Genomic DNA, 56,766 nt, shown 5'->3' with positions numbered 1-56,766 from the left:
TGGCCCAGGACGCCGCCCTTTCAAGGCGGTAGCACGGGTTCGAATCCCGTTGGGGGCACGCACCACCTTGTGCGACACTTAGTCGCACAAAAGCTTGGTCCTGTGGAGCAGTTTGGAGTGCTCGCCACCCTGTCAAGGTGGAGGCCGCGGGTTCAAATCCCGTCAGGACCGCTGCAGCTCGTAAGTGCTGCGTGGCTGGGTAGCTCAGTTGGTACGAGCGATCGCCTGAAAAGCGATAGGTCGCCGGTTCGATCCCGGCCCCAGCCACCTCTCGAAGGCCCCATCCGGCGGATGGGGCCTTCGTCGTGTCAGTCCTCTTCCCGGTCCACGGAGTTCACGTCCCGGCTGCGCCACGCCCGCACCCCGAGAACCAGCAGCACCACCGCAACCGCGGTCACCAGCGCAATCGCGTCCGGCACCTGCTCGCCGATGCGCCGGGCCCACTGTTCGACGGCGAACGAATCGTCCACATCCAGCAGTCCGGGCAGCGCGGTCGTCCCGTCGTAGGCCAGGAACAGCGCGCCGAGGCCGATGAAGAACAGCCCCGACAGCAGGGTCGTGGTGTGCAGTTCGAAACGGCCGAGCCGGAAGGCGCGGCCGCGCAGCCAGGCGCGGCGCCCGAGGTCGAAGCGCTCCCAGACCAGCGCCAGCAGGAACAGCGGGACCGCCATGCCCAGGGCGTAGACGGCGAGCAGCAGTCCGCCGTAGACCGGGCTGGCGCTGACCGCCGCCACCGTCAGGACGCTGCCGAGGATCGGTCCGGCACAGAACCCGGCCAGCCCGTAGACGGCGCCGAGGGCGTAGACCGACACGGCGGTCGTCGGCCGGATCCGCCCGCTGAGGGCCGCGATCCGGCGCGAGGCGAAGCCGAGGCCCACGATCTGGGCCACGCCGAGCCCGATGATCAGCCAGCCGGCGCCGAGGACCAGCTGGTCGCGGTGGCTGTAGAAGAGCCGTCCGGCGTACGAGCCCGCGGCGCCGAGCGGCACGAGGGTGGTGGCCAGGCCGGCGTAGAAGATGCCGGTACGGGCCAGTAGCCGCGAGGCCGAGTCGATGGAGTAGGCGAAGAAGGCGGGCAGCAACAGGGCGCTGCAAGGGCTGACCAGGGCCAGCAGCCCGCCGAGGAAGGCGGCGAAGTAGCCGATGTCCGCCGTCACTTGTCAGCGCCCTCGGAGCCACCGGAGCCCTTGGAGCCCTTGGAGCCGCTCTCTCCCTTGGCGTCCTTGGTGTTGGCTGCCTTGTCGGCCGCCGCCTGGATGGCCTGCTCGAAGACCTCCACCGGCTGCGCTCCGGCCAGCGGGCGGCCGTTGATCAGGAAGGACGGGGTGGAGCTCGCGCCGATCCCGTATCCCTCCTCCTGGTCCTTGCTCACCGCGGCGGAAGCAGCCGCGCCGTCCGCGTCGCGTACGAACCGGCCGATGTCCCGCACCCCCGCCTCCTTGGCGAGCGCCTTCAGCCGGTCCTTGCCGAAGCCCTTCTCCTTGGCCCCTTCGGTGTAGGCGGCTGCGTGGAACTGCCAGAAGCGGCCCTGCTGCCCGGCGGCCCAGGCGGCGCGCGCGACGGCCTCGGATTCGGCACCGAAGATCGGGAAGTTGCGCCACTCGATGCGCAGGGTGCCGTTGTCGACGTACTTCTTCACCAGGGCGGGTTCGGTGTCCCGGGCGAACTTGCCGCAGTAGCCGCACTTGAAGTCGGCGTACTCGATGAGGACCACGGGCGCGTCGACCGGGCCCTGCGCGAGTTTGTCGGCAGGGTCGCGGCGGGCCAGCCTCGCCAGTTCCGGGAAGACACCGGCGCCCGGGTCGGCGGTGACTTCGGCGACCGAAGTCGAGGAGGAGCGGTCGGCGGGGGCGGTGGCGCGGTAGGAGACGAAGCCGAGCAGCGCGGCGGCGAGGACGACACCGGTGCCGTAGAGCAGCGGCTTCCTGGACGAGGAGGTTGTGGGCGTGGGCATGGCGAAACTCCGTGCTCGTGGTGCGGGAGGGGGAAGGGGACGACCGGATGGCGGGCATCCCTCTAAACCCGCAGTACCGAGAGTTCCACCGGGGATGGCGCGGCAGGCTCCGGCCCAAGCGGCCTGACGCGTACGCGTGGCTCCGCGGGCCCCTGCCCGGGAGCGGCGCTCGGACCCCATTCGGCGAGACCGGGCGCCTGGTCGTGCGCGGCGCGGGCCCGTACGGGTACGCCGGGCTCGATGCCGTCGTGCGTCGTGCCCTTGCCGCAGCCGGGCAACCCCTGACCGCCGACGGCCGGGGCGGCCACTGCGGTGCCGGAATCCCCGTACGCCGTCGCCGCCGTCACCGCCGTGGCGGGCCCGCAGAACAGCCCCAGCACGACCGCGAGCACCGCCACCAGGCAGCACCACTGCGTACGGGACACGGACGAGAGCCTTTCCACTGCGGTATGAAGATCAGTTGCCCGAAATGGTACGTGCTGTGATCAGGAGCTCCCCCGCAGTCAGCGCGGCCGTGACGCAGACCGCGCAAAATAGGTTCGCCGTTCCTCGGGCCCGGGTGCGATCCTGGGACCCGTATGTCTACTTCCTTTGCCGATCTCCAGTCCCAGCTCGGACACGTCTCGCTCCGCGACGCGCACCGGCTCGGCCGCCGCCTCGAAGGGGCGCGCCGGATCCGTAAGCCCGAGGCCCGGCAGGCCGTGCTGGACGAGATCGCCACCCAGGCCGGGAAGGCAGCCGAGCGGCTCGCGGGGCGCGCCGAACGGATGCCCGCACTCTCGTACCCGGAAGAACTTCCGGTCAGCCAGAAGAAGGACGAGATCCTGGAAGCGATACGCGACCACCAGGTCGTGATCGTCGCCGGGGAGACCGGCTCCGGCAAGACCACGCAGATCCCGAAGATCTGCATGGAGCTGGGGCGCGGCGTCCGGGGCATGATCGGGCACACCCAGCCGCGCCGGATCGCAGCCCGTACGGTCGCCGAGCGCGTCGCCGACGAGCTGAAGACCCCGCTCGGCGAGGCGGTCGGCTGGAAGGTCCGCTTCACCGACCAGGTGAACCCGGACGCGACGTATCTGAAGCTGATGACGGACGGCATCCTGCTGGCCGAGATCCAGACGGACCGCGAGCTGCTCGCATACGACACGATCATCATCGACGAGGCCCACGAGCGGTCGCTGAACATCGACTTCCTGCTGGGCTATCTGGCCCGGCTGCTGCCCAAGCGCCCCGACCTGAAGGTCGTCATCACCTCGGCGACCATCGACCCGGAGCGCTTCGCCCGGCACTTCGGTGATGCGCCGATCGTCGAGGTCAGCGGGCGTACGTACCCGGTCGAGGTGCGCTACCGGCCCCTGCTGGAGGAGGACACGGACGACTCCGACCGCGACCAGATCACTGCGATCTGCGACGCCGTCGACGAGCTCCAGACGGAGGGCCCCGGCGATGTCCTGGTCTTCCTCTCCGGCGAGCGCGAGATCCGCGACACCGCGGACGCCCTGAACAAGAAGAACCTCCGCCACACCGAGGTGCTTCCTCTCTACGCGCGCCTGTCGCACGCCGAGCAGCACCGGGTGTTCCAGCGCCACACCGGCCGCAGGATCGTGCTGGCGACGAACGTCGCCGAGACCTCGCTGACCGTCCCCGGCATCAAGTACGTGATCGACCCGGGCAACGCCCGCATCTCCCGCTACAGCCACCGCACCAAGGTCCAGCGGCTGCCGATCGAGCGGGTCTCGCAGGCCAGCGCCAACCAGCGCAAGGGCCGCTGCGGCCGTACCTCGGACGGCATCTGCATCCGGCTGTACTCCGAGGACGACTTCCTGACCCGCCCGGAGTTCACGGACGCGGAGATCCTCCGTACGAACCTGGCGTCCGTCATCCTCCAGATGACCGCGGCCGGCCTCGGCGACATCGAGAAGTTCCCCTTCATCGACCCGCCGGACCACCGCAACATCCGCGACGGGGTGCAGCTGCTCCAGGAGCTCGGCGCACTCGACCCGGACGAGAAGGATCCGAAGAAACGGCTGACGCAGCTGGGGCGGAAGCTCTCGCAGCTGCCCGTCGACCCGCGCCTCGCCCGCATGGTCATCGAGGCCGACCGCAACGGCTGCACGCGCGAGGTCATGGTGATCGCCGCCGCGCTCTCCATCCAGGACCCGCGCGAGCGGCCCTCGGACAAGCAGACGCAGGCCGATCAGCAGCACGCCCGCTTCAAGGACGAGACGTCGGACTTCCTGGCGTTCCTGAATCTGTGGCGGTACATCCGCGAGCAGCAGAAGGAGCGCGGCTCGTCCAGCTTCCGCCGGATGTGCAAGCAGGAGTATCTGAACTTCCTGCGCATCCGCGAATGGCAGGACATCTATGCGCAGCTGCGTACGGTCGCCAAGCAGATGGGGATCCATCCCAACGAGGAGGATGCGCCCGAGCAGGCGGTGCACACCTCGCTGCTGGCCGGGCTGCTGTCGCACATCGGGCTGAAGGACACCGAGAAGAACGAGTACCTGGGTGCGCGCAACGCCAAATTCGCGATCTTCCCCGGGTCGGCGCTCTTCAAGAAGCAGCCGCGGTTCGTGATGTCGGCCGAGCTGGTCGAGACGTCCCGGCTGTGGGCGCGGGTCAACGCCCGGGTCGAGCCGGAGTGGATCGAACCGCTGGCCCAGCATCTGCTGAAGCGCACCTACAGCGAGCCGCACTGGGAGAAGGACCAGGCGGCGGTGATGGCGTACGAGCGAGTCACGCTGTACGGCGTACCGATCGTCGCCCAGCGCAAGATCAATTTCGGCCGTATCGACGCCGAGACGTCCCGCGATCTCTTCATCCGGAACGCACTGGTCGAGGGCGACTGGCGGACGCACCACCAGTTCTTCCACGACAACCGCAAACTTCTCGGCGAGGTCGAGGAGCTCGAGCACCGCGCGCGGCGCCGCGACATCCTCGTGGACGACGAGACGCTCTTCGACTTCTACGACCAGCGGATCCCGGAGCACGTCGTCTCCGGTGCGCACTTCGACTCCTGGTGGAAGCACAAGCGCCGCGACGAGCCGGACGCGCTCGACTTCGAGCGCTCGATGCTCATCAACGAGAAGGCCGGGGCCGTCACCAAGGACGACTACCCGGACTCCTGGCGGCAGGGGAAGCTCAAGTTCAAGGTGACGTACCAGTTCGAGCCCGGCGCGGACGCGGACGGTGTGACCGTCCACATCCCGCTCCAGGTGCTCAACCAGGTCACCGCCGAGGGCTTCGACTGGCAGATCCCCGGCCTGCGCGAGGACGTGGTCACCGAGCTGATCCGCTCCCTGCCCAAGCCGATCCGCCGGCACTACGTCCCCGCGCCGAACTACGCGGGCCGGTTCCTGGAGCGGGCGGTGCCGCTGCAGGAGCTGCTGCCGGTCACCCTCGCACGTGAGCTGCAGCAGATGGTCGGGGTCCAGGTCTCCGCCGACGACTTCGATCTCTCCCGGATCCCGGACCACCTCAAGATCACGTTCCGGATCGTCGACGAGCGGCGCCGCAGGGTGGCCGAGGACAAGGACCTGGAGGCGCTGAAGCTCCAGCTGCGCCCCAAGGCCCGTCAGGCCCTCTCCAAGGCCGCTGCGGCCACCGCGGGGCCCTCGGGCGAGTCCATCGAGCGTTCGGGGCTCACGGACTGGACGATCGGCACGCTGAACCGGGTCTTCGAGACCCGGCGGGCCGGCCAGCCGGTCAAGGCCTACCCGGCGCTGGTGGAGCAGGAGGGAGCCGCGGCGGGCACCGTGGCCGTACGGCTCTTCGACACCGAGGCCGAGCAGCAGCAGGCGATGTGGCGTGGCACCCGGAAGCTGATCCTGCTGAACATCCCGGTGAACCCGGCGAAGTTCGTCTCGGACAAGCTGACGAACCAGCAGAAGCTCGCCCTGTCCCGCAATCCGCACGGCTCCGTCCAGGCGCTGTTCGAGGACTGCGCGACCGCTGCCGCGGACCGGCTGATCGGCGCCCACGGCGGGCCTGCCTGGGACGAGGAGTCGTTCCGGAAGCTGTACGACAAGGTCCGCGCCGATCTCGTCGCGCTGACCGAGCACACGGTCGCCCAGGTGCAGCAGGTGCTGGCTGCCTGGCAATCCTGCGAGCGCCGCCTGAAGGCCACCAACAGCCTGGTCCTGGTCAACAACGTCGCCGATGTACGCAACCAGCTCGCCGCCCTCGTACCGCCGGGCTTCGTCACGAGGACCGGGCTGCGCAGGCTCCCCGACCTGATGCGCTACCTGGTCGCCGCGGACCGCCGGCTCCAGCAGATGCCGACGGCCGTCCAGCGCGACACCACGCGCATGGAGAAGGTCCACGAGATGCAGGACGAGTACGCCTGGCTGCTCGAACAGATGCCGCAGGGCAGGCCCGTTCCGCAGGAGGTCCTGGACATCCGCTGGATGATCGAGGAGCTCCGGGTGAGCTATTTCGCGCACGCCCTGGGCACCGCGTACCCCGTCTCGGACAAGCGGATCGTGAAGGCGATCGACGCCGCGGCTCCGTGATCGGGCACCCCTCGGGGGCGTAACTCCCCCACTCCCTGTCGTGCGGCAGCCCGTAAGGGAGCCACCACCAGGAGTGAAGTCGACTGGAGCCGCCAATCTCCTGTACAGTCTGGTTTCGCAGGCAGCCGCAAGGAAGCCGCGAAAACCTGGTCCTGTGGAGCAGTTTGGAGTGCTCGCCACCCTGTCAAGGTGGAGGCCGCGGGTTCAAATCCCGTCAGGACCGCAGTAACGAAAGCCCGGATCCTTATGGATCCGGGCTTTCGCGTGCCTTGACTCCGGCAACTGCCGACGGGTACTCAGACAGCAGGGGCCGCCCCTGTTCCTCGGCGCGGGGCGGCGCGGTCCACCGGGAGGTGGCGCGGATGGCGGCGTCCACGGCGAGGCACGAGACCCGCGCGCTGCTGCGCGCCCATCTGGCGGCCGCTTCCGGCTACCGGCATCTCACCCGGCACTGCCCGATCTGCCACCTGCTCCTGAGGCTCGCCATGGAGCCCGTGGCAGCCTCCCCGCCCGCCCCGCCCCCGGAACCGCCCGCGTCATCCGGCAGAGCTCCAGCGGCCGTTCAGGAGGCCGCGGCGCTCGACGCCCCCAGGGCCGCCCCCGAAGAACAGAACCGCGCCGACCGGACCGAGGACGAAAGCCCTGCCGCCACGTGACCAATGGCGAGGACGCCCGCCTCCCGGCAGTGACAGGCTCGACCTTGGCAAGACTCAAACCGTGTGACGGGTGTCACTTAATGAGTTTTGAGAAAGGGTGACTTTACACCCTTCCTACAACTGGCGAATTTAATATGTGCAATTGCACTCCCCGGAAGACACTTCCACAGGGAGGCCCAGGGGCGACCCGCGCGTCCGAGTCGGATGCGCCCGCACGGCACTCCACGCGAAGCCGGAGCCCCGGCCCACCGACCGCCCCGCGGGCACAAAAAAGATCGCGCTGGACCCGGCGGAGTCCAGCGCGATCGAACGACATACCCCGTATTGCACAGGTATGGCGCCCGTTGGGGCGGGCGCCCGTCGTGTGGAGCTATGGGTGGGCGGACGCGGGTTGGGGGACCCGGGCAGCCCGGTTGTGACGCGGCGACAGGGGTGTGTCAGGCCTCGCTGCGCTGCTGCGGAATACCCGCAAGCAGTGCGCGGACCTCTGCCTCGCGGTACCGGCGGTGTCCACCGAGCGTGCGGATGGACGTGAGCTTGCCTGCCTTGGCCCAACGGGTGACCGTCTTCGGGTCCACGCGGAACATCGTGGCAACCTCAGCCGGGGTCAGCAGCGGCTCGGCATCAGGGGTGCGAGCGGTCATGAGCGGCCTCCTCGGGAGAACCGAACCATCTCGGTTCTTTCCTCTAAATTCTGCACCTTGACCCGCGTTGCCCGAAATGGCGGACGCGGGCCGAGTCGGTTATAGGACGAACGGCTTGTCCTCGGCACTACAACTACACCATCCGTCCAGCCGCGTCGGCCAAACCGATGGAATTGCCCTCCCAGGTGTTCATCAGCGACGGAAGCCGATGGACCATGCCATAGCGGACAGTCACCTCACCGTGACGATCAGTCACAGAGCGATCAGGAGCCATCAGACCCCCCATAGCGTGCAATGCAGAGCAATCCGCCCTTACTCGGACGGATGGAGACCTCCCCGGACTCCTTGTCCTATTTTGGCACGAGGAGTGGGGAAGGGCGCAAGGGCCCAGTTAGTGCTATCCGTCACCCTTGAGGCAAAGGCCCGGTTCGGGACGTAGGTCCTAGCACCTCAGGAGTACGCTCCCGCCACTTTGACCTCACCACTCCCATGGGTCACACGGACGAGCCGCACGGGAGACCGGTTCCCGACCCCGCACCGCCGGACTCAGCTGGCGAATTGACGATCCCTCACGACCCGCCAGCGCTCCGCCAGCCGCCCGTACGCCGCACTCGCCCCTTCGGTGTCACCGGCCCGCAGCGCCGCGATGCCCTCGGCGACATCCGCGGCCGACCGGTCCCCGGCGAGCTGCTCGGCCGACAGCGCGTGCACCAGTCCGCCGTAGTCGAGCTCGACCAGCGCGCGCGGATGGAACTCCTCCAGCCACCGGCCGACGTCCACCAGGCCCTCGGTCAGCGGCCCCTCGTCGACGGTCTCCCTCAGCGTCCTCAGCGACCTGGCCAGCCGGCGGCGCGCCTGCACCATCGGGGTCCGGTAGCGCAGCACCGGCGCTCCCCCGCCGTCGGCCGCCTCCGTGTGCTCCCGCTCCTCGTCCGAGAAGAGGACGAACCAGCGCACCGGTACCTGCCACACCGCGGTCCGGATCCACGGCCGGGCGTCCGGATTGCGCTCCGCCCACTGCTCGTGGTCCGCGAGCGCCTGCCCGCGCACCACCGGCGGCAGCACCGCGTCGAGCACCGGGGCCGGGAACATCTCCGCCAGCTCCTCCAGCGCCAGCCAGCCGCGCAGCCGGGTCCGCCACGGGCAGACGCACACCACGCCGTCCACCTCGGCGACGAACGCGTCCCTGCTCTCGTGCACCGGCACCCCGACCGGCGGGGTGGCCGCCAAGTCGGCCAGCGAACGCCGGAGTTCGTCCTGCGCCGTGGGGATGTGGTCGCGCCCCGCATAGCGGGCCCAGTGGGCCCGCTCCGGCTCCGGAAAGGCGGCCAGCGGTTCGTACACCCGGAGGTAGGACGCGTAAGGGACGAGCACCGAAGACACCACCGACATGCCTCAGATCGTGTCACGCCGGTACTCCGCCGGGGGGTGATCCTTGGCACTGGAACAGATCTACGCCCGCGTAGGACTTACGCTCATGCCCAGTCGGACCGTCCGTGCCGGTCGGTCCGGGGCCCTCCCCACCTTCAGGAGGGTCTTCCGCCGCTTCGTACTTGGGAGTCACCACCGTGACCGATGTGACCGACGGCGTCCTGCACACCCTGTTCCACTCGGATCAGGGGGGACACGAGCAAGTCGTGCTCTGCCAGGACCGTGCCAGCGGCCTCAAGGCCGTCATCGCCATCCACTCCACCGCCCTGGGCCCGGCCCTCGGCGGCACCCGCTTCTATCCGTACGCCTCCGAGGAGGCGGCCGTCGCGGATGCGCTGAACCTGGCGCGCGGCATGTCGTACAAGAACGCCATGGCCGGTCTCGACCACGGCGGCGGCAAGGCCGTCATCATCGGCGACCCCGAGAAGATCAAGACCGAGGAACTGCTGCTGGCCTACGGCCGGGCCGTGGCCTCGCTCGGCGGGCGCTACGTGACCGCCTGCGACGTCGGCACATTCGTCTCCGACATGGACGTCGTCGCCCGCGAGTGCCGGTGGACCACCGGCCGCTCCCCGGAGAACGGCGGCGCCGGCGACTCCTCCGTCCTCACCGCGTTCGGTGTCTTCCAGGGCATGCGGGCCTCGGCCCAGCACCTCTGGGGCGACCCGACGCTGCGTGGCCGAAAAGTGGCGGTCGCGGGCGTCGGCAAGGTCGGCCATCACCTCGTCGAACATCTGCTGTCGGACGGCGCCGAGGTCGTGGTCACGGACGTCCGGGAGGAATCGGTACGCCGGATCACCGATCTCCACCCCGAGGTGGCCGTCGCCGCGGACACCGCCGCGCTGATCCGTACCGAAGGCCTCGACATCTACGCCCCGTGCGCGCTCGGCGGTGCGCTGAACGACGAGACCGTCCCAGTGCTCACGGCCAAGGTGGTGTGCGGCGCGGCCAACAACCAGCTGGCACACCCGGGCGTCGAGAAGGACCTCGCGGACCGTTCGATCCTGTACGCCCCCGACTACGTGGTGAACGCGGGCGGCGTCATCCAGGTCGCCGACGAGCTGCACGGCTTCGACTTCGACCGGTGCAAGGCGAAGGCGTCGAAGATCTTCGACACCACGCTGGCAATATTCGCACGTGCGAAGGAAGACGGCATTCCGCCGGCCGCTGCGGCCGACCGGATCGCCGAGCAGCGGATGGCCGAGGCGCGGCGCGCCTGACCGCTCGCCACCGACGGTCGCGGAGCCCTCACCGGGCGTCGCGGCCGTTTCTCGGACCGCTGACCCCCGACCGGCGAGACAAGACTCACGCCGGTCGGCGGGTCGCACGCCAAGAAGAGGTTAAAATCGCAGTTGACCAGCGAGGACGGGGCTTCTCGTTGGTCCTGTTCCGGGGCGTGTGATGCGGGCGGCGTACCGTATGGCCACGGAAGCAGGTACCGTTAAAGCCCTACGGGCACGGTCTCTCTGCCGAGAGTCCGTCCTGAAACATGAACGCGTGTCAAGACTCTGGGGCCGTCGAGCCCCGTCACCGAGGGGGTCGAGCCATGGGGCGCGGCCGGGCAAAGGCCAAGCAGACAAAGGTCGCCCGCCAGCTGAAGTACAGCAGCGGCGGGACTGACCTGTCGCGTCTGGCCAATGAGCTGGGCGCATCGCCTTCGAGTCAGCCACCGAACGCAGAGCCGTTCGAGGACGACGACAAGGAAGATGACCCGTACGCACAGTACGCGGATCTGTACAACGATGACGACGATGAGGACGAGGACGACCAGTCCGGTCCGTCGTCACAGCGCCGCGGCGCTTGACCTCGCGCTGACACATGAACCCGGTCCGGGCCTGCCCGGACCGGGTTCTGTGTTGCGCTTTTCGGGGCCGATCGGCAGCTTGAACCTGCCCGGCGGCCAAGAGCAGGACGGTCTCCGGACGGTACCGGTGCGCCCTGCCCCCGCCGCGTGTCCCAGTGCCCCTCCCGGCAGGCTCTGCCTCGTCGCACAGCCCGGCACGCCTGCTCGCCGCGTCGGCCAAAAGCCCTGGTGGTTCCTTCCCCAAGCTCTCAGCTTCGTTCGAGCAGGGGAGACCCCACGCCAGGACGTCCGGCTGCCCTGCGATCGCACGCACCGGACGCCACTCCTCATGGGGCGTACGCGCCCTAGCGCGCGTACGCCCCAACCAGCTCGGCACCCGAGCCGTGCGTACCGCGGTCCGTGATCTCGCCGGCCACCCAGGAGTCGACCCCGCGGTCGGCCAGCGTCGTCAGAGCGGCATCCACGGACTCCGCCGGGACGATCGCGATCATGCCGACGCCCATGTTGAGCGTCTTCTCCAGCTCCAGCTGCTCGACCTGACCGGCCTTGCCGACCAGGTCGAAGACCGCGCCGGGCGTCCACGTGGAGCGGTCGACGGTGGCGTGCAGGTCGTCCGGGATGACCCGGGCCAGGTTGTTGGCGAGACCGCCGCCGGTGACGTGGCTGAAGCCGTGCACCTCGGTCGTACGGGTCAGCGCCAGGCAGTCCAGCGAGTAGATCCTGGTGGGCTCCAGGAGCTCCTCGCCGAGTGTGCGGCCGAACTCCTCGACGTCGCGGTCCAGCGCCCAGCCGGCCCGGTCGAAGAAGACGTGGCGGACGAGCGAGTACCCGTTGGAGTGAAGTCCGGACGACTCCATCGCGATGACCGCGTCACCCTTACGGATACGGTCCGGGCCGAGCAGCAGGTCGGCCTCGACCACGCCCGTACCGGCGCCCGCGACATCGAAGTCGTCGGGGCCGAGGAGGCCCGGGTGTTCGGCGGTCTCGCCGCCGATCAGGGCGCAGCCGGCCAGCACGCAGCCTTCGGCGATGCCCTTCACGATGGACGCGACACGCTCGGGGTGCACTTTGCCGACGCAGATGTAGTCGGTCATGAAGAGCGGCTCGGCGCCGCAGACGACCAGGTCGTCGACGACCATGCCGACGAGGTCGTGGCCGATGGTGTCGTACACGCCCATCTTGCGGGCGAGGTCGACCTTCGTGCCGACGCCGTCGGTGGCGGAGGCGAGCAGCGGACGCTCGTAGCGCTTGAGGGCCGAGGCGTCGAAGAGGCCGGCGAATCCGCCCAGGCCGCCAAGGCCCGCGACCTCTGCGCGCTGCGTCTTCTTCACCCACTCCTTCATCAGCTCGACGGCACGGTCGCCGGCCTCGATGTCGACGCCCGCTGCCGCGTAGGAAGCACCTGTTGTCTCAGACATTGCCTGGGATCTTTCGTGTGGAAATACGGGGCTGGTGGCAGGGCTGGTGTGCGTGGCCGGTCACGGACGACGCAGTGCGTCGGCCGCGGCGGTCGCCGCAGGGCCTGCCGCCAGCTCGGTCTCCAGCAGCTGCTTGCCGAGCAGTTCCGGGTCCGGGAGCTCCATCGGGTACTCACCGTCGAAGCAGGCGCGGCACAGGTTCGGCTTGGCGATCGTGGTCGCCTCGACCATCGCGTCGAGCGAGATGTACGCGAGCGAGTCGGCCCCCATGGACGTGGAGATCTCGTCGACCGTCATGCCGTTGGCGATCAGCTCCGCACGGGTCGCGAAGTCGATGCCGAAGAAGCAGGGCCACTTCACCGGCGGGGACGAGATCCGGATGTGGATCTCGGCGGCACCGGCCTCGCGAAGCATCCGGACCAGTGCGCGCTGGGTGTTGCCGCGGACGATCGAGTCGTCGACGACCACCAGGCGCTTGCCCTTGATGACTTCCTTGAGCGGGTTCAGCTTGAGGCGGATGCCCAGCTGGCGAATGGTCTGGGAGGGCTGGATGAAGGTCCGGCCGACGTACGCGTTCTTGACCAGACCGGCGCCGAACGGGATGCCGCTTGCTTCCGCGTAGCCGATGGCGGCGGGGGTGCCGGACTCCGGAGTCGCTATGACCAGATCGGCCTCGACGGGGGCCTCGGCGGCCAGCTTGCGCCCCATCTCCACACGGGAGAGATAGACGTTGCGCCCGGCGATGTCGGTGTCGGGGCGGGCCAGATAGACGTACTCGAAGACACAGCCCTTGGGCTTCGCTTCCGCGAAGCGCGAGGTGCGCAGGCCGTTCTCGTCGATGGCGACGAGCTCGCCCGGCTCGATCTCGCGGACGAAGCTGGCACCACAGATGTCGAGGGCGGCGGACTCGGAGGCCACCACCCAGCCACGCTCCAGCCGGCCGAGGACCAGCGGGCGGATGCCCTGCGGGTCACGGGCCGCGTAGAGGGTGTGCTCATCCATGAAGACGAGCGAGAAGGCGCCCTTCACCTCGGGAAGCACCGCGGCGGCAGCCTCCTCGATGGTGAGCGGCTTGCCGTCGTCGTCGGTCTGGCCGGCGAGCAGAGCGGTCACCAGATCGGTGTCGTTCGTCGCGGCGACCTGGGTGGCGCGGCCGTCCTTGCGGGGAAGGTCGGCGACCATCTCGGCGAGCTGGGCCGTATTGACCAGATTGCCGTTGTGACCCAGGGCGAGCGAGCCGTGCGCGGTCGCACGGAACGTCGGCTGCGCGTTCTCCCACACCGAGGCACCGGTGGTGGAGTAGCGGGCATGACCGACCGCGATATGGCCCTGGAGAGATCCCAGAGACGTTTCGTCGAAGACCTGCGAGACCAGTCCCATGTCCTTGAAGACCAGGATCTGGGACCCGTTGCTCACTGCGATGCCCGCGGACTCCTGTCCACGGTGCTGCAGGGCATACAGTCCGAAATAGGTGAGCTTGGCGACCTCTTCGCCCGGAGCCCAGACACCGAAGACGCCGCAAGCGTCCTGGGGGCCCTTTTCTCCGGGGAGCAGGTCGTGGTTGAGTCGTCCATCACCACGAGGCACACCACCGAGTGTAGGCGAGGTCGACCACTGGTCCGAATTGGGGACACCCCGTCGGAGCACCGGGGAAGAGGCCCGAAGCGCCGTTCCGGGGGCCACGTGCGCGGTCACGGGCAGTGACGGAATTCGGCTGTCGGCGGGGGGCGGAGGCGGGGCAGGATCCGCTACAGGGCGGCTGACGCCCGGCCTACCGGCCGTTTACCGGCTGGTTCAAGCCAGGGGGTGCCCCCGGGGGTGCCGGGCCCGGTGGTGGCGCTCGGTGAGTCCGCCGACGGGACGCCGGGGGCGCCGGCCGAACGCTCGTTTCGTGGCGAGCCTCACACCGGGTGCGGGCCGCCGAGGCCCGCTATGCGGCTTCTCCGCACCGGCGGCGTCACCGTCGGGTCCGCTCCGCTGTGCGCGGGCCGCCGGTGCGCCGCGCGCGAGTTCCCCGGTGCGCCTCGCCCCGGCGTCCGGTGTGCGAGACCGGCACTGACAGGCGCATGCCCCCTTAGGGCCTGTTCTGAGTTCCCCGCCTGCGCCCCGACGCCCGGCACGCACGCTCGCCGCACCGACCACCGCACCGACCACCGCACCGACCACCGCTGCGCCCGCGCTTCGCGCGGACGACGGGGAACTCAGAACAGGCCCTAGGAGCCTCCTGACCCACGCAGCCCCTCGGTGACCGCTCGGTCACGGGAGCGGGTGCCGTGGCGCGGCGACCGGAAGTACCACCGGGGCAAGAACGGCGCCGACCAGCTCTTCCAGCTCGCCCCGGACCCGCGGGAACAGGCGAACCGGGCGGGAGCCGAGCCGGAGCTGCCGGCCGAACCGCGGGCGTGCCGGGAGAAGACGTACGCCGAGGGCCAGGACGCCGTCGCTGACAGGCATGCGGTGTCTGAGCATGGCCATGTGACGGTACGAAGGGCCGATCCGGTGCCTCTCAGCGGAGCAGCGGCAGCAGGTCACCGAGATCGGCCCGCTCGCCGCCGGCACTGACCGCTGCCGCATCGAGCGCCGCCCGCCACTGCGTACGCCCGGTCGCGAGCCGGATCCAGGTCAGCGGATCGGTCTCGACGACGTTGGGCGGCGTACCGCGCGTGTGCTTCGGGCCCGGGACGCACTGGACGACGGCGAACGGCGGAACGCGTACCTCCACCGAGCCGCCGGGCGCCTTCTCCGCGAGGGCGTCGGCGAGCAGCCGGGTGCAGGCGGCGAGTGCCTGCCGGTCGTACGGGATGTCGAGCCCGGTCGCCGCGCTCAGGTCGTCCGTGTGCACGACGAGTTCGACGGTGCGGGTGACGAGGAAGTCACCCAGCCGCATCACACCGACCCGGGTCGGCAGCAGCCGGTCCTCACCCACGCCCGGCACCACCGCGTCGAACCGGTCGGCGACCTCCGCGTACAACGCGTCGAGGTCGGGACGGTCCACGGCGAGCGCCCTGGTGGCGTCGGCGATCCGGCCGGCCCGCCCCGCGGTCGAGAACGGCCACTCCAGCAGGGAGACCTCGGGCTTGTCCCCGGGCGGCTCGGGCAGCTCCAGGTTCCGGCAGACGTTCGAGACCGCCATGGTCAGATGGGCGGCCAGCTCCCGCACCGTCCACTCCCCGAGCCGGGTCGGCAGGGCGAGCTGATCGGGCGTCAGCGTGCTGACCGCTGACCGGACATGGGCGAACTGCGCCTGTACGGCGGTGCGGGTCCGGGCGAGGTCGTAGCGGCGGGCGCGCTTCTGGGACGGCGGCATGGGAGCGAGCCTACGGGGTGTCCCCACGACGAAGCCCCCGCCCGGCGGACCGGGCGGGGGCTCAGGCGTCACGCAATCGAACAGCGCGTCCGGCTCAGATCCTGTCGGGTGACCTTAGTCCGCCGGATCAGAGGTCACCCGGCAGGTTCTCAGGCGAGCAGACCGGGGATCGTCGCCTCGTGGGCCGTGCGGAGTTCGCTCAGCGGGATGCTGAACTCCCCCTGGACCTCGATCTCCTCGCCGTCCACGACACCGATCCGGGTGACGGGCAGACCCCGCGCCCCGCACATGTCGTTGAAGCGGAGCTCCTCGCTGCGCGGAATCGAGACGACCGCGCGGCCCGCAGACTCGGAGAAGAGGAACGTGAACGCGTCCAGACCGTCCGGCACCACCAGCCGGGCACCCTTCCCGCCGCGGAGGCAGGACTCGGTGACCGCCTGGATCAGGCCGCCGTCGGAGAGGTCGTGCGCCGCGTCGACCATGCCGTCGCGGGACGCCGAGATCAGGATCTCGCCGAGCAGCTTCTCGCGGCCCAGATCGACCTTGGGAGGCAGCCCGCCGAGGTGGTTGTGGACGACCTCGGACCAGGCCGAGCCGCCGAACTCCTCGCGCGTGTCGCCGAGCAGGTAGAGGAGCTGGCCCTCGTCCTTGAAGGCGACCGGGGTACGCCGCGTCACGTCGTCGATCACGCCGAGCACGGCCACGACCGGCGTCGGGTGGATCGCCGTCTCACCGGTCTGGTTGTACAGCGACACATTGCCGCCGGTGACCGGGGTGCCGAGCTCCAGACAGCCGTCCGCGAGACCGCGGGTGGCCTCGGCGAACTGCCACATGACGTCCGGGTCCTCGGGCGAACCGAAGTTCAGGCAGTCCGAGATGGCGAGCGGCTTGGCGCCGGAGGTGGCGACATTGCGGTACGCCTCCGCCAGCGCGAGCTGCGCCCCCGTGTACGGGTCGAGCTTCGCGTACCGGCCGTTGCCGTCGGTCGCCATGGCCACGCCCAGGTTCGACTCCTCGTCGATCCGGACCATGCCGGCGTCCTCGGGCATGGCGAGCACGGTGTTGCCCTGCACGAACCGGTCGTACTGGTCCGTGATCCACGCCTTCGAGGCCTGGTTCGGGGAGGCGACCAGCTTCAGCACCTGCTCGCGCAGCTCGGCGGCGTTCGCCGGGCGGGGCAGCTTGTTCGCGTCGTCGGCCTGCAGCGCGTCCTGCCAGGACGGGCGGGCGAACGGGCGGTGGTACGTCGGACCCTCGTGGGCGACGGACCGCGGCGGCACGTCGACGATCTGCTCGCCGTGCCAGAAGATCTCCAGCTGCGAGCCCTCGGTCACCTCACCGATGACGGTGGCGATGACGTCCCACTTCTCGCAGATCTCCAGGAAGCGGTCCACGTGCTGCGGCTCGACGATCGCGCACATGCGCTCCTGCGACTCGCTCATGAGGATTTCCTCGGGCGAGAGGGAGGAGTCGCGCAGCGGAACGGTGTCCAGCTCGACGCGCATACCGCCGGAACCGGCGGAGGCCAGCTCCGAGGTGGCGCAGGAAAGACCCGCGCCGCCGAGGTCCTGGATGCCCGCGACGAGCTTCTCGCCGAAGATCTCCAGGGTGCACTCGATGAGGAGCTTCTCCTGGAACGGGTCACCGACCTGGACGGCCGGGCGCTTCGCCGGACCGGTCGACTCGAAGGTCTCCGAGGCCAGGACCGAGACGCCGCCGATGCCGTCGCCGCCGGTGCGGGCGCCGTACAGGATCACCTTGTTGCCGGGGCCGGAGGCCTTGGCCAGGTGGATGTCCTCGTGCTTCATCACGCCGATGCAGCCGGCGTTGACGAGCGGGTTGCCCTGGTAGCAGGCGTCGAAGACGACCTCGCCGCCGATGTTGGGCAGCCCCAGGCAGTTGCCGTACCCGCCGATACCCGCGACGACACCCGGGAGGACCCGCTTGGTGTCGGGGTGGTCGGCCGCTCCGAACCGCAGCGGGTCGACGACCGCGACCGGACGGGCACCCATGGCGAGGATGTCGCGGACGATGCCGCCGACGCCGGTGGCCGCGCCCTGATAGGGCTCGATGTACGAGGGGTGGTTGTGCGACTCGACCTTGAAGGTGACCGCGTAACCCTGACCGACGTCGACCACACCGGCGTTCTCGCCGATGCCGACGAGCATCGCGTCGTTGGCGGGGACCTTCTCGCCGAACTGCTTGAGGTGGACCTTGCTGCTCTTGTACGAGCAGTGCTCGGACCACATCACGGAGTACATGGCGAGCTCGGCGCCGGTGGGACGGCGGCCCAGGATCTCGCGGATCCTGGCGTACTCGTCCTCCTTGAGGCCGAGCTCCTTCCAGGGCTGCTCGACGTCCGGGGTCTCGGCCGCGTGCTTGACCGTATCCAGGCTCATGCGTTGACCAGCTTCTTGATGATCGAGGTGAAGAAACCGAGACCGTCGGTGCGACCGGTTCCGATCAGCGGCTCGACGGCGTGCTCCGGGTGCGGCATCAGACCGACAACATTGCCCGCGGCGTTGGTGATGCCGGCGATGTCGCGGAGCGAGCCGTTGGGGTTCACGTCCAGGTAGCGGAAGGCGACACGGCCCTCCGCCTCCAGCTCGTCGAGGACACGCTCATCGGCGACGTAACGCCCGTCCATGTTCTTGAGCGGTACGGAGATCTCCTGGCCCGCGGAGTAGTCCGAGGTCCAGGCGGTCTCCGCGTTCTCGACGCGGAGCTTCTGGTCGCGGCAGATGAAGTGCAGGTGGTTGTTCTGCAGCATCGCGCCGGGCAGCAGGTGTGCCTCGGTCAGGATCTGGAAGCCGTTGCAGATGCCGAGGACCGGCATCCCCGCCCTGGCCTGCTCGATGACGGTCTCCATGACCGGCGAGAACCGGGAGATGGCCCCGGCCCGCAGATAGTCGCCGTAGGAGAAGCCGCCCGCCAGGATGACCGCGTCGACCTGGTGCAGGTCCTTGTCGCGGTGCCACAGCGATACGGGTTCGGCGCCCGCGACCCGTACGGCCCTCAGGCTGTCCTGGTCGTCGAGCGTGCCCGGAAAGGTGACGACTCCGATACGAGCAGTCACTTCGACTCCTCGGCCTTCTCCACCTTCACGGTGAAGTCCTCGATGACGGTGTTGGCGAGGAACGTCTCGGCCATCTCGTGAATGCGACCGAGGGCGGCATCATCGACCGGCCCCTCGACCTCCAGCTCGAAACGCTTTCCCTGACGTACGTCCGCGATTCCCTCGAAGCCGAGACGGGGCAGTGCACGCTGCACCGCCTGTCCCTGCGGGTCGAGGATCTCCGGCTTGAGCATGACGTCGACTACGACGCGTGCCACTGGCACTCCCGGTGGTGGTGTGGTGCGGCTGTTTCTCCGGGGGGCTCCCCAGACCCCCGCAGGTCCCCTCAGCCTACCTGCCCAGAAATTCTACGCGGGTAGATATCAAACGGGCTCGATCACATGGAGATATCGGCTGTGACAACAGGCGGGAAAAGTTCCGCAAAGAGAAATCCTCACGGCACTTACATAGAAGGCGGACACGCGGAGGCAATTGGCCGGGCTTCACAATGCGGTGCCTGTCGCTGTACAAATGATTACCGGGGAAAGCAGGATTACCCCTAAACAGTCGACACCGGTCGACCCGCATCCGCCTAGCAGCCGGAAGGCCGGTCATCAGCGCATGCCAGACGCGCCGATGCCGTAGGAAAGGACCGATATCCGTGGCTCAGCGCGTAGTGGTCACCCTCTCCGACGACATCGACGGGGGAGCAGCGGCGGAAACGGTCACCTTCGCCCTGGACGGGAAGTCGTACGAGATCGACCTGAATCCGTCGAATGCAAAGAAACTGCGCAAGGTCCTCGCGCCGTACATGGCGGCCGGCCGCAAGCAGACAAATGTCGGCAAGCGCGGCAAGACTCCCGCCTCGTACCGGCACACCTCACTGGAACCCGACCCGGCGGCCGTGCGCGCCTGGGCCCGCTCGCACCGAATGGAGGTGCCGGCCCGCGGCCGGATCCCCAAGAAGGTCTACGAGGCGTTCCGCGAGGCCAGTTGAACGACACCCGGCACAGCCCCCGCGGCGACACCCCGCGGCACCGACTTGCGCGACACCCCATCAGTTCGGCTAGAGTCTGGAGCACGCCGAGGGGCAAGGCCGAAAAGCCGGGCCTCACGCAGCGTGCGGGTGTAGTTCAGTAGCAGAACATCCCCCTTCCAGGGGGAAGGCGCAGTGTGCAATTCCTGTCACCCGCTCTGCATCGCTCTTAACAACCACTCCGGTGGATCGGGTAGAGTGGTGTTCGCACCGCCCAGTGAAAGCTGAGCGGCAGCAATGCGGACGTGGCTCAGTTGGTAGAGCATCACCTTGCCAAGGTGAGGGTCGCGAGTTCGAATCTCGTCGTCCGCTCTTGATCGAAGGCCCTGGTCGATACCGACCAGGGCCTTCGTCGTATTCCGGCACTCGTCTCCCTCGATCCCGCGTGACGTTTGTCATGGGCAGTGGTGACAGCTCGCACTGCTCGCCGCCGTGATCCGGCGGAAGTCTGAGGACATGACCAGCGATGAATGCGTGATCGAGGCGGACGGGGTGCGGCGCCGCTATGCAGGCGGCTTCGAGGCTGTGAGCGGGATCTCCTTCTCCGTGGCGCGCGGCGAGATCTTCGCGCTGCTCGGGACGAACGGCGCAGGCAAGACGTCCACCGTCGAATTGCTGGAGGGACTGGCCCGGCCCGACGGCGGGGTCGTACGGGTGCTCGGCCACGACCCGTACCGCGAGCGCGCCGCCGTCCGCCCCCGGATCGGGGTGATGCTCCAGGAGGGCGGCTTCCCGTCCGATCTCACGGTCTCCGAGACCCTGCGGATGTGGGCGGGATGCACCAGCGCACCGCGGCCCACGGGTGAGGCGCTGGGGCTCGTCGGTCTCACCGGCCGCGCGCGCGTCCGGGTCAAGCAGCTCTCCGGCGGCGAGAAGCGACGCCTCGACCTGGCGCTGGCGCTGCTCGGCAGGCCGGACGTGCTGTTCCTGGACGAGCCGACCACCGGACTCGATGCCGAGGGGCGGCGGGACACCTGGGAGCTGGTGCGCACGCTGCGGGACGGCGGCACGACGGTCCTTCTCACCACGCACTACCTGGAAGAGGCGGAATCACTCGCCGGCCGGCTGGCGATCATGCACCGGGGCCGGATCGTGGTCGCGGGGACCCCCGCCGAGGTGACCGCGTCCCGTCCGGCCCGGATCCGGTTCGAGCTGCCCGTGGGGGTCGGTGCGGGGCGGCTGCCGCTGGGGCTGCGGGCCGCGGCCGACGGGCGGCGGATCGAGATCCGCACCCGCCGGCTGCAGGACTCGCTGGGCGAACTGCTCGGCTGGGCACGGGAGTCCGACGTGGAACTCCTGCGGCTCGACGCCCGTTCGGCCTCGCTCGAAGAGGCGTTCCTCGATATTGCGCGGACGGCGCAGGAAGCGGCGGTGACAGCATGACCGGCACGACGGTCCAGGGACGGCTGAGCGCTCTCGGCCGGGCCGAGCTGACGCTGCTGCTGCGGAACAGGTCGGCGGTCTTCGTCGCGCTGCTCGTCCCGGTCGCGATGGTCGTGGTGATGAAGTCGTCGCTCGAATCGGTCGACCTCGCCGGGACCGGGGTGACCGTGGCCGGAGCGGCGCTGAGCGGCGGCGTCGGCATGGTGCTGATCCAGGTCGTCTACATGAACCTGGTCGCCGCCTATGTCGCGCGGCGCGAGGATCTGGTGCTGAAGCGGCTGCGTACCGGGGAGGTGCCCGACCGGGAGATCCTCACCGGGACCGCGATGCCGTCGGTGGCGCTGGCGCTCGCACAAACCGTACTGATGATCTCGGTCGGCGCGGCCGTGTTCGGGCTCGGCGGGCCGCGGCGGCCCGAGCTGCTCGCAGCCGGGCTGCTGGTGGGTGCGGTGATGCTGACCGCGCTGGCGGCAGCGACGTCCGCGGTGACCCGCACCGTACAGACCGCCCAGCTCACCACCCTGCCGCTGTTCCTCGTCTCGATGGTGGGCTCCGGGCTCTTCGTGCCCCTGGACGTGCTGCCGGACGGGATTGCAGAGGTGTGCGAACTGCTGCCGATGACCGGTGTGATGACCCTCGTACGGACGGGCTGGCTGGGCGGGGCCGAGGGATCCGACCTGCTCATGGCCGCTCTGACGGGGCTGGCCTGGACCGCGTTCGCCGTGTTTGCTGTGCACCGTCGGTTCCGCTGGGAGCCACGACGCTGAGGGGGGACATACCGTGGTGCTCGTACGGGGCTGGCGCCGCAGCTGGCAGAAGCGCAGCAAGCTGGAGCGGATCGATCTGTACTCGCGGCTGACCGTCTCGGTGATCCCCTGGCTCTTCACCCTGTCGTGGCAGCTGGCCCCCTTCAAGTCGGACATCCGCCATGCGCCGCTGCCGATCGCGCTGGGCGTGGCACTGCTGCTCGTGAGTCTTGTGCAGTGCCTGCTGAGCAACCGCAACGTGGAGCTGTCCTACGCGCACTACCTCGGCGCCGCTGTCTTCCCCCGGCGGCGGCAGCTGACGCCCCTGGTGCTGCTGCTGGTGAGCCTGGGGCTGTTGGCGACGCTGGCCGGGGTGGACGGGGTGGACGACGACGGACTGCTCCTCATGACCATGAACGCTCCGGTGGCGTTCGCGATAACGCAGGCCCTGCTGACCCCGGTCCGCACCTTCCTGATCCAGTCGTTCGTCGTCACCGCGCTGAGCGTCGGCGTTCTCGCCGCGGTCGGAGTGCGGGGCGGGACACTGGCCGGGGTGGGGCCGACGACACTCTTCGGCAGCCTGCTCACACTGATCTCCGTACGGCCCAGCGCCTGGAGCCTGGGCGTGATGTGGCAGGCCGAGGAGGCCCGGGATCTTCAGGCCCGGCTCGCGGTCGCCGAGGAACGGCTGCGGTTCGGGCGGGACTTGCACGACGTACTGGGCCGCAATCTCGCCGTGATCGCGCTGAAGAGCGAACTGGCCGTGGAGCTGGCGGAGCGCGGCAAGCCGGAGGCGGTGGACCAGATGGTCGAGGTGCAGCGGATAGCCCGCACCTCCCAGCAGGAGGTGCGGGATGTCGTACGGGGATACCGGGAGGCCGATCTGAGTGCGGAACTGGCCGGTGCCCGGGGGGTGTTGAGTGCGGCCGGGATCGGGTGCGAGGCGACGGGGGACACCGGCGACCAGCTGCCCACGCCCGTGCAGTCGGCGCTCGGCTGGGTCGTACGGGAGGCGGCGACCAATGTGCTGCGGCACGGCGACCCGCGCCACTGCACGATCCGGCTCAGATCCTCGGCGGACGAGGTCGTGCTGCTGGTGGAGAACGACGGGGCGGCGGTGGCTGCCCCGGGACCGGACGGGAGTTCCGTGGCGGGCGACGGCTCCGGATCGGGCGGCTCCGGGCTGGCCGGGCTGCGGGAGCGGCTTCGCGGGGTCGACGGTTCGCTGGACGCGGGCCCGGCGCGGAACGGCTTGTTCCGGCTCACGGCGACGATCCCGCTCGGGCCGGCGGCATCCTCGGCCCGCCACCAGGAGAAGCCACCTGCCGCCCGGGAGGCACCCGTCCTTCAGGAGGAACGACCATGACGACCGTACGGGTGCTGCTCGCCGACGACGAGCATCTGATCCGGGGCGCGCTGGCCGCGCTGCTCGCGCTGGAGGACGACCTCGTCGTGGTCGCGGAGGCGGCGACCGGTCCGGAGGCGCTCGCCATGGCGCGCGTCCATCGCCCCGATGTCGCGGTCCTCGATCTGGAGATGCCCGGTGCGGACGGTGTGAGTGTGGCCACATCGCTACGGGCTGAACTGCCCGGCTGCCGGACCATGATCGTGACGAGTCATGGCCGGCCCGGACATCTGAAACGGGCGCTCACGGCGGGCGTGCGGGCGTTCGTCCCGAAGACGGTCAGCGCCCGGCAGCTGGCCGGCATCATTCGTACCATCCACGCCGGAAACCGTTATGTGGACCCGGAGTTGGCGGCCGACGCGATCTCCGCAGGGGACTCGCCGCTGACGGTGCGCGAGGCCGAGGTGCTGGAACTGGCGGCGGACGGGGCACCGGTCGCGGAGATCGCGGAGCGGGCGTCGCTGTCGCAGGGAACCGTACGGAATTACCTCTCCGCGGCCGCTTCGAAGCTCGGCGCGGAGAACCGTCATACGGCGGTGCGTCTCGCGCGGGAGCGCGGATGGGTATAGTAGGCATCGCGCTTCGGCGCATGCGAACGTAGCTCAGCTGGTAGAGCGCAACCTTGCCAAGGTTGAGGTCGCGAGTTCGAACCTCGTCGTTCGCTCCACGCAAGAAGGCCCCGGTCCTGTGACCGGGGCCTTCTTCATGTCCTACTGCCAGGTGTGGCCGGTGAGGAGTTCGTACGCCTCCAGGTACTTCGCCCGGGTCGCGTCGACGATCTCCTGCGGCAGCGCCGGGGGCGGCTGCTCGCTCTTCCGGTCCCAGCCGGAGGCCGGTGAGGTCAGCCAGTCGCGCACGAACTGCTTGTCGTACGAGGGCTGCGCCTTGCCCGGCTCCCAGGCGGCGGCCGGCCAGAAGCGGGACGAGTCCGGGGTCAGCACCTCGTCCGCGATGATCAGGTCCTCACCGTCGAAGCCGAACTCGAACTTGGTGTCGGCGAGGATGATGCCGCGCTCGCGGGCGATGTCGCGGGCCCGGCCGTAGACGTCGAGGGTGGCGCGGCGCAGCAGGGCCGCGGTCTCCGCACCGACCTCGCGGGCCACTTCCTCGTACGACACGTTCTCGTCATGGTCACCGACGGCCGCCTTGGTGGCGGGGGTGAAGATCGGTGCCGGAAGTTCGGATCCGTCGACGAGCCCCTCGGGGAGGGCGAGTCCGCAGACCGTACGGGACTCGTTGTACTCGACGAGGCCCGAGCCGGTGAGATAGCCGCGGGCGACGCACTCGACAGGGACCATCCGCAGCGACTTGCAGATCAGCGTCCGCCCGGCCCAGTCGGCGGGGGCTCCGGCGGGGAGCTCCGTGGACAGGACGTGGTTCGGGACGAGGTCGGACAGTTGGTCGAACCACCACAGCGAGAGCTGGGTGAGGACGCGGCCCTTGTCGGGGATCTCGGTGGGCAGGACCCAGTCGTACGCGGACATCCGGTCGCTGGCGACCATGACGAGGTCGCCCGCCTCGTTCCGGTACAGCTCGCGCACCTTGCCGGTGTGGAGGTGGGTGAGTCCGGGGACCACCACCGGCTCGGGCTTTTCTACAAATCCGGACACGCTGCCTCCGCGTAGGTTGATCCAGGAGTCGTTCCGATTCTCCCGTATCCGGTGGGATGGGGCAGAGCGGGGGGTTGAGGACCAGCAGCAGGTGACTCCGGACGGCCCTTCTCAGCCGCGTTTGCAGATGCGGTCGAGGAGATTGGCAGTGGCACGCTGGATACGGGTGTCCACGTGGCCGGGGCGGTCCAGGGCCGGCGACCAGGCGAAGGTGCCGGAGGCGAAGACGAGGGCGCCGGACGGGGCGCGGTAGAGGGACGTCTCCTGGTGGCGCGTCGCGCCTTCGCTGTCCTGGTACGGGGAGTGGGCGAGCAGAATGCGGCTGTCATGCTCCGGGAGGGCGGTGCGCGGGAAGTAGCGATCGGCCTCGCCGGCGACCAGTCCGTCGATCTCGTCGCCCTCGTCCGCCCCGGTCGCGGCCCAGAGCCAGTGCTCCGCGTTCCGAACGACCAGGGGGTGGGGGTCGGGAACCCGGCCCGCGTACTGGATGCCGAGGACCTGCTGCTCGGCCCGGTCGACCTCGCGCCAGAGTGCGGGCCTGCCCGGGCCGCGGCGTTTGCGGCAGGTGAGCAGCCGGTCCGGGACACCGGACGGCGACGGGGAGAGGCTGACCTGCCAGTACATGGTGTTGGCGGAGAGGAAGACGAGCGAGGTGCCGCCGTCGCGCGCCGCTTCCACGGTGCGGCGCATCGGGACCGACCAGTACTCGTCGTGGCCCGGGAAGATCAGGCCCCGGTACCGGCCGACCTCGATCCGGCCGGCATGCAGATCGCGGGTGTCGGCGTACCCGATGTCGTAGCCGTACCGCTCGGCCCAGCGGATGAAGTCGTAGGCATGACCGACGTGGAGGGGCAGCCCGGCGCCCGCGTACGGGCGGTCGAAGGAGACGGTGACCGCCGCGTCCTCCTCGCCGAGCAGCCGGCCCTCTTCGTCCCACGCGTGGTAGAGGCTGGCGCCGGTGCGGCCGTCCTCGGGGTAGAGGTTGTACGCCTGCCAGGTGATGTCCGGCAGGACGAGCAACAGATCGGCCGGGTGGTCGTCACGGACGGTGAACGGGATGTGGGAGCGGTAGCCGTCGACCGTGGTGAGCACGGCGACGTAGGCGCCGATCGACCAGTAGGTGGGGATCTGCAGCCGCCAGGACTGCCACCAGTGGTGGCAGGAGACGGTGCGGTCGGCGGTGAGCGGGGCGGGCTGGACGATGCCGGAGAGCCGCGGGCTCGTGGTGATCTTGGCGGCGCCGTCGCCCCCGTAATGACCGATCCGATAGATGTCCACGGTGAACTGCTGCGGCGGGTCCACGGTGATGTGGAAGTCGATCGCCTCACCGGGGGCCGCGGCGCCGGTCGAGGCGAAACCCTTGATCTGGCGGTGTACGTCGTCGGCGGTACGGGTGCCTCCGCCGGTGGAGCCGCGGGCCAGGGTGGGATCGGCGTACCAGGGGACGACCTGGCCGGTGTCGTCGAAGTAGTTCTCGCTGCCGCGGAGCCAGGGCAGGGGGCCCTGGCCGAACGGATCGGAGACGGCATGCGCGAGGGCACCCGATTCCCATCGGCGAATCTGCTCCGCCCCCATGGCGCTTCCCTCCCTCGAGTCCCCCGGACAACAGTGGTGCGTTGACCGTCGGCGTCGATCCCCAGCACATCACATAACGCATGCACCTCGTCACCGTTCGTCGTGAATTGACGTGAACGGAACGCTTTTCTCCGGATCGTGGGGCCGACGAGCCCCTGACCCACGGGAGCGCACCCGTGGGTCACGGCCTCCCCCGCGATCGGGAGCCCACTCCCTGTCGCGGGGGAGGCCGTCAGACGAGGCGGACAGGTTTGTCGGTGCGGACGCCCACCGAGGCGAGCCACGAACGCAGCGGTCCGGCGTCGCCGTCCTCGACCAGGCTGAGGACCGGGCTGCCCAGATCGGCCCGGCGCTCGCCGTCGACCAGCAGCGCGGGTCCGTCGAGCCAGTCCAGGCCGGGCGCCGCACCCGCCGTGTCCACGGCGGCGCAGCAGACCATCGCCGCGACATGGTCGACGAGCAGCTCCGCACCCGTACGGGGCGGCTGGAGCGGGAAGAGCGGCAGCGGGTGGGGTCCCCAGAAGTCCAGGACATCGCCGCCGGAGGCAGGGCAGGCGTCGGAGACACCGGCTGCCGGGGGACCCGGCGGGGCCGCTGCCTCCTCGCGGGCCACCGCGGCACTGATCCCGGCGGCGAGCTCCTCGCTGCGGCCGCTCCGGCCGGCCAGATGCTCGACGACCCGGGCCAGTGTGGGCACGGCGACATCCACGGGTTCGGCGCCGTGCGATCCGTGCGTCGCGTCGGCCCCGTCCTCCTCCGCGGCCGTCGGCGCATGCCGGACGCCCAGCGCGTCCAGGACGCGGTGCAGACGGGCCGCTTCGGTGCGCCACTTCCGGTCGACGACTTCTTCCGGGTACTGCTGCCAGTCGACCGGGGCCCAGTCGGGACCGGTCTCCGCCGGGCCGCCGTGGAAGAGCCGGGCGGCCAGCAGCGAAGCGGCTTCGTCGGCCGCTCCGGGCTCCTCCAGGAGGTCGCAGGCAGGGCGCTCACCGAGCCGGGAGGCGAAGCTCTCGGCGAGCCGGTCGCGCCGGGAGAGCTCAGTGAGGGCGGAGACGACGCCGGCGTCGAGCCGGGACGGCCAGCGGCCCAGCCGCCAGGCGGGCAGCGCGACCCGGGTGAGCAGCCGGTCCCAGCCGGCGTAGGCGAGTCCGACCTGCTCCTGGGCGACGATCCGCAGCCCGTAGTCCACAGCCTGTGCACGCTCGGACGCGGAGGCGGCGACAGCCCGCTCCATCGCTGCTGCATGACCACGACAGGTGCGGAGCAGCAGCCGTGCGATCCAGCCGACGAAGCGGCGCGGCACTCTGCGCAGCGTCGCGAGCGGTCCGGGCACGGGGGTGTCCGCGTCGGCGACCGCGCCGTCCAGTCCCCGTACGAAACGGCGGGCGGCGGCTATGTCGGGATGGGCGGAGGGGCCCGTGCCCGCGACGACCGGGGCGAGCACCGCCCGTAGCTCGGCGACCCGCATCCACCACAGGAACGGCGAACCGATGACGAGCACGGGCGTCGTCTGCACGCCATGACGGCGGCCCCCGGAGACGGCGGGCCGGCCCGCGGAGCCCCCGGCGGGCTGCGCGGCGGGGTGGCTGCGGTCCTCCAGCCAGCTGTCGCAGTCGGGCGTGAGGGCTATGGCCGACGGCGCGGGGACGCCGAGCCGGTCGGCGAGATCCCGGACCAGCCGGTAGAGATCGGGGGCGGCCTGCTCGCTGAGCGGGACCGTAGGACTGACCGCAGGTCTCGCCCGCACGATCGCGACCGAGACCGCGACGGCGCCCAGCAGCACGAGCACGGCGCAGGCCGTCACCGCCCAGCGCACGGCGTAGAAGGCGCCACCGCCGATACGGCCCTGCGCACCCGCGACGAGCAGCACGACGGCGACCGCCGCCGGCAGCAGGGCCGCGGCCATTGCCCTGCTGCGAATGCGCAGCAGGGCGAGAGCTCGGGTGCGCGCAGCCTGCGCGCCCAGCTCCTCACCAGCACCGGTACCGGACACGGCCGGACGTCACCCCCTTTGCCCCCGCGGCGGTATTGCTCACTCCCCCACTGTGGCACCCGTCACAGACATCGCAATGCCGGTGGGCCAAGTGCCGGAACGCTTGCGCCGCACCCTAGTTGGGGCCTCGGCGGACGTCATCCGGATAGCCCAGCCGTCACTCGATGGAATGGCTTTGGGTAAAGGTGCTGACGTGCCGGTACGCATAGGGCAGGGGCATGACGTCGCCCCCTCGGGCCCGAGGCGCGAGGGGGCGAAATGGAGGTACCGGACCGGCCGATCAGGCTTCGGCGGCCTTTCGGGCGATGTCCGTACGGAACTGCGAGCCGTCGAGTCGGATTCGGGCGGCCGCCGTGTAGGCACGCTCCCGGGCGGTGGCGAGGTCCTCGCCCGTCGCGGTCACGGACAGCACCCGGCCGCCCGCGCTGACGATCGTGTCGCCGTCCCGCCTGGTCCCGGCGTGCAGGACGTACGCGTGCGGAGCGTCCTGCGCCGCAACGTCGTCGAGGCCGCCGATCGGGTCACCCGTCCTCGGCGTGTCCGGGTAGTTGTGCGAGGCGATGACCACGGTGACCGCGGCGTCGTCGCGCCACCTGAGCGGGGGCAGCTCATCCAGGGTGCCATTGGCGGAGGCCAGCAGAACACCGGCCAGCGGGGTCTTCAGCCGGGCCAGGACCACCTGGGTCTCCGGGTCGCCGAAGCGGGCGTTGAACTCGATGACCCGGACGCCGCGCGAGGTGATCGCGAGTCCCGCGTACAGCACCCCGGAGAAGGGGGTGCCACGGCGGCGGAGCTCGTCGATGGTCGGCTGCAGGACCGACTCCATGACCTCGTCGACCAGCTTGGGGTCGGCCCACGGCAGCGGAGAGTAGGCGCCCATACCGCCGGTGTTCGGGCCCTCGTCGTTGTCGAGGGCCCGCTTGAAGTCCTGGGCGGGCTGGAGCGGCAGCACGGTGGTGCCGTCCGTGATCGCGAAGAGGCTCACCTCGGGGCCGTCGAGGAACTCCTCGATGACCACGCGGTCGCAGGCCAGCGCGTGGGCGCGGGCCGCCTCGACATCGTCCGTGACGACGACGCCCTTGCCCGCGGCGAGTCCGTCGTCCTTGACGACGTACGGGGTGCCGAAGGCGTCGAGGGCCGCGTCGATCTCGGCGGGGGTGGTGCAGACATAGCTGCGGGCGGTGGGGACACCGGCCTCGGCCATCACGTCCTTGGCGAACGCTTTGGAGCCCTCCAGCTGGGCCGCCTCACCGGACGGGCCGAAACAGGGGATGCCTGCGGCGCGGACGGCGTCGGCGACCCCGGCGACAAGCGGTGCCTCCGGGCCGACGACCACCAGCTCGGCGCCCAGTTCGGTGGCGAGGCGCGCGACGGCGGCGCCGTCGAGTGCGTCGACCGGGTGCAGTTCGGCCACCTCTGCGATGCCGGCGTTGCCGGGAGCGCAGTACAGATCGGTGACGTCGGAGTCGAGGGAGAGAGAGCGGCACAGGGCGTGTTCGCGGGCGCCGCCGCCGATGACGAGGACCTTCACGGGGTGCAGCCTAGCCGCCGGGGCACGGCCGTCTTGACGGGCGCCGCTCCGTGGCCACCCCGTGGAGCGGCTTCCGGACCGCTACTCGTTGGTGAACTCCTCGACGACCGTGGCGCCCAGCTCCCGGACGATCAGGTCGTGGCCGGAGAGGGCGGAGTCGACCAGGTCCGGGTCGTCCGCCTCGGGGGTGTCGTCCTCCGGCGCGACCGAATGCGGCGGCTCGGGGGCATGGTGCGGCTGGGGTGCGGGCGCCGCGGCGGGTGCGGGACCGGTGCCCGCCGTGCCCGGCTGCTGGTGCGGGGCCGACGCGGGCGCCGGCCGGGACTCGTACTGCTGCGGGGCGGGCGCGGCCGGACGCTGCGGTGCGGCTGCGGCGGGGGGCCTGCCGCCGGTCTGTTGAGGCTGCCCCGCGCCGCCCGACGGGTCGACGATCGCCTCGACCTTCCACTGCATGTTGAACTGCTCGGCGAGTGCCTGCTTCAGCACGTCCTCGCTGCCGCTGCTCGCGAAGTTGTCGCGGGCGCCCGCGTTGAGGAAGCCGATCTGCAGGGTGGTGCCGTCGAACCCGGTGACCTGCGCGTTCTGGCTGAGCAGGATCCAGGTGAACCGGCGCCGGTTCTTCACGGCCTCCAGGATGTCGGGCCACATGTTCCGTACCTGTGCGGCGCCCTGAGCCATCCCCGGACTCGGCTCGGCCGCACCGGGAGCGGGTGCGGCGGCCGGCACTGGGGCGGGGGCCGCAGGCGTGACGGGGGCGGGTGCCTGACCGGGGGCGGAGGCGGTCGGCCAGCCGCCGGGACGGCGCCCCGGCTCCGGCGCGGCCGCGGCGGGCCAGGCCCCGGGACGCTGGCTGCCGGAGGGAGCCTCGGCGGGCGGCTGCGGTGCGGGGTCGGCGGGCGCCGCGTACTGCGCAGGCGCGACCGGTGCCGCGGGCGCGGCGGGTACGGGCGCGGCCTCGGGTGCGTCCCCCCGTACCGCGGCCCGCGCCGCAGCGACGCCGCCGCCCGGCGGAACCATGGCCACGGGCGCATGCGCCTGGGCCTCCCGGCCCGGTACGTACCCCATGGCGGGCCCTGCTCCGGCGGTCGCGAACGAAGCACCGCGCTCCAGCCGGTCCAGCCGGGCCTGGAGCGAACGCTCGTCGTCGAAGGCGGCGGGCAGCAGCACCCGGGCGCAGATCAGCTCGACCTGCAGACGCGGCGAGGTGGCCCCGCGCATCTCCGTAAGCCCTTCGTTGACGAGGTCGGCGGCGCGGCTCAGCTCTGCGGCGCCGAAGACGGACGCCTGGGCCTGCATCCGCTCGACCACGTCGGCGGGTGCGTCGATCAGCCCCTTCTCCCCGGCGTCCGGCACGGCGGCCAGGATCACCAGGTCGCGCAGCCGCTCCAGGAGGTCGGCGACGAAGCGCCGCGGGTCGTTGCCGCCCTCGATCACCCGGTCCACGACCTCGAAGGCCGCGGCCCCGTCGCCCGCGGCGAACGCGTCCACGATGGAGTCGAGCAGCGAGCCGTCCGTATAACCGAGCAGCGAGGTCGCCATGGCATAGGTCACACCGTCGTCGCCCGCGCCGGCCAGCAGCTGGTCCATGACGGACATCGAGTCACGCACGGAACCGGCGCCGGCCCGCACGACCAGCGGCAGGACGCCGTCCTCGACGAAGCTGTTCTCCTTGCCGCAGACCTCGGCCAGATATTCGCGCAGCGTCCCCGGCGGTACGAGGCGGAACGGGTAGTGGTGCGTACGCGACCGGATCGTGCCGATGACCTTCTCGGGCTCGGTGGTCGCGAAGATGAACTTGAGATGCTCCGGCGGCTCCTCGACCACCTTCAGCAGGGCGTTGAACCCCGCCGATGTGACCATGTGCGCCTCGTCGATGATGTAGATCTTGTAACGACTCGACGCGGGCCCGAAGAACGCCTTCTCCCGCAGATCACGGGCGTCGTCCACGCCACCGTGCGACGCGGCGTCGATCTCGATGACATCGATCGATCCCGGCCCGTTGCGCGCGAGGTCCCGGCAGGACTGGCACTCCCCGCACGGCGTCGGCGTGGGGCCCTGCTCACAGTTCAGACAGCGGGCGAGGATCCGCGCGCTGGTCGTCTTCCCGCAACCGCGCGGACCGCTGAACAGGTACGCGTGATTGACCCGGTTGTTCCGCAGCGCCTGCTGCAGCGGGTCAGTGACATGCTCCTGCCCAATGACCTCGGCGAACGACTCGGGGCGGTAGCGGCGGTACAGCGCAAGGGACGACACACATACGAGGTTATCGGGGCGGACTGACAACCGGCCCCGGACCGGGGACACCACCGGGGAAGGAGCGGCCGCGGCGGCTCGGAAGCCGCGGGAATCGACGCCACGGGCCCGAACACGCAAGGGCCCCCCACGCACCCGCCAGAGCCAACCTACCCTTGCTGCCTTCCGGCCCTGGGGGAGTTCAGTCAGATAGCGCCACGTGAGGGGCTGATGCCCACCTTAGCCGATCCCCACCCGGTCAAGTCCACCCGCCCACCTTCCCGACCCCTCTCCGGGGAACGGGTTCGCGAGCACTCCTCAACGTCTTGTATTGTTTGCCGCGGAGGATTCGCCTAGTGGCCTAGGGCGCACGCTTGGAAAGCGTGTTGGGGGCAACCCCTCACGAGTTCGAATCTCGTATCCTCCGCCATTGCTCTCACCGGGCAATACGTCGAAGGGCCCCACCGCTTGCGGTGGGGCCCTTCGACGTTCTTAGTCTCATCTGCAGTCTCAACGAGACTCTTCGGAGCCTTCCGGGCCGCTCAGGTCGGGGTCCTTGGCCACTTCCCAGATGAGTCCCCCGACCCGCTGCGCGACGTCGGCGAGGATGCCGCCCGTCACGTGCTGGTACCGCGCCGCCACCGCCGTGGACGACCAGCCCATGATCTGCATCACAACCCGTTCGGGGACACCGATGATGAGCAGAACGGTTGCCGCGGTGTGCCGGGCATCGTGCAGAACCAGATCGAGAACTGCATCCACCAGAACCATCTGTTCCGCGCCCGGGTCCTGGAACCCAGATCCATCCGCGTCCGGGCTTGTCCCGGTCGCCGCCCTCGGTCATCAGTTCTGGTTGCAGTTCGCGGCTACCGCCCGTTGAGGACGGACCGGCACACGTTGCAGTACATGGCAGCGTTCCACCCGTAGCGCCGCATCAGCTGGCCGCAGCCAGCGCACAGCCCGAGCTCCCACGACGGGCATCCCAGCGCCGCGGAGGCAGCGGCGCGTTCGAGGTGCCGGTACCCGCCGCGGATCACCATCTCCGGCATCGAGGAGGCCGGCGGCGATGCGCTCGCCGCGATGCGTCGGGTCGTCGGCCTCCTACGTGACACCGACGACGTCGCCACCACGGCCCCTACGGCGCCCGGCCCGGAGCAACTGGCAGAACTGGTCCGGCGGTTCGACGGGCACGGCCCCGAGGTGAGCCTGCGACTGCCCGTCGACCCAGCGCCCTGGCCGCCCGAGGTGGCCACCACCGTCCATCGGGTCGTCCAGGAGTCCCTGACCAACATCGCCCGCCACGCCGCGCACGCTCGCTCCGCCAGCGTCGACATCGCCCACGGCCCGGACACCGTCACCGTCACCGTCACCGACGACGCCACGCCCGGGCACACCCGGCACAAGCACCACGGCGGCTTCGGCCTCATCGGCATGCGCGAGCGTGTCGAGGCACTCGGCGGCCACCTGTCCGCCGGGCCGGCCCCGAACACGGGCTGGTCGGTCCTGGCCACCCTGCCCGTCCCGAAGGAGGAGACCCGTTGAGCATCCGCGTCCTGATCGCCGACGACCAGGCGATGATCCGCAGCGGCCTGCACCGCATCCTGGAGGACCAGGACGACCTCACCGTGGTCGGCGAAGCCGCCGACGGCTTCGAGGCGGTCGAACTCGCCCGACGACTGCGCCCGGACGTGTGCCTGATCGACATCCGCATGCCGGGACTGGACGGCATCGACGTCACCCGCGCCCTGGCCGGCCCCGGAGTCGCCGACCCGCTCCGGGTGGTCATCGTCACCACCTTCGACCTGGACGAGTACGTCCACGGCGCACTGCACGCCGGGGCGGTCGGCTTCGTCCTCAAGGGCGCCGCCCCCGCCCTGCTCATCGAGGCCGTCCGGGCCGCACACGCCGGGGACGCGCTGATCTCCCCGTCCATCACCCTGCGCCTGCTCCGCAACCTCGCCCCGGCCCGTACGGCGGCCGTAGCCCGGCCCGCGCAGCCGCTCTCGGCCCGCGAGACGGAGGTGGTCCGGGCCATCGCCAGGGGCCGCACCAACCAGGAGATCGCCGGCGCCCTCTTCATCACCCTCAGCACCGTCAAGAGCCACCTGGCGACCATCCAGAACAAGCTCGGCGTCCGCAACCGCGTCGAGGTCGCCGCCTGGGCCTGGGAGAGCCGCCTCATGGACATCTCCGAACCGCGCACCTGGTGATGGCAGTCGCAGTGTCCTGACTGACAGATCGTGTGCGGGGTCACGACCGGCAGCCACGGAGCCCGGCGAAACTCACGCCAGGCGCGCGCACCACATCAGCCGCTCTCCAAGAGCGCGCGCACTCGAGAAAGTACGTCAGACGGCCACGAGCCGTACGCGGTCACCGCAGAGCTTGCTCATGTCGTCGATGTCGGATGTCAGCAGGACGACCGGTCGCTGCTGCCGCAGAGCCAGCTCAGCCACTGCCGCGTCAATCGCGTACTTGTGGCCATGAAGATCCGCACCGATCAGCATCGCCGAAGCGGCCCGAGCCTCCTCGTCGCCGACCGCCACAATCCGCAGCCCGGACAGAATCCACCGCAGGCGCGCCTGGTCGGTACGACTATGCACGGCTTCGATGATGGTCAGAGCACTGATCACCACCTCCATGCCCCGCTTCCGGGCCTCCGCGACCAGCGCGACAGCGGGCTCGTGATCGCTGAGCAGCTTGGAGAGACCCTCGGAGTCGAGCACCAAGGTGCCCTCGTGACTCAGCTTGCGACGGGCCATCCGCCCTCCTCGGCGAACACCTCATCGAAAACACGCCGGGCCCGATCCTGCTCCGCCGACGAGATCGGGCCCTGCCTGCGCTCATAGTCGGCCAGGTACTCGTCCAGGATCTGACCACGCAGTTCCCGCTCGACAGCCGCGGCAACAAACGCCGAGAACTCGCGCTTGCCTACTCGTTGACGGATCGCCTCGGCCGTACCTTCGGGCAGGGAGAGGCTGACCCTGGTGGCCGGCCCCTCGCCGATGCTGTAGGGCATCTCAGTCATGGAGCCAGATTATCAAAGAAGTAGGAATAGAGCTCCTGGTCTGGACGACCGGTTGGCATGGTTGCAGTCCTGGTTGCAGGCAGAGCCTCGGGCGGAACCCGCCGAACTCGACCGACCGTGACGGACTCGATCTCCGCCGACTCACCGAAGCACTGGGCCTCAACGCGACGGACAGCGCAACGACCTGCGCCGACTCCTCATCGACAGCCACCCCGAGCGGTACCTCGGCGTCAGTCTGAGAACTGAGGAAGAGGTCGTTCTGATGAGAGAGCTCGGTGTCGTGCTCAACGCCGCGGCGGCCGAGGCGCCCGACGACAACGACGCGGAGTATCTCCAGTCAACCGCCTGGCCGGAAGTCGTGGCCGTCGCCGGACGCCTCGCTCAGGTCATGGTCGCGAATGACCTGAGGGAACTCGCCGCACTGCACAATCCCTGGCCCAGAACATCAGCGACCACTCATGGTCTCAGCGAGGAACAGCGCCGAGTGTCCAACTGGGCGGCAACACCGACGTGCAGCAGCAGACAAGCGCGGACGCCTGCGGACCATCGAACCAGGTGAGAGACACACCAGCCCGAGGTCGAGCGCCCAGCCAAGCGGCGTCTGCGTCGGCAATGCTCCTGCACGGCTCGAACCACGTCGGCCTGCTCGGCGTGACTCGCGTGGTCCTCGACCAGCGGTAGCCGCTTCCGAAATGATCACAGCCATAGCTGACCTCATCAAGGCGCCGGCCACGGCTGCCACCACGATATTGACGAAGTTCTGGGGCGAGCGCCGCAGGAGAAGACCAACCACGACCGGGCGCGTGCCCTCCGCGTCCCGCACATGGCCCACGGAGTTGCGGCATAGCTGCCAATGGGTCGTCAACGGTTGCTGCCGACCGCCGTCGGACGGCTGGAGACGGCCCGCGTCACCCCCTGTGAGTCCTACCGCGAGGTGAGCCGGCTGCTGGGCGGCCTTTCATCCGCGAAGCCTTTCGCGAGACAGCCCGGCGGCACGGCCACCCGGAGGGGCTCCGGCCCTTTCGTGTCTCGGGAAGGTCCGATTTGACTACCCACAACCCTTTCGCGCAGGTGTTCGAATTCTGTAGCTCCGCTGTGCTACCTTGCCGCCGCTCCCGAGGGCTGTTCCGCGTCGATTCCCGTGTGTCAGCGTCGAACGGCCTTCACCCGATGCCTTTTGGAGGTGCTGTGTGACCGCACGCCACAAGCCGAACCGAAACCGATCGCTCGTACGCGGTGGACTCGCCGCTGCGGTGGCCCTGACGGCCGCCAGCGGAACCCTGCCCTTCCTCCTGTCGGATGCCCACGCCGAGCCTGCCCCGCTGACGATGCCGGCCCCCGACCGCTTCAAGCCGGTCGCCAACCCGGTGTACGGGGCGGGGCCCGGCGGTGTCGTGGAGCGCACGGAGGTCAAGGACCAGAGCGCGCTCGGCTACTACCGCTGGACCCCGGACGGCGGTACCCCGGTCGACCTGCCCGCTTCGTCCCCGTACGACGACGTCAACACGATCGACGGAGCGAGCCACGTCTCCGTCACCAGCGGGGACGTCGTCGCGATCTACGACTTCCCGAACCGGGTGCAGCTAAAGGACATGAAGTCCGGCACCACTACCAAGTACACGCTGCCGGACGGCCACTTCTACCGGGGCGTCTTCGGCTCCGCCGTGCTCACCGCCACCCGGGACGCGAACGGCAACAAGAATGTCCTGCACGTGCTGCGCATGGCGGACGGGCAGCTCACCGACACCCCCGTCACCGGTCTGAACGGCTGGGTCGCGGAAGACGGCATGACGCTCGGCGGCGACGACCGCACGGTGGCGCTCTGGTACGCGCACCCCGACGGCACCCGCGGTGTCGGTCTGCTGGACCTGGCGACGGCCGCGGTCACCCCGGTGTTTCCTGGCGCCACCGGCACGAACGCCCAGGTCGTGTTCGCGGACGCGTACGTCGCCTGGTACTCACCCGAGGGCGGCAACACCACGGCCCGCGTGGTGCCCCGCGCCACCCCGGAGGCGGCCGATACCAAGATCGAGCTCGGCTCGGGCGGCGAGGGCACCCCGCGGCTCGGGCTCGTCGGCGACTGGCTGCTGACCACGCGCCAGATCGAGCAGGCCGCGGGCGACTTCCTCGTCCGCGAGGGCGCCCCGCTCACCGCCCTGCCGATCGCCAGCGGCGAGCCGAAGACCCTGCTGGCGCACGCCGGCTGGCGTATGGCGCAGGTCCCGGGCGGCGGCGTGGCCGTCACCGGCGGCGCCTCGGCCCGGGACTGGGCCGTGCGCCGGGTCTTCATCGGCGACGACGGGGCACCCGCGCTGCGGACGGTGCGCGAGGTGGCGCCCAAGGAGGGCAAGCTCACACAGCTGTCGCTCACGGCCGGGCACCTGGTCACGGCCGAGTCCGACACCACGTACCTGCCGGCACTCTTCCAGCGGAACATCACCCTGGGCGCCGCCCCGTCGGCGGGCGAGCGGTCCCTGCTCGCGCGCCCGGACGCGCAGACGACCGGCGAGACGGCACAGCGCGTCTACGACTCTCGTCAGCCGGTCGGCACCGGAGACGGCCGCACGGTCGTCGCCACCACCGACGCGGACGGCGCCCAGATACTGGTTGTGCTGGCGGCCGACGGCACCAAGACGGTCGTACCCGCCGTGGACCCGCAGACCGGTGAGAAGATGCCGACGGGCTCCGACCACTACTCAACCGTGCGCTCTGCCTCCGGCCGCTACGTGGTGTTCGGCGACAGCGGGCGCGGCCTGGAGGACCGGCAGTACGTCGTCGACCTGGACGCGTCCGGCGGGCCGAAGGTGATCCGGGTCCGTCAGGGCCAGGGCGGGCTCGCGGCTTGGGGCACCAAGCTGTGGATGCCCGGTGACACGGAGGGCACGCTCCAGGCAGTCGACCTGAAGACCGGCGCGGCGACGGAAACGGAGCCGATCACCGACAACGGCTGTCTGCCGCAGCAGATGCAGGCCGTCGGGCCCTGGGTGTACTGGGACTGCTACCCCTCGGGGTCCGTCAGCTCCGGTCACGGCGTCTACAACACGCAGACCCAGCAGTGGTCGTGGGCCCCGCGCGGCACCCTCGGCGACGGCTATGTGGTGGCGTACGACTACGACCGCGGCCAGCTCAACCTCACGCCGATCGGGGACGCGCCGCGCACCATCGAGGCGTTCACCTCCCAGTACAACGGCCCGCTCGTGGAGGCCGACCGCTTCGGCGGCGCTATCGCGTACGCGAAGGAGAAGAACGCCCGGATCGCCGTGGTCGACTCGGGCGTCGCCACCTCCCCGGTGGCCGAGATCGAGTCGCGGGTCGAGCAGTCCGTGAACCTCGCATCGGCGACCGACGCCGTGTGGGATGCCGACTGGCAGTTGTCCAAGCCGGTCACCGGCGCCCAGGTGACGATCCGGAACAAGGCCGGGCGCACGGTGTTCACCGGGTCGGCCAAGGAGTACGCCGCCGCCGTCGCCTTCTCGTGGGACGGCCGGACCGGCGACGGTCGGTACGTCACCGACGGCACCTACACCTGGGAGCTCACCGGCACGCCCGCGGACGGCAGCGGCGTCGCCCTGAAGGTCACGGGCACGGTCGAGCTCACCAGCCGTACGAAGACCGCCGCTGGCTGAGGCACGGACAACTCTCAGCCGGGCGGCACTTACGCACGTCTTGTGGAGTTGGTCTCGCACGCGTCCCCTCGGCAAGCAGCGGAAGGCACCGCGGAAGCCGGGCGGCACTTAGCAGGGCGTACGAAGGCCTCGACCGCTCAGCGGTCGAGGCCTTCGTCGTTCCGTGGTCACAGTTTGTGCGGCAGTCGCCGACCCGCAGAAGTCCGCCCTCGCTGCTTGGTCGGCGTCGCCCCTCGAAACGAACCGCCTCCCTCACTGCCTCGGGCCGTAGGTGTTCAGGAACAGCACCGGGCCGTCCAGATCGGCTGTCAGCGCGGCGGCGAACGCCTTGGCGGTGTACACGGGCTCCAGCCGCAGTCCGGCGGCCGCGGCGACGTCCCCGGCGGCGGCGGCTTCGGGGGTGGGGTGGCCGTAACCGTTGCCCAGGTAGGCGCGGGTCGAGGCGAGCCTCAGCGGTGGGATGTCGCGTGCCGCTCCGCGCTCGCGCAGCACGGTCGCGGCCTGATCGGCGAGCCGGTTCAGGTCGCTCGCGGCGAGCGGCAGGGTGTCGTTGACCACGACGCCGAGCACCTGCGACCGCAGTCCGGCGAGCGCGCAACCCAGGGCCAGGCCGGCCACGGTCCCGCCCGAGCCCACGGCGGTGACGATGTGCCGGGGCTCGGGCAGTTCGCCCGCCGCCACTTGCTCCCCGAGTTCCAGTCCCGCCTCGACGTAGCCGAGCACACCAATCGGTGCGGAGCCGCCGGCGGGCAGGTAGTAGGGCAGCCGCAGTCCGTGCGCGTGCCGCAGGAACAGCCACGGTGCGGCGGCGATCGTCAACAACTTGGTGCGGGTGAAGTGGATGGTCGCGCCGGACGCCCGCAGCCTGCGCAGTTGCTCGCGCACGTGCTCGTCCTCGGGCTGGTCGATCAGGGCGAGGACGGTGTCGATGCCGAGTTCGCGCGCGTACAGCGCCGCCGCCAGGCCCCAGTTCGTCCCGGTCGCCCCGACGGTCAGGACGGTGCGCGCCCCGCGCCGTCGCACCTCGGGCAGGAGCCACTCCAGCTTGCGGACCTTGTTGCCGCCCCAGCCGCCCCAGCCGTATCCGCTCTCGTCCTTGCACCACAGGTCGTTCCGGGTGGTCCCGGTGAGCTCTCGCACCGGAGTCGGGCCGTCCCCGAGCCGGAGGAACGGCAGTGTGCGCTCCAGCTCGGGACAACGCGTGTGCAGCAGCGCCGTGTTCATACCTCTCCCAGCACGCGACGGATATAGGCGTTCGCGAACCGCCCCTCGGGGTCGAGCCGTCTGCGCACCGCCTGGAAGCTGTCCCATTCGAGGTAGCGGGGGCGCAGGGTTTCCGGGGTCTGGAAGTGCTGCTTGCCCCAGTGCGGCCGACCGCCGAAGGAGTCGAAGATCGCCTCCGCGGCCCGGAAATACGGCTCCCAGTCGAGCTTGTGGTACTGGTGCAGCGCGATGTAGCAGGTCTCGCGTCCGCCGGCCGGAGACAGGTACGCGTCGTCGGGGGCGACCCACCGCACCTCTATCGGGAAGGTCACCTGGAATTCGGGACGCCGCGCCAGTTCCCGCACCGCCCGCACCACCTCGGCGGTGTGCTCACGCGGTACCGCGTACTCCATCTCGACGAACCGCACTCGCAGTGGCGTCGTGAAGATCCGGTCGGAGCGGTCGATCCGGTGTGAGTAGCCCGCGAGGTGAGAACCCAGACGCTGCATCGGGGCGTTCGTCCGCGGAACGAACCTGCCGAGTTCGCACACGGCGCGCAGCAGGTGGTTCTGTACGAACTCGTCCTCGACCCACGCGCGGGCGCGGGAGACCGGCCGCGGTTCGAGGCCGGTCCGGTTGCGCGCGGACGTCATCGCCAGCGGGCTGTGCGCGAAGGTGAAGAGCTGGAAGTGATCGTTCGCCGTGAGCAGTTCGTCCAGATCGCCGAGTACCTCCTCGACCGCCATCGGCCGGTCGACCGCCTCCAGTGTGAAAGCGGGTACCGCCTGGATCGTGACCGCGGTGACGACACCGAGGGCGCCGACGCCGACCCGCGCGGCACGCCAGATGTCCGGATCCTGTTCGGCGTTGACCTCGATCGTCGTGCCGTCGGCGGTGACCAGTTCGATGGAGTGCAGGGCGGCCGAGATGTTCTGCAGGCGTGAGCCGGTCCCGTGGGTCCCCGTGGCCGTCGCGCCCGCGATCGACTGCGCCTCGATGTCGCCGAGATTCGGGAAGGCCAGACCGTGCTCGGCCATCACCTGGTTCATTTCGCGCAGCGTGATGCCCGCTTCGACCCTGATCCGACGCGTGGCGCGGTCGATGTCCAGCACGCGGTTGCAGTGCCGCAGGGACAGCAGTGCGCCGTCCGTGACGACCGCGTCGGTGAACGAATGCGATGCTCCGGCGACGCGCACCACATGACCGGCCGCGGCCGCCCGCACCACGGCCTGCGCCACGTCCGCTCTCGTCGCGGGGTCAGCCGTGACCGCCGGCCGGCACGTCTGGTTGCCTGCCCAGTTACGCCACATCGGGAGCGCCTCCGACCAGGTCGGTGACACCCGGGCGTACGGACGCTGTGTCGAGAATCCGTCTTCGCATGTGCCGACCGTAGGAGCGCGGCACCCGGCGGCGGAAACACTCAGTTCGCGCGGACTCACTCGTTCTGGCTGTGAATCAGGCCGGACGTCGGCGGCAGCACCCGGTCGTTCATGTCCGGATGCACCAGCGCGTTCACGGCCTTCGGGTTCGCGTCACGGACCGCGCGCGCGACGGCGGCGAACGAGCGGATCAGGTCGGTCTCGTGATCGGCGCGCCAGCCGACGGCCAGCTCGCTGCCGCGCGCGTCGGCGAGCGGCACAAGTGTCACGCCGACCGAAGGCATCCACCGTGCCGACGCCACGGTGACGACGCATCCCAGGCCGGCTCCGACGCACTGTGATTCCTCGAGCACCGACGCCGCCGCGCCCACGAAATCCGCCGGCGTTCCGTTCCGGTACTCGGCCAGCGACCAGAAGTCGATCCACGCCTGATCGGTGCAGACGTGCCCGATGATCGGCTCGTCGACCAGCTCGTCCACGCCCAGCACGCTGCGCCCGGCCAGCCGGTGCGAGGTCGGCAGCATCACCACCCGGGGCTCAACGAACAGCGTTTCGCTGCGCAGCCAGTCCCCGCCGGTGATCGGCAACCGCAGGTAGGCGAGGTCGACGGACCCGTCCGCGAGCCCGGCGGACGGGTCGGCGTAGCTGTAGACCTTGAGGTCGATCCGCACACCCGGATGGCGCGCCCGGAACTCGGCGAGAATCGCCTCGGTGAGAGTCAGAGCCCCACCCTCGCCGGTGCCTATCGTCAGTACGCGCGATTCGTCGGCCTGGATCTGCCGTGTGTCGCGGACGGAGCGATCGAGCGCTGCCAGTATCGACCGCGCGTCGTCGAGGAACGTCACGCCTGCGGACGTCAGCTCGACGCTCCGGGTCGTCCGCCGGAACAGCGTCACACCGACGGCCTGCTCCAGCTGTCTGATCTGAGCACTCAGCGACTGCTGCGCGAGATGGAGCCGACTTGCCGCGCGGGTGAAGTTCAGCTCCTCGGCGACAGCGACGAAGTAGCGCAACTGCCTGGTGTTGATGTCCATGGCACGGTAGTGGCTTTCTACGGCGATGACGACTCGATCAGCCGCTGCGGTCGGCCGTCGGATTTCCAGATGGTAGGCCGTCTCGTCGGCCCACGACTCGGACAGTCCTGGCATCCTTCCGTCCGCTCCGGGCCTGGGGCGGACGGAGCGAGGAGCCGGGCGGCACCCAGAGCGCACCTCCGACTTGCTGCGCGACCTTCCGCAGCATCGTCCCCGTGACGTGCATGTACCGGGCCCGCATCCGGGCCGCTCCCCCGGGCTCCCAACCCATGATCGCGTCGGCCACGGCATCGGGGACGCCGAGGATGAGGAGCACGGCCGCGGCGGTGTGACGAGCGTCACGCAGACGGCCATCCTTCACGCCCGCGTCCATTGCGCCGGGTTCCTTCAAGGGGGCAAATGAGTCCGGCCCAGACGACGGAGCGGTCCGTCGGCGGTCTACCGGTGGGTTGTCCACGCGGACGACGACCGCGAGGACGGCTGAGCAACTACGTGACTCCAAGTGGCCGACGTCGGTGAACTCCACCAGCAGACCATGCACGCGACGACGGCGGTCACGGAAGTAGACCTCGCCCAGGCGCTCGGCGGCTATGTCCCACAACTACTGCCCGCTGACGTCGGCGTGTCCGCGCTGGACGCGCTGAAGGTGGTTGCCGGGGTGGGGGATGGGGCCCGGTGGATGGCGAGGAGGGCGACGTCGTCGCCGAAGCGTCCGCCGGTATGGGCGAGCAGGTCGCGTTCGATGCGGTGGAGCAGCGCCTCTGGAGAGTGGTCGGTCCACTGGGCTGCACGTTCCGCGAGTGGGTAGAAGGCGCCGTTGTGGTCACGGGCTTCGATGACACCGTCGGTGTACAGGAGCAGCGTGTCCCCAGGGCCGAAGGGCAGGACGTCGACGGCGTGGTTGTCGGGATCCGTGACGCCGACGCCGAGTGGCGGCGCGGGGTGGAGGCGGGGCACGTGGACGGTGTTGTCCGGGCCGAGCAGCAGGGGTGCCGGGTGGCCGCAGCTGGTCATGCGGACCAGGGGCTCGGCGTCGGCGATCTCGACCAGAAGAGCGGTCACGAAGCGTTCTCCCGCCTCATCCTCCGATTCGAGGTCGGGGAGGTAGCGGGTCATGCTCCGATCCAGGGAAGCGGCCAGGTCGGGCAGGGAGGCGTGCTGGTGGGCGGCCTCGCGGAAGGCGCCGAGCAGGAGGGCGGCCTCGCCCAGGGCGGGCAGGCCCTTGCCCCGCACATCGCCGATCATCACGCGGGCCACGCTGCCGGTGCGGGCGGCGGCATACAGGTCGCCGCCGATATCGGCCTCCTCCTCGGAAGCCAGATAGACACAGGCGAGCCGCAGCGGGCCGAGCCGGCTCGGCAGCGGCCACATCAGCACCTGCTGGGCGGCCTCGGCGACCGACCGGACCCGGGCCATCTGGCGTGCGTGCCGGTCGCGCACCGCACACAGGAACACGATCAACGAGGTGATCACCGCGATGGCGATCACCTCCACCATCACGCTCCGTGACGACAACGTTCCGGTGCGCCAGCTACTGACCGTCTCGCCCGCCATGGCCAGGGCCCCGATACCGGCCGTCGTCCAAGGGCCCGCGAACCACGCGGTGAGCGTGGGCGCGACCACCAGCAGGGGGCTGAGAACGATGTTTGGCCCAGTCGCGATGTCCGCGGCAGTGATCACAACGATGAGCGCAACAGGAATCAGTAGCAGCAGCTGGCCCGGCTGCCACGGCTGCCCAAGACCCACACGTCCCTGCCTGGAGTCCACGCCTTCCACACTGCACCGCTACAGATCGCCCCGCGACCGCAGGAAACCGGTGATAGCAGCAACCACGCAGGACGCGGCCTTGGAGCGGACCGTCCGCGGTGGCCGTCCCTCGTGCCTCAGAGGGCGCACTCACGCATGGAAGCACATCCGAGCCTGCCTTCATGCGCCGGTCCGAGCGCTATCACCCGATCACGAACCCAGTTCGATCAGACCGCCGCCGCGATCGATTGGCGGATGGCTGCTGACATCAACGGCTGCCACCAACAGGCGCGGATGGCGGCGACCGGCATTGAACCTCGGCGGACCGGGTTCCCAGGCAGAAGGCCGATGGGTCCAGCGCACCCAGCCGACATGATCGACCTGATAAGGATGAGGCCACAGGTTCAAAGTTTGTTCACCCCACCAGCGCAAGGAACCCCGGTCCGGACAGATCTGGGGACCGTCCATCCTCCTGCGCCTTCCACGGCGAAGCCGGCCGGGACCGAAAGATCCGAAGGATCTCCGCGCTACCGTAGCCACGCGTTGACTGCCTGATAGCGCCGAAGGAGCAAGCGGCATGGAGATCGCGACGTCACAGAAGATCACCACGTTCTTGATGTTCGAGGGCAACGCCGAGGAGGCGATGACCTTCTACATCTCACTCTTCGACGACGCCGAGGTCGTCAGCATCACCCGCTATGGTGCCGATGGTCCCGGCAAGGACGGGAGCGTGCAGCACGCGACGTTCTCGCTCGCAGGCGAGCACTTCATGTGCATCGACAGCCCCGCGAGACACGACTTCACCTTCACACCGGCGATCTCACTCTTCGTGCAATGCGAGAACGAGGCTGAGATCGACCGCCTCTACGCGGCCCTCGCCGAGCAAGGAACGGAGCTCATGCCGCTGGGAAACTATGGCTTCAGCCCCAAGTTCGGCTGGGTCAACGACCGGTTCGGGGTCTCCTGGCAACTGAACCTGCCCGCGTGAGTCAAAAGCCCCGAGACATACGGGGGCCGCGACAGACACGACGCCGAGCGGCCCTGCTCGCAAGGCGGTTTCGCGTGCCACTCTCGTGCCAGAGCTGGCGGGGACTCGCGGGGAATGGCGGCGCCGACCATGCTCCGGACCAGGTCAGGGACTTCGCAGGTCAGCCGCCGCCCGCATACGACGTCCTCCGAACTGGTGCTCCAGGATCCGAGTGCGGCGGGCTTGACTCGGCCATCAAGTAATCCGATCTCCGGACGGCGATACCCCGAAGGGGACGTCTCCCCTCTCGGAGGCCGGCCCGGGCAGCAGGCCCTGTGGAGGGCTTCGGGCAGTCCAGCCCGGTCACGCAACCGATGCCAGGACGGGGGCGATAGGAACTGATGGGGCTGACTGCTCGGCCCAGACGATCTTCCCGGTGGGGGTGAAGCGGGTCCCCCACCGCTCGGCGAACTGGGCGACGAGGAAGATTCCGCGACCGCCTTCATCCATGGCTGTTGCGTAGCGCAGGTGCGGGGAGGTGCTACTGCCGTCGCTGACCTCCACCACCAGGTTGGTATCGCGCAGAAGGCGCAGGTGGACCGGGGGCGCCGCGTAGCGGATGGCGTTGGTGACCAGTTCGCTGAGGATCAATTCGGTAGTGAATGCCGTCTCCTCCAGGTTCCAGTCGGCCAGCTTCTCGAACACCTCGGCGCGCAGGGCGGACACCGCGGCGGGAAGGGCCGGGATGTCCCATTCGGCGATACGGTCACGCGGAAACGCGCGGGTGCGGGCGATCAGGAGAGCGACGTCATCGACTGGACGGGCGGGTAGCACCGCCTCCAGGACCGTGTCGCTCGTCTCCTCCGGGTCGATCCCCGCGCCGGAGAGCGCGTTGCTCAGCAGCTTCAGGCCGGCCCCGATGTCGCGGTGCCGGTTCTCGATGAGCCCGTTGGTGTAGAGCACGAGCTGCGTATCCTCCGGCAGCTGCCGCTCGTCGGCCTGAAAGCGCAGTCCGCCCATACCGAGCGGGGGACCTTCAGGCAGGTCGAGAATCTCCACGCGGCCGTCCGGATAGACCATGGCGGGCGGAAAGTGACCGGCTCTTGCCATCGCGCAGCTACAGGAGACCGGGTCGTAGATCGCATACAGGCACGTAGCCGCGGCGGTCCCGTCCTCGCTGGCGCCCGCCTCCGCATCCATCTGATGAACCACGTCGTCGAGGCGGGCCAGCAGCTCGTCGGGCGGCAGGTCAAGGGTGGAGAAATTGCGGACCGCGGTGCGCAGCCGCCCCATGGTGACCGCGGATCGCAGACCACGGCCGACCACGTCCCCGACCACCAGGGCGGTGCGGAACCCGGGGAGAGGGATCACGTCGAACCAGTCCCCGCCGACCTCGCCCTCGGCGGGCACGTACCGGCACGCCGCCCGGACGGCGCTGGTGTCCGGCAGCACACGGGGCAGCAGGCTGCGCTGCAGCGTGGTGGCGATGGCGTGCTCGCGGCTGTAGCGACGAGCCAGCTGAGAGACCGCAAGGCCGACGACGAGCAGCAGTCCGGCGGTGGCGACATCGTCCGGGTTGCTTATTTGGGTGAAGCTTTCGTACGGAGTGGTGAAGAAGAAGACGAACCACACGGCGGCGGACAGGGCCGTGAGGACCGCGGCCCAACGGTAGCCGAGGGCGGCCACCGCCGCGACGGCCAACATCAGGATCAGGGCCACGTTGGTGGGGGACAGGGTGCCTCGGATGGGCAGCAGGAGCGCGCAGACGGCGAGCGGGACTGCCACGGCCGCAAGGAGCGCGGTCGGCCCCTTAGTCAGATCACGAGGCATGCCACACCTCCCTGCCTTTCCGGTGTAGCAGGGCTCACGTGGCGCTGCCAGTCGATACGTAGCCTGCGGCGGTCGACCCGCACGCTGCGGCTCCTGCGAGGCCTGCCACCGGAACCCGGGTTTCAGGCACAGGCGTATGTGCCTGGGGCCAGTAATTCGAGGGGGCTGCACCCTCTCCTGCATCCACGGTGTGTATGACCCGGCGTTCCGGTCTCAGTTCTGGTCATCCTGATCGGTGCCGCGCACGTGAGCCTCCGCATCCCGGCCTGAACCGGGTCGGCGGACGGTGCGCCACGACGCCTGGCGGTCCCGTCAGGACTTGGGCAAGGTGTTGACGTAGTGGGTCCCATCGGCGGTGAAGCCGGCCACGGCCTTCTGGACGTCCTTCACGGACACGGCCCGGCCGTCCTGGTGGTAGAGCCAGTCGACCCGCATGTCCCAGGTGCGCGAGCCCTTGAAGGGGAGGTCGATGAACCACGCGCTGAAGTTGATGCTCATGCGCTCGCGCGGGAAGTACCCGCTGCCGCTGCTGAACAGCTTCTGGCCGTCCACGGAGTAGGTGGTCACCCCGTCCATCGCGGTGATCACCACGGTGTGCCAGCCACCGAGTTTCTTGATGTGGGAGCTGGTGACCCGGTTCCGCAGGTCGGTCAGGTCGTTGCCACGCCAGCTCGTGGTGTCGAGCCGGGGCCCGTACGCGCCCCATCCGCCGTTCGGCATGTACTCGTAGTCGAGTTCGCTGTACTTCGACGACTCGGGGTCGGGGGAGATGGTGAAGAAGGATTCCGATATGTGGTCGCCGTCGCTGCCGCTCGTCGGCTTGTCGCTGAAGTACACCCGGGCGACGAGGGTGCCGGTGAAGACGGTCGGCTCGGTGCGGTGGAACTCGGACTGCCGGGTGCCATGCTCGGTCCCGTCCGTGTCCGCCCGCAGCTGGAGAGCCTGCCCCCTCTTGCCGTCCTCCCCGGCAGGGAAGCTGACGCCGTCCCTCGACCAGGTGTCCTTGATCCCCGGGCCGCCCGCGCCGCTGCGGGCCTCCCAGCCATTGGCGGAGAGCGCGGGGTCGTCGGGCCCGGTGTAGTCGAAGTCGTCGAAGAGGACGCCCGTGGGCGACGCGGCCACGGCCGGCTTCGGCGCGGAGGACGTGCTCGGCTCGGGCGCGGGGGTGTCGCCGTTCGGTTCCTGCCCCCAGACAAGTGCGCCGCGGACGTAAGCGGTCACGAGCTTCGACTGCGTGTACGTGGTGTGCTTGGCGGTGAACGAGCGGTCGTTTGCCTGGTTCAGCTTCTTGTGGTCGACGCGGTAGAGCTGAAGTCCGATGCCCTCGGTCGTTTTGCCCGGTGCCAGGCTGCGCGCCGCCGTCGTGAAGCCGATCTGGAGGTAGTGGTCGGCGTTCGGGGCCGGATTGTCGGCCCGGCCGGTCCTCTGGGTGACGTTGGAGCAGCCGAGGGACGTCTGGACGCAATTGGAACCGTACGCGGAGTTGTCGTCCGCCGTGTAGTAGTACCGCAGCGTCACGTCACTCAGATCGACGCTCTTCCCCGACGTGTTGATGATTTCCAGCCATGGTTTCGCCACGGCGGTCGTGGCCGGGGCATCGGTGCGATAGCGGACCGTGAGTACGGTGGGCTCGGGATGGGCGGATCGCCACATGGAATAGAGCACGGTGCCACCCGCGGCAAGAACGCTCATGAAGAGTACGAATATGACCGCATTCCGCGAGCGGCGAGGAGAGTCGCGTCGGCGGTTGCTCACAAAAGCTCCCCGGTGGGTCGCCGGCGTGCAGTCGAGCCACGCGCCGCGCATGGGTTCCATGGATGATCGTCGCGGCGCATCGTACTCAACTCCCCCCATACGCTCCAGAGTCCGACTTCCTCCACCCTGATGGCATGGTTTCCGTCACTCCCCTCCACCGCCCCCTTGTGTCCCTTATAGGTCACCAGTGTCCGAATTACTGCGGCATTGTCGCGCAAACAGGACTCTTAATGTTCGTCTGTAGTTCAACTAAGTCACCACCGTGGAGGCGATGCTCGGTGATCGGATATGGGAAGCCGGGCTTAGGTGCGGTCATTTCCGAGGGATTTTTCATGCCATGAGCACAACATGGGGCGTTGTGTGAATGCATCGGGTGGGGAGATCGTCAGTGGGGGGTACAACGGCGCGCCGTTCGCGTGTCGAATCGGGGCGTGCATCACACAGCAGGCACCGAAGAGGCCGCGCCTCGTACGCCGAGGCGCAGAGCGGGGTGGTCCATGAGACCGTCGTCCTCGTTCCAGCACGCAACGAGGAGGTTGGGGTCCTCACGTCGCTGGAGTCCCTGGCCGCGCAGACGCGACGGCCCGACCTCATCATCGTGGTGGTCAACAACTCGACCGACCGCACCGAGGAATACGCGCGGCAGTTCGCCAACGACGAGCGCACGCCGCTGACGGTCGTCCTGAACTTCGCCGACAACCCCCACAAGAAGGCGGGCGCCCTCAACCTCGGCCTCCGCTGGCTCAGGGAGGCCGTCGGCGGGCGGCTGAACAACAGGGTGCGGCACGTCCTCGTCATGGACGCCGACACCGAACTGCACCCGAGGTTCATCGAGCGAGCCTGCAACGTCATCGCGTCCGACCCGGAACTCGGAGGCGTCAGTGCTGCCTGCTTCGGCCGCACCGACCTGTGGCGCAGCCCCTGGCAGCGCTTCCTGCTCGGCATGCAGATCATCGAGTACGGCCGAGCCGCCAACGCGCGTTATCGCCAGGACGTCCACACCATGTCGGGAGCCGGTTCCTTCTACCGGGCCGAGGCCCTCCAGGGGCTGATCGACTGGCGGGGCGAGGTCTTCTGGGAGGACCACAGGAACCTGGTCGAGGACTACGAGACCACGCTGGCCCTCAAGGAGTCCGGGTGGAAGGTGACGGCCAACCAACTCTGCATCGCCTACACCGACCTCATGCCCACACTGCGCGAGCTGATCCAGCAGCGCGAACGGTGGAGCCGCGGGACCGTGGACACCCTGAGGCGCCGTGGCTGGACGAAGTTCACCTGGCACTCCATCACCACCATGGTCATGGGGGTCATCGGCTTCGCCTACATCCTGGGATGGGGTTCCAAGCAACTCGTACTGCTCGCAGCGTACGGCTTCTACCACCAACCGCTCCTCTGGGCGCTTTTCGCCTTCTGGATCATTTATCCCGCACTCCGGGTACGGAACCTCGGCTGGAAGGCGATGCTCGTCGAAGCCCTGCTGCTTCCCGAGCTCGTGTACACCGTGGTGCGGGCCTACTGGCTCATTTCGTCGATCGTGAAGTCCTACGTGACCCGCGTATCCGCGTGGAAGTAAGTCGTGGAACCAAATCAGGGAGAGAGATGAACACCCTCAGGGGCTTGGGGGCGTGCGCGGTGCTCGCGGGCATAGCCTACGCAGTGACCAAGGTGGCGACCCTCGATGAGATCGTGCTCGGTATCACCCTGACGGTCGTGGCCGTGTCCCTGGTCACGTACATGGCGTCCGTCAGGCGACGTCGCGCGGACCGTCGCGCGGCCAACGGAAGGGTGAGGTCCAGGGGCGTCACTTCCGGGTGACGGACCCCGGTGGGTGCCGTCCGCCATGCCGTTGGCAAGGCACTTCCGGCGGCTCCGTTCGGCAGCGAACCGCCCCACAGACTCACACCGCCAACATGTCCGCCACCCGATAACGGACGGTGTGCTCAGCAGTCCGGGGGCAGCCCACCACTCCGATACGCCCCTGTCGCCGAGACGGCCGAGGGTACGGTCCGCATCGGCGAAGCCCGGCCGCAGCGGGCCACCGCTCCCGTTCCGAGCTCCTCCGGTTGCAGTTCTGGTTGCATTCGCCTTCGTCCGGTGCGGTCAGCCGGCAGCGCTCGGACCTCCCGGGTCCGGTGGTGCGCCGGGCGCGCATCCGCGCCGCTCCCCCTGGCTCCCAACGCTTGGCACGATCCTGGCTGCCTTCGGCACCTCCCTACCGAGTCCGTTGCCACTCTCGTCGCGGTCACCACCGGGACCACCGCGGAGGCCCCGGAGTGATCCGGGGCCCCTTGCGTTTCAGGGCGCACAGCAGGATCGGCCCGGTGCGTGTGCGGGTTCGTGGATCACTGAAGGACGTTGAGGAAGTTGGTGGCGTCGTCGACGAAGTACACGGCGTCACAGTCCAAGTCCACCGCCAGGCCGAACAACGCACCCGCGCCAGGCGGGGAGCCGCTGTTGTCGAGTTGCCGGAAGGCCACTTGGCGGCCCCTGCGTGTGGTCTCGACGATGTTGCCATCACCACTGTTGACGGTCAGGATGTGGCCGTTGGGTGCGATGGCCAGGCCGAGGGGGCCGTTGAGCTTGCCGCCGCTACTGACGACCCGGCCGGTGCCGGCGCTGGATTTCCGGGTCAGCGCGCGCGGGATGACGGTGATGCGGTTCTTGACCGTGTCGGCGACGTAGAGCGAGCCGTCCTTGGCGAGGCCGACGCCGGTGGGGCCGATCACCAGGGCGGCGGGGTCGGTCATCTGGGCAAAACCCGAGCCGATCGTGGTGGTCCGCACCCGCTTCGGCGGCTGATTGCCATGGCGCCTGAGGGTGATGCGCAGGACGGTGCCCTGGTCCACCTCGTCGCCGCCGCCGGCCACCGTGCCGTTGAGCACGTTGGTGACGAACAGGTCGGTACGGTCGCCGCTGCTCGTGGCGGTCATGTCCCACGGTCCGTTGATGCCGCCTCCGGCGAGCGTCTCGCGGACCCTGCCGTGGCTGTCCAGCACCAGCAGGCAACCTGCCTGGGCGGTTTCGGAGGTGCCGTCGGCGGTCGGGAGGCTGCCGACCACCACCCACCCGCCGGGCAGGATGCTCAGGGCGGTGGTGAGCCCCACACCGCCGGGGCATGGGCCGGGCAGATGGTTCGGGTCGATCCGGGCGAACAGCTTGGCGGTGCCGCGCGGGCTGATCTGGACCAGGGTGGTACCCGTGCCCTGCTGGTTCTGGCTGTTGTTGAAGTTGCTGACCAGCACGTTGCCTCTGTGGAGTTTCCCGTGGTCGCGCGGGACCACGGCCGTGCCATAGGGGTTCTCGTCGCCGTTCTCAGGGACCGTGGAGGAGATCTCACGCACGGTGTGCAGGCGGCCGAGGAACGTCCCGTCGGCTGCGGCAGTACCTGCGGCAGCCGTTACTCCGATGGCCACGGCCGCCGCCAACGCGGACAGCCCTCGCACCATTGGTGACAGAAAGTTAGTTCTCATGAGCGTCACGTTAAATGTGATGATGAGATTCGGTGCACACGGACATGCGCTGTCCTCGGGGATTTCGCTCCATCGGTCGCTGAAGCCCGCACGTGTGCAGAATGCTTGCCCGCCTCCCTCGCTGTGGGCTGCCCGACCCTGCGGACCAGAAGGCCCCCGAGACGGACGTGTGGTCGCCTGGCGGTCCGGGCCTTCGTCTGCCCCCGTGCCTCGGGCATCGCTGTCGCCCCGGGATACGCGCGGTCAGGGGGCGGGAGCCAGAAGCCGTCGCAGGGTGGTCGGTGTGTGGCCGAGGTACTGGCGCATGGTCCGGGTGAGGTGGGCCTGGTCGGCGTAGCCGAGATCGGCGGCGAGGTTGCTGAGGCTGGTCTCGCCGGCCTCCAGGCGGTCGAGGGCGCGGCCGATGCGAACGCGGTGGCGGTAGCGAGTCACCGAGACGCCGAGTTGGCGCGGAAACGCCCGGCTCAAGCGGTACGGGGAGACACCGAGCGAATCGGCCAGCGCGAACAGCGTGTCCGCGGCCGGGTCTCCTTCGGCGATCGCCTCACGGGCAGCCGCCACGAGACTCCGATCGCGCTCGACTGACGCATTTCCGAGCGGAGTCGGTCCTGCGGCGGTGCGGCCGATCGCCGTCGACAGCAGGCCCAGCAGCTCCTCGGCGACCGCGTAGTCGGTGTCGTCCGAGCGGGCGGCAACGAGGAGACGCCGGTGAGCCAGGTCGAGCCTCGGGTCGGTGCAGAGCGTCTGCGCAGTCGGTCCCGCGCTGTCCCCGGCCAGAGAACGCCACAGCTGCGGCGTCACGCTGATCGATGTGCAGACGTCGCCCCCGGCGGGGTGAGCGAAGCTCTCCTCCTCGCCGGGAACGCCCACGTAGGCCAGGGTCGCGTCGATGTCGGCGGGAACGCCTGCGGCCATCCTGCGGAACCGCCCGCGGCGCACGAGCACCACCCGGTAGTCGGCACGTACCTCCGGCGCCGACCAGCGGGTGTGGTCGGCGCGGCAGGACACCGCGCTGATGCCGAAGTCGGGGCGCGTGGCGACAGGAACGGCGATGAGCACCCTGCGAACGCTACGCGCCGGGTCTGACATCCGCGCAAGGATGTTCAAGACCCGGGCGGGGCGGCCGGGCGAGGCTCCTCACCGAAGCCCGTTCGGCTTCCGGTCGTTCACGATTCTGGAGTCCTCTCATGCCCGTTCTCGAACAGCTCACCACCGTGGTCGTCGACTGCGCCGACCCGGTCTCGCTCGCCACCTTCTACCAGCAGGCCACCGGCTGGGAACTCACCTACAGCGACAAGGACTTCGCCTCCCTCAGCGCGGCCGGCACGGGGGCGGGACTGGCTTTCGTCCGCGTCGAGGGCTACCAGGCGCCGAAGTGGCCCGAGGGGAGCAAGCACCTGCACCTCGACTTCACCACCCCCCACCCGGCCCGCGCGGTCGAGGAACTGCTCGCCCTCGGGGCCACCCGGCCCGCCTTCCAGCCGGGCGACGGCCAGTGGGTCGTCCTGCTCGACCCGGAGGGCCACCCCTTCTGCCTGATCCCGGCCACGACCGACTGACAGGAACGGAGCACAGCACATGGCAACCATCAACCGCGAGGCCCTGATCGAGGCCGGCCCCGAAGAGGTCTGGGCGGCGATCCGCGACTGGGGCGAGGTCCATCACAGGCTCGCCCCCGGCTTCGTCGCCGACACCCGCGTCGAGGGCGACGTCCGGGTGGTCACTTTCGCGGACCGCACGGTGGCGCACGAGCTCATCGCCTCGCTCGACGACGACGCCCGGCGCATCGCCTACGCGGTGGTCGGCGGATCCCTGGACGTCGTCCACCACCACGCCTCCATGCAGGTATTCACTGAGGCCGGCGGTCGGAGCCGCTTCGTCTGGATCATCGACGTCCAGCCGCACGGCCTGGCGGGGCCCATCGCCGCGATGGTCGACGAGGGGATCCGGGTGATCCGGCGGACCCTCGAGGCCGCGGCCGCCCCCGTTCCCTGATGCCTGCGCGGCCTTACGCGTACACAGCCGGAGGATGTCCCGACAGGCGGGCGAGTCGTACCGGGCACGGGCATCGGCCGGAGCGGGAAGCCGATCGGCATCATGCCGCCGGGCCTGCCCCGGCCCGGCATTACCCGGAAGGTAATCGATACTCCGCGCGCCGGCTGGAACGGTGGTCTCACCCGGGCGGGGCGCGCTCCGCACCCAGGCCGGGCCGGGCCTCAGCGGGCAACAGGGATCAAGAATGGGGTATCACCATGGTGGCAATACAGCGGGCACGGCGCGCGAAGAAGACGCTACTGGGGCAGACCGGATTGCTCGCAGCGACAATGGCCGCCGGGTTGTCCTTCGGCGCGGTGGCGGCCGGCCCGTCCGTGTCCGCCGCCGCGACCTCCACGGCGGCCGCAGCCGTCCCGGAGGACAGCGGATGCGCGGGGGTCCGGGAGAAGGTCGAGAGACTGGAGGGCCGGATCACCCCGAACGCGTGCGCGTTCCTCAAGCGGCAGATCACCTTCGGTGAGACGCCGACCGGCACGCCGCCGGCGCTGGGCGATCTCAACCACCCGAGAGTCAAGGCCTATCTGGACATCTTCGACGGGGAGGCGACCCTCTGGGAGGCGGGCGGCGACCCGCAGCGCGGACACACGGCGATCGGCAACTCCATCACCCGCACACTCCAGTTCGCCCCTGACCTGCGGTACCGGGGCACCTCCGTGGTGGCCGACGGCGCGGTGATGATGTTCGGCCAGCAGAACGAGGTCACGATCAAGGGGCACAAGGTGACCTTCCCCCAGATCGCCCGGAACGTGCTCTCCGACGACGGCAAGACGATTCAGGCGCGGCGCTACTACGACCGCTACGAGATGTTCAAGCCGATCGCCCCCGAACTGCGGCCCCTCTTCGAGGGGATCGCCGACGCGGATCCCGCGACCCGCGAAGGGGCCGGCGGTGCACCCGAGCGGTTCCGGGCCGACGAGATCACGGCCCGGTTGGCGGCATGGAACAGCGGGGACGTCTCCGCGCTGGCCGGCCGGATGAGGAACGCCCGGCTGACCGCCCCGGGGCTGGACCGGCCACTGGGTACGAACGCGGGCAAGACCGCGTACCTCAAGAGGTTCTTCGATCACGCCGACGTCCAGCTGAAGGCGGGCCAGGTCGCGTTCGGTGAAACCACGACCTACGTCGAGTGGCACGGCAAGGTAACCAGCGAGAAGGGGGCTGACGTCCCCTTCGGGATCGTCGAGCGGTTCGGCCCCGGGGGTGAGTGGGAGCTCTCCTTCGACACGCTGCCGCTGATCGCCGACAAGGACCAAATCGGGACGCTCCTCCAGCGGCTCACCCAGCCCTGAACCTTCCGCCTCGGCACGGCTGTGGAAGGCACAGTCCGCAACCTGATCCGAGGTCAGCGGTTGGTACTCGACCGCCACCTGCCCCGCCACGGCGGCCGTCTGCCCCGGCACTGAGGTTCGGTAAGATCCGCAGGTCGTCGTACCGGGGAGGGTTCATGGCCGAGGACCACAGCGCCGAAGGCACCGACAACGGCGCGGAATACTCCGATGTCGTCGTGGACGAACAGACTGCGGTCCATCTGGTGTACCGGCCCCAGCCTGCCGACACACTGGTCGGCCTGCGGGTCCGCAATCGGATCAAGCGGATCGGGCTGCTGCTGCGGGGCGTGTTCCTCACACTGTGGGTAGGGCAGTGGCTGCTCTCCGCCGTGGGCCGTGGGAGTGTCGACGTGGTCTCAACCGTTCTGGTCGTGTTCGTCATCCTGGTGGTGTGGGGGTACCCGCGGCTACAGGCCACCAGCGTTCAACGGCTCATCGGATGGCAGGGCGAGTACCGCGTCAGCGTGTCTCCGGCCGGGATCACCTGCCGCAGCGACCACAGCACGTTGTTCCAGAAGTGGTCCGTCTTCCAGGGGTACCGGGAGACGGCCGGTCACTTCGTCCTGCTCAGCCGGGACCCCAACATCATGTACGTCGGTGTCCTGCCCAAGCGGGAGGTGCATGAGGCCGGGGACCTCGACCGGCTGCGGGCCATCCTGGACCAGCACACCACTCGCGTGTGACGCACCCTCGTCGACTCGGTGAGCGGCGTCAGCGGGGGCTCCGGTCTGGCGGTGTCCGACGACGGTGCCACCCTGTACGCGGCCGCGGAGAGCAGCCACAAAATCGTGGCCTCGACGCTGCCAGGCCCGCCCTCACCCGTTCAAGATCCCTCAGCCGAGACCTGCATCACCCGTCCACAACCTCCCAGGAAAGAACACCTAGTAGGGCTTTGTTAGGTCCTGTGGTGTGGTTCTGGTGTCGGTGCGGATTGGCCGCATATCGAGCAGGCGCCGGTCCAGGTGGCCAGGAGGGCCTGAAGGGTGCGGAGGACCGCGTAGAGGGTCAGGCCGGCGCAGGCGCTTTTGGGTCGAGCCTGAGCATGGTGCAGAACGCC

The 56,766-nt window shown here is 69.7% G+C and carries 47 protein-coding genes, 8 tRNA genes, 1 other RNA gene and 2 pseudogenes (1 of these 58 only partly in view); 27 read left to right on the top strand and 31 right to left on the bottom strand.

Features of this window, described 5'->3' with window-relative positions; genetic code table 11:
• The 3 genes from AB0915_RS12370 to AB0915_RS12360 form a co-directional block, all read left to right on the top strand.
• Positions 1-58 (top strand) — tRNA-Glu (locus tag AB0915_RS12370) (it extends 15 nt beyond the left edge of the window).
• 38 nt (positions 59-96) lie between these two features.
• Positions 97-171: transfer RNA gene (locus AB0915_RS12365), tRNA-Asp, on the top strand.
• A gap of 22 nt (positions 172-193) precedes the next feature.
• Positions 194-267 (top strand) — tRNA-Phe (locus AB0915_RS12360).
• Positions 268-308: 41 nt separating this feature from the next.
• Here the strand turns inward: AB0915_RS12360 and AB0915_RS12355 are convergent.
• From AB0915_RS12355 to AB0915_RS12345, 3 genes are all read right to left on the bottom strand, one after another.
• Positions 309-1,157: a cytochrome c biogenesis CcdA family protein gene (locus AB0915_RS12355; protein ID WP_366691024.1), complete on the bottom strand. Its 849-nt coding sequence runs from the start codon at positions 1,155-1,157 to the stop codon at positions 309-311.
• The gene (locus AB0915_RS12350; protein ID WP_366691023.1) at positions 1,154-1,954 is read right to left on the bottom strand and encodes a DsbA family protein; all 801 of its coding nucleotides are present in this window, start codon (positions 1,952-1,954) and stop codon (positions 1,154-1,156) included. The genes AB0915_RS12355 and AB0915_RS12350 overlap by 4 nt, the downstream gene beginning before the upstream one ends.
• Positions 1,955-2,016: 62 nt before the next feature.
• Entirely contained in the window at positions 2,017-2,379 is a 363-nt protein-coding gene (locus AB0915_RS12345) for a hypothetical protein (RefSeq protein ID WP_366691022.1), read from the bottom strand.
• Between the two features lie 153 nt (positions 2,380-2,532).
• On the opposite strand from AB0915_RS12345, the gene hrpA reads away from it, so the two are divergent.
• From hrpA to AB0915_RS12330, 3 genes are all read left to right on the top strand, one after another.
• Positions 2,533-6,465: an ATP-dependent RNA helicase HrpA gene (gene hrpA, locus AB0915_RS12340; RefSeq protein ID WP_366691021.1), complete on the top strand. Its 3,933-nt coding sequence runs from the start codon at positions 2,533-2,535 to the stop codon at positions 6,463-6,465.
• Positions 6,466-6,613: 148 nt separating this feature from the next.
• Positions 6,614-6,688 (top strand) — tRNA-Asp (locus tag AB0915_RS12335).
• A gap of 139 nt (positions 6,689-6,827) precedes the next feature.
• Positions 6,828-7,121 (top strand): DUF6274 family protein, encoded by a 294-nt coding sequence (locus tag AB0915_RS12330; RefSeq protein ID WP_366691020.1) that lies wholly within the window; start codon positions 6,828-6,830, stop codon positions 7,119-7,121.
• A gap of 437 nt (positions 7,122-7,558) precedes the next feature.
• Here the strand turns inward: AB0915_RS12330 and bldC are convergent, their stop codons facing one another.
• Entirely contained in the window at positions 7,559-7,765 is a 207-nt protein-coding gene (gene bldC, locus AB0915_RS12325; protein WP_003949541.1) for a developmental transcriptional regulator BldC, read from the bottom strand.
• A 546-nt stretch (positions 7,766-8,311) separates the two neighbouring features.
• Positions 8,312-9,157, bottom strand: coding sequence for a hypothetical protein (locus AB0915_RS12320; protein ID WP_366691019.1), 846 nt, complete (start codon positions 9,155-9,157; stop codon positions 8,312-8,314).
• 176 nt (positions 9,158-9,333) lie between these two features.
• Between AB0915_RS12320 and AB0915_RS12315 the strand changes: the two genes are divergently transcribed.
• Both AB0915_RS12315 and AB0915_RS12310 read left to right on the top strand, forming a co-directional pair.
• Positions 9,334-10,416, top strand: a complete 1,083-nt coding sequence (locus AB0915_RS12315; protein ID WP_366691018.1) for a Glu/Leu/Phe/Val dehydrogenase dimerization domain-containing protein — start codon at positions 9,334-9,336, stop codon at positions 10,414-10,416.
• Between the two features lie 326 nt (positions 10,417-10,742).
• Entirely contained in the window at positions 10,743-11,000 is a 258-nt protein-coding gene (locus AB0915_RS12310; protein WP_358858233.1) for a DUF3073 domain-containing protein, read from the top strand.
• 344 nt (positions 11,001-11,344) lie between these two features.
• Here the strand turns inward: AB0915_RS12310 and purM are convergent, their stop codons facing one another.
• The 7 genes from purM to purS form a co-directional block, all read right to left on the bottom strand.
• Complete coding sequence (gene purM, locus AB0915_RS12305) at positions 11,345-12,418, bottom strand: phosphoribosylformylglycinamidine cyclo-ligase (RefSeq protein ID WP_366691017.1); 1,074 nt, start codon at positions 12,416-12,418, stop codon at positions 11,345-11,347.
• Between the two features lie 60 nt (positions 12,419-12,478).
• Positions 12,479-14,005 carry an amidophosphoribosyltransferase gene (purF, locus tag AB0915_RS12300; protein WP_366691016.1) on the bottom strand — a complete coding sequence of 509 codons (1,527 nt, stop codon included), beginning with the start codon at positions 14,003-14,005 and terminating at the stop codon, positions 12,479-12,481.
• 669 nt (positions 14,006-14,674) lie between these two features.
• On the bottom strand, positions 14,675-14,872 hold the full coding sequence (locus AB0915_RS12295; RefSeq protein ID WP_366691033.1) for a hypothetical protein: 198 nt from the start codon (positions 14,870-14,872) through the stop codon (positions 14,675-14,677).
• 52 nt (positions 14,873-14,924) lie between these two features.
• Positions 14,925-15,725 (bottom strand): sterol carrier family protein, encoded by an 801-nt coding sequence (locus AB0915_RS12290; protein ID WP_366691015.1) that lies wholly within the window; start codon positions 15,723-15,725, stop codon positions 14,925-14,927.
• A 149-nt stretch (positions 15,726-15,874) separates the two neighbouring features.
• Positions 15,875-18,124, bottom strand: coding sequence for a phosphoribosylformylglycinamidine synthase subunit PurL (purL, locus tag AB0915_RS12285; RefSeq protein WP_366691014.1), 2,250 nt, complete (start codon positions 18,122-18,124; stop codon positions 15,875-15,877).
• A complete protein-coding gene (gene purQ, locus AB0915_RS12280; protein WP_366691013.1) occupies positions 18,121-18,801 on the bottom strand; it encodes a phosphoribosylformylglycinamidine synthase subunit PurQ in 681 nt (226 codons plus the stop codon). The genes purL and purQ overlap by 4 nt, the downstream gene beginning before the upstream one ends.
• A complete protein-coding gene (gene purS / locus AB0915_RS12275) occupies positions 18,798-19,058 on the bottom strand; it encodes a phosphoribosylformylglycinamidine synthase subunit PurS (RefSeq protein ID WP_037695153.1) in 261 nt (86 codons plus the stop codon). Before purS ends, purQ begins: the two co-directional genes overlap by 4 nt.
• 383 nt (positions 19,059-19,441) lie before the next feature.
• Here purS and AB0915_RS12270 point away from each other — a divergent pair, with 383 nt between their 5' ends.
• The 8 genes from AB0915_RS12270 to AB0915_RS12235 all read left to right on the top strand — a co-directional run bounded on the left by AB0915_RS12270 (position 19,442) and on the right by AB0915_RS12235 (position 24,017).
• Positions 19,442-19,777 carry an Lsr2 family protein gene (locus tag AB0915_RS12270; protein ID WP_366691012.1) on the top strand — a complete coding sequence of 112 codons (336 nt, stop codon included), beginning with the start codon at positions 19,442-19,444 and terminating at the stop codon, positions 19,775-19,777.
• A gap of 125 nt (positions 19,778-19,902) precedes the next feature.
• Positions 19,903-19,974: transfer RNA gene (locus tag AB0915_RS12265), tRNA-Gly, on the top strand.
• Between the two features lie 81 nt (positions 19,975-20,055).
• Positions 20,056-20,128 (top strand) — tRNA-Gly (locus AB0915_RS12260).
• A 144-nt stretch (positions 20,129-20,272) separates the two neighbouring features.
• The gene (locus AB0915_RS12255; protein WP_366691011.1) at positions 20,273-21,199 is read left to right on the top strand and encodes an ABC transporter ATP-binding protein; all 927 of its coding nucleotides are present in this window, start codon (positions 20,273-20,275) and stop codon (positions 21,197-21,199) included.
• On the top strand, positions 21,196-21,966 hold the full coding sequence (locus tag AB0915_RS12250) for an ABC transporter permease (RefSeq protein WP_366691010.1): 771 nt from the start codon (positions 21,196-21,198) through the stop codon (positions 21,964-21,966). The genes AB0915_RS12255 and AB0915_RS12250 overlap by 4 nt, the downstream gene beginning before the upstream one ends.
• 16 nt (positions 21,967-21,982) lie before the next feature.
• Positions 21,983-23,311: a histidine kinase gene (locus AB0915_RS12245; protein WP_366691032.1), complete on the top strand. Its 1,329-nt coding sequence runs from the start codon at positions 21,983-21,985 to the stop codon at positions 23,309-23,311.
• Positions 23,308-23,919: a response regulator transcription factor gene (locus AB0915_RS12240; RefSeq protein WP_366691009.1), complete on the top strand. Its 612-nt coding sequence runs from the start codon at positions 23,308-23,310 to the stop codon at positions 23,917-23,919. The genes AB0915_RS12245 and AB0915_RS12240 overlap by 4 nt, the downstream gene beginning before the upstream one ends.
• A gap of 22 nt (positions 23,920-23,941) precedes the next feature.
• A tRNA-Gly gene (locus AB0915_RS12235) sits at positions 23,942-24,017 on the top strand.
• A gap of 43 nt (positions 24,018-24,060) precedes the next feature.
• Here AB0915_RS12235 and AB0915_RS12230 read toward each other — a convergent pair.
• The 6 genes from AB0915_RS12230 to ffs form a co-directional block, all read right to left on the bottom strand.
• Entirely contained in the window at positions 24,061-24,960 is a 900-nt protein-coding gene (locus AB0915_RS12230) for a phosphoribosylaminoimidazolesuccinocarboxamide synthase (RefSeq protein ID WP_366691008.1), read from the bottom strand.
• A 111-nt stretch (positions 24,961-25,071) separates the two neighbouring features.
• Positions 25,072-26,535, bottom strand: coding sequence for a N,N-dimethylformamidase beta subunit family domain-containing protein (locus tag AB0915_RS12225; protein WP_366691007.1), 1,464 nt, complete (start codon positions 26,533-26,535; stop codon positions 25,072-25,074).
• Positions 26,536-26,767: 232 nt separating this feature from the next.
• Positions 26,768-28,528 (bottom strand): hypothetical protein, encoded by a 1,761-nt coding sequence (locus AB0915_RS12220; RefSeq protein WP_366691006.1) that lies wholly within the window; start codon positions 28,526-28,528, stop codon positions 26,768-26,770.
• Between the two features lie 280 nt (positions 28,529-28,808).
• Positions 28,809-30,059, bottom strand: a complete 1,251-nt coding sequence (purD, locus tag AB0915_RS12215; RefSeq protein ID WP_366691005.1) for a phosphoribosylamine--glycine ligase — start codon at positions 30,057-30,059, stop codon at positions 28,809-28,811.
• 81 nt (positions 30,060-30,140) lie between these two features.
• Positions 30,141-32,312 (bottom strand): DNA polymerase III subunit gamma and tau, encoded by a 2,172-nt coding sequence (locus tag AB0915_RS12210; RefSeq protein ID WP_366691004.1) that lies wholly within the window; start codon positions 32,310-32,312, stop codon positions 30,141-30,143.
• Positions 32,313-32,427: 115 nt separating this feature from the next.
• Positions 32,428-32,524: signal recognition particle sRNA small type (ffs, locus tag AB0915_RS12205), an RNA gene on the bottom strand.
• 109 nt (positions 32,525-32,633) lie between these two features.
• On the opposite strand from ffs, the gene AB0915_RS12200 reads away from it, so the two are divergent.
• Positions 32,634-32,721: transfer RNA gene (locus tag AB0915_RS12200), tRNA-Ser, on the top strand.
• Positions 32,722-32,801: 80 nt separating this feature from the next.
• On the opposite strand, the pseudogene AB0915_RS12195 reads toward AB0915_RS12200, so the two are convergent.
• Positions 32,802-33,029, bottom strand: a pseudogene (locus tag AB0915_RS12195) (tyrosine-type recombinase/integrase); the annotation flags it as partial.
• 342 nt (positions 33,030-33,371) lie between these two features.
• Here AB0915_RS12195 and AB0915_RS12190 point away from each other — a divergent pair.
• Together AB0915_RS12190 and AB0915_RS12185 are read left to right on the top strand one after the other, a co-directional pair.
• The gene (locus AB0915_RS12190) at positions 33,372-33,833 is read left to right on the top strand and encodes an ATP-binding protein (protein ID WP_366691003.1); all 462 of its coding nucleotides are present in this window, start codon (positions 33,372-33,374) and stop codon (positions 33,831-33,833) included.
• Complete coding sequence (locus tag AB0915_RS12185) at positions 33,830-34,501, top strand: response regulator transcription factor (RefSeq protein ID WP_366691002.1); 672 nt, start codon at positions 33,830-33,832, stop codon at positions 34,499-34,501. Before AB0915_RS12190 ends, AB0915_RS12185 begins: the two co-directional genes overlap by 4 nt.
• Before the next feature lie 135 nt (positions 34,502-34,636).
• Here AB0915_RS12185 and AB0915_RS12180 read toward each other — a convergent pair whose 3' ends face one another.
• Entirely contained in the window at positions 34,637-35,050 is a 414-nt protein-coding gene (locus AB0915_RS12180; RefSeq protein WP_366691001.1) for a PIN domain-containing protein, read from the bottom strand.
• Positions 35,032-35,316 (bottom strand): hypothetical protein, encoded by a 285-nt coding sequence (locus AB0915_RS12175; RefSeq protein WP_366691000.1) that lies wholly within the window; start codon positions 35,314-35,316, stop codon positions 35,032-35,034. The genes AB0915_RS12180 and AB0915_RS12175 overlap by 19 nt, the downstream gene beginning before the upstream one ends.
• A gap of 1,190 nt (positions 35,317-36,506) precedes the next feature.
• Here AB0915_RS12175 and AB0915_RS12170 point away from each other — a divergent pair.
• Positions 36,507-38,942 (top strand): FlgD immunoglobulin-like domain containing protein, encoded by a 2,436-nt coding sequence (locus AB0915_RS12170; protein WP_366690999.1) that lies wholly within the window; start codon positions 36,507-36,509, stop codon positions 38,940-38,942.
• A 252-nt stretch (positions 38,943-39,194) separates the two neighbouring features.
• On the opposite strand, the gene AB0915_RS12165 is transcribed toward AB0915_RS12170, so the two are convergent.
• The 6 genes and pseudogenes from AB0915_RS12165 to AB0915_RS12140 form a co-directional block, all read right to left on the bottom strand.
• Positions 39,195-40,166 (bottom strand): pyridoxal-phosphate dependent enzyme, encoded by a 972-nt coding sequence (locus AB0915_RS12165; protein WP_366690998.1) that lies wholly within the window; start codon positions 40,164-40,166, stop codon positions 39,195-39,197.
• Positions 40,163-41,455, bottom strand: a complete 1,293-nt coding sequence (locus AB0915_RS12160; protein WP_366690997.1) for a D-arabinono-1,4-lactone oxidase — start codon at positions 41,453-41,455, stop codon at positions 40,163-40,165. The genes AB0915_RS12165 and AB0915_RS12160 overlap by 4 nt, the downstream gene beginning before the upstream one ends.
• A gap of 125 nt (positions 41,456-41,580) precedes the next feature.
• A complete protein-coding gene (locus AB0915_RS12155; protein ID WP_366690996.1) occupies positions 41,581-42,672 on the bottom strand; it encodes a LysR substrate-binding domain-containing protein in 1,092 nt (363 codons plus the stop codon).
• Positions 42,596-42,928, bottom strand: a pseudogene (locus AB0915_RS12150) (hypothetical protein); the annotation flags it as partial. The pseudogene AB0915_RS12150 and the gene AB0915_RS12155, both read right to left, overlap by 77 nt.
• 218 nt (positions 42,929-43,146) lie before the next feature.
• Positions 43,147-44,325 carry a PP2C family protein-serine/threonine phosphatase gene (locus tag AB0915_RS12145; protein ID WP_366690995.1) on the bottom strand — a complete coding sequence of 393 codons (1,179 nt, stop codon included), beginning with the start codon at positions 44,323-44,325 and terminating at the stop codon, positions 43,147-43,149.
• 189 nt (positions 44,326-44,514) lie between these two features.
• Entirely contained in the window at positions 44,515-44,772 is a 258-nt protein-coding gene (locus AB0915_RS12140) for a hypothetical protein (RefSeq protein ID WP_366690994.1), read from the bottom strand.
• Positions 44,773-44,881: 109 nt separating this feature from the next.
• Between AB0915_RS12140 and AB0915_RS12135 the strand changes: the two genes are divergently transcribed.
• Positions 44,882-45,292: a VOC family protein gene (locus tag AB0915_RS12135; protein WP_366690993.1), complete on the top strand. Its 411-nt coding sequence runs from the start codon at positions 44,882-44,884 to the stop codon at positions 45,290-45,292.
• 342 nt (positions 45,293-45,634) lie between these two features.
• Here AB0915_RS12135 and AB0915_RS12130 read toward each other — a convergent pair whose 3' ends face one another.
• Positions 45,635-47,101, bottom strand: coding sequence for a SpoIIE family protein phosphatase (locus tag AB0915_RS12130; protein ID WP_366690992.1), 1,467 nt, complete (start codon positions 47,099-47,101; stop codon positions 45,635-45,637).
• Between the two features lie 312 nt (positions 47,102-47,413).
• Complete coding sequence (locus AB0915_RS12125; protein ID WP_366690991.1) at positions 47,414-48,793, bottom strand: cellulose binding domain-containing protein; 1,380 nt, start codon at positions 48,791-48,793, stop codon at positions 47,414-47,416.
• A gap of 553 nt (positions 48,794-49,346) precedes the next feature.
• Between AB0915_RS12125 and AB0915_RS12120 the strand changes: the two genes are divergently transcribed.
• Entirely contained in the window at positions 49,347-50,429 is a 1,083-nt protein-coding gene (locus AB0915_RS12120) for a glycosyltransferase family 2 protein (RefSeq protein WP_366690990.1), read from the top strand.
• A 26-nt stretch (positions 50,430-50,455) separates the two neighbouring features.
• Positions 50,456-50,671, top strand: coding sequence for a hypothetical protein (locus tag AB0915_RS12115; RefSeq protein WP_366690989.1), 216 nt, complete (start codon positions 50,456-50,458; stop codon positions 50,669-50,671).
• A gap of 527 nt (positions 50,672-51,198) precedes the next feature.
• Here the strand turns inward: AB0915_RS12115 and AB0915_RS12110 are convergent.
• Both AB0915_RS12110 and AB0915_RS12105 read right to left on the bottom strand, forming a co-directional pair.
• Positions 51,199-52,326, bottom strand: a complete 1,128-nt coding sequence (locus AB0915_RS12110; protein ID WP_366690988.1) for a hypothetical protein — start codon at positions 52,324-52,326, stop codon at positions 51,199-51,201.
• 243 nt (positions 52,327-52,569) lie between these two features.
• A complete protein-coding gene (locus AB0915_RS12105) occupies positions 52,570-53,385 on the bottom strand; it encodes an AraC family transcriptional regulator (protein ID WP_366690987.1) in 816 nt (271 codons plus the stop codon).
• 128 nt (positions 53,386-53,513) lie between these two features.
• On the opposite strand from AB0915_RS12105, the gene AB0915_RS12100 reads away from it, so the two are divergent.
• From AB0915_RS12100 to AB0915_RS12085, 4 genes are all read left to right on the top strand, one after another.
• Positions 53,514-53,885 (top strand): VOC family protein, encoded by a 372-nt coding sequence (locus AB0915_RS12100; RefSeq protein WP_366690986.1) that lies wholly within the window; start codon positions 53,514-53,516, stop codon positions 53,883-53,885.
• Positions 53,886-53,904: 19 nt separating this feature from the next.
• The gene (locus tag AB0915_RS12095) at positions 53,905-54,321 is read left to right on the top strand and encodes an SRPBCC family protein (RefSeq protein WP_366690985.1); all 417 of its coding nucleotides are present in this window, start codon (positions 53,905-53,907) and stop codon (positions 54,319-54,321) included.
• A gap of 257 nt (positions 54,322-54,578) precedes the next feature.
• Entirely contained in the window at positions 54,579-55,670 is a 1,092-nt protein-coding gene (locus AB0915_RS12090) for a hypothetical protein (RefSeq protein WP_366690984.1), read from the top strand.
• A 155-nt stretch (positions 55,671-55,825) separates the two neighbouring features.
• Positions 55,826-56,392: a YcxB family protein gene (locus AB0915_RS12085; protein WP_366690983.1), complete on the top strand. Its 567-nt coding sequence runs from the start codon at positions 55,826-55,828 to the stop codon at positions 56,390-56,392.
• Positions 56,393-56,766: the final 374 nt, after the last annotated feature.

Source organism: Streptomyces sp. NPDC048411 (assembly GCF_040704695.1).
Lineage (GTDB): Bacteria > Actinomycetota > Actinomycetes > Streptomycetales > Streptomycetaceae > Streptomyces.
This window is presented reverse-complemented; position numbering and strand designations above follow the sequence as displayed.

What these genes read in the sequence shown, in the direction of transcription:
- AB0915_RS12350 (WP_366691023.1), bottom strand. Translation starts at nt 1,954, where the DNA reads ATGCCCACGCCCACAACCTCCTCGTCCAGGAAGCCGCTGCTCTACGGC.
- hrpA (WP_366691021.1), top strand. Translation starts at nt 2,533, where the DNA reads ATGTCTACTTCCTTTGCCGATCTCCAGTCCCAGCTCGGACACGTCTCG.
- AB0915_RS12330 (WP_366691020.1), top strand. Translation starts at nt 6,828, where the DNA reads ATGGCGGCGTCCACGGCGAGGCACGAGACCCGCGCGCTGCTGCGCGCC.
- bldC (WP_003949541.1), bottom strand. Translation starts at nt 7,765, where the DNA reads ATGACCGCTCGCACCCCTGATGCCGAGCCGCTGCTGACCCCGGCTGAG.
- AB0915_RS12320 (WP_366691019.1), bottom strand. Translation starts at nt 9,157, where the DNA reads ATGTCGGTGGTGTCTTCGGTGCTCGTCCCTTACGCGTCCTACCTCCGG.
- AB0915_RS12310 (WP_358858233.1), top strand. Translation starts at nt 10,743, where the DNA reads ATGGGGCGCGGCCGGGCAAAGGCCAAGCAGACAAAGGTCGCCCGCCAG.
- purM (WP_366691017.1), bottom strand. Translation starts at nt 12,418, where the DNA reads ATGTCTGAGACAACAGGTGCTTCCTACGCGGCAGCGGGCGTCGACATC.
- AB0915_RS12295 (WP_366691033.1), bottom strand. Translation starts at nt 14,872, where the DNA reads ATGCCTGTCAGCGACGGCGTCCTGGCCCTCGGCGTACGTCTTCTCCCG.
- AB0915_RS12290 (WP_366691015.1), bottom strand. Translation starts at nt 15,725, where the DNA reads ATGCCGCCGTCCCAGAAGCGCGCCCGCCGCTACGACCTCGCCCGGACC.
- purL (WP_366691014.1), bottom strand. Translation starts at nt 18,124, where the DNA reads ATGAGCCTGGATACGGTCAAGCACGCGGCCGAGACCCCGGACGTCGAG.
- AB0915_RS12255 (WP_366691011.1), top strand. Translation starts at nt 20,273, where the DNA reads ATGACCAGCGATGAATGCGTGATCGAGGCGGACGGGGTGCGGCGCCGC.
- AB0915_RS12250 (WP_366691010.1), top strand. Translation starts at nt 21,196, where the DNA reads ATGACCGGCACGACGGTCCAGGGACGGCTGAGCGCTCTCGGCCGGGCC.
- AB0915_RS12240 (WP_366691009.1), top strand. Translation starts at nt 23,308, where the DNA reads ATGACGACCGTACGGGTGCTGCTCGCCGACGACGAGCATCTGATCCGG.
- AB0915_RS12225 (WP_366691007.1), bottom strand. Translation starts at nt 26,535, where the DNA reads ATGGGGGCGGAGCAGATTCGCCGATGGGAATCGGGTGCCCTCGCGCAT.
- AB0915_RS12190 (WP_366691003.1), top strand. Translation starts at nt 33,372, where the DNA reads ATGCGTCGGGTCGTCGGCCTCCTACGTGACACCGACGACGTCGCCACC.
- AB0915_RS12180 (WP_366691001.1), bottom strand. Translation starts at nt 35,050, where the DNA reads ATGGCCCGTCGCAAGCTGAGTCACGAGGGCACCTTGGTGCTCGACTCC.
- AB0915_RS12175 (WP_366691000.1), bottom strand. Translation starts at nt 35,316, where the DNA reads ATGACTGAGATGCCCTACAGCATCGGCGAGGGGCCGGCCACCAGGGTC.
- AB0915_RS12165 (WP_366690998.1), bottom strand. Translation starts at nt 40,166, where the DNA reads ATGAACACGGCGCTGCTGCACACGCGTTGTCCCGAGCTGGAGCGCACA.
- AB0915_RS12160 (WP_366690997.1), bottom strand. Translation starts at nt 41,455, where the DNA reads ATGTGGCGTAACTGGGCAGGCAACCAGACGTGCCGGCCGGCGGTCACG.
- AB0915_RS12155 (WP_366690996.1), bottom strand. Translation starts at nt 42,672, where the DNA reads ATGCCAGGACTGTCCGAGTCGTGGGCCGACGAGACGGCCTACCATCTG.
- AB0915_RS12140 (WP_366690994.1), bottom strand. Translation starts at nt 44,772, where the DNA reads ATGGACGGTCCCCAGATCTGTCCGGACCGGGGTTCCTTGCGCTGGTGG.
- AB0915_RS12135 (WP_366690993.1), top strand. Translation starts at nt 44,882, where the DNA reads ATGGAGATCGCGACGTCACAGAAGATCACCACGTTCTTGATGTTCGAG.
- AB0915_RS12130 (WP_366690992.1), bottom strand. Translation starts at nt 47,101, where the DNA reads ATGCCTCGTGATCTGACTAAGGGGCCGACCGCGCTCCTTGCGGCCGTG.
- AB0915_RS12125 (WP_366690991.1), bottom strand. Translation starts at nt 48,793, where the DNA reads ATGAGCGTTCTTGCCGCGGGTGGCACCGTGCTCTATTCCATGTGGCGA.
- AB0915_RS12115 (WP_366690989.1), top strand. Translation starts at nt 50,456, where the DNA reads ATGAACACCCTCAGGGGCTTGGGGGCGTGCGCGGTGCTCGCGGGCATA.
- AB0915_RS12110 (WP_366690988.1), bottom strand. Translation starts at nt 52,326, where the DNA reads ATGAGAACTAACTTTCTGTCACCAATGGTGCGAGGGCTGTCCGCGTTG.
- AB0915_RS12100 (WP_366690986.1), top strand. Translation starts at nt 53,514, where the DNA reads ATGCCCGTTCTCGAACAGCTCACCACCGTGGTCGTCGACTGCGCCGAC.
- AB0915_RS12095 (WP_366690985.1), top strand. Translation starts at nt 53,905, where the DNA reads ATGGCAACCATCAACCGCGAGGCCCTGATCGAGGCCGGCCCCGAAGAG.
- AB0915_RS12090 (WP_366690984.1), top strand. Translation starts at nt 54,579, where the DNA reads ATGGTGGCAATACAGCGGGCACGGCGCGCGAAGAAGACGCTACTGGGG.
- AB0915_RS12085 (WP_366690983.1), top strand. Translation starts at nt 55,826, where the DNA reads ATGGCCGAGGACCACAGCGCCGAAGGCACCGACAACGGCGCGGAATAC.